This window comes from Amycolatopsis sp. NPDC049159 (genome assembly GCF_040648295.1).
Classification (GTDB): Bacteria; Actinomycetota; Actinomycetes; order Mycobacteriales; family Pseudonocardiaceae; genus Amycolatopsis; species Amycolatopsis pretoriensis_A.
The window spans coordinates 1-56,389 of record NZ_JBEZDL010000039.1; the positions used below are offsets into that span (position 1 = coordinate 1).

At 72.2% G+C, this 56,389-nt stretch carries 55 protein-coding genes and 1 tRNA gene (1 of these 56 cut by a window edge); 34 read left to right on the plus strand and 22 right to left on the minus strand.

The window, feature by feature from the left end:
• Positions 1–2,866 (minus strand): pentapeptide repeat-containing protein (locus AB0B33_RS43995; protein ID WP_360783385.1); only part of this gene is annotated, 2,866 nt, incomplete at its 3' end.
• Positions 2,867–2,874: 8 nt separating this feature from the next.
• Positions 2,875–3,396, minus strand: coding sequence for a TIR domain-containing protein (locus AB0B33_RS44000; RefSeq protein ID WP_360783388.1), 522 nt, complete (start codon positions 3,394–3,396; stop codon positions 2,875–2,877).
• Positions 3,397–3,503: 107 nt separating this feature from the next.
• On the opposite strand from AB0B33_RS44000, the gene AB0B33_RS44005 reads away from it, so the two are divergent.
• Positions 3,504–3,576, plus strand: a tRNA-Thr gene (locus AB0B33_RS44005).
• Positions 3,577–3,620: 44 nt separating this feature from the next.
• On the opposite strand, the gene AB0B33_RS44010 is transcribed toward AB0B33_RS44005, so the two are convergent.
• Entirely contained in the window at positions 3,621–4,376 is a 756-nt protein-coding gene (locus AB0B33_RS44010) for an SHOCT domain-containing protein (protein ID WP_360783391.1), read from the minus strand.
• Between the two features lie 208 nt (positions 4,377–4,584).
• Here AB0B33_RS44010 and AB0B33_RS44015 point away from each other — a divergent pair, with 208 nt between their 5' ends.
• Positions 4,585–6,855 (plus strand): hypothetical protein, encoded by a 2,271-nt coding sequence (locus AB0B33_RS44015; protein WP_360783394.1) that lies wholly within the window; start codon positions 4,585–4,587, stop codon positions 6,853–6,855.
• Between the two features lie 4 nt (positions 6,856–6,859).
• Positions 6,860–7,711, plus strand: a complete 852-nt coding sequence (locus tag AB0B33_RS44020) for an alpha/beta hydrolase (protein WP_360783397.1) — start codon at positions 6,860–6,862, stop codon at positions 7,709–7,711.
• Here the strand turns inward: AB0B33_RS44020 and AB0B33_RS44025 are convergent.
• Positions 7,708–8,331 carry a TetR/AcrR family transcriptional regulator gene (locus tag AB0B33_RS44025; RefSeq protein ID WP_360783399.1) on the minus strand — a complete coding sequence of 208 codons (624 nt, stop codon included), beginning with the start codon at positions 8,329–8,331 and terminating at the stop codon, positions 7,708–7,710. The two genes, AB0B33_RS44020 and AB0B33_RS44025, sit on opposite strands and share 4 nt — an antisense overlap.
• Before the next feature lie 8 nt (positions 8,332–8,339).
• Complete coding sequence (locus tag AB0B33_RS44030) at positions 8,340–9,716, minus strand: MFS transporter (protein ID WP_360783402.1); 1,377 nt, start codon at positions 9,714–9,716, stop codon at positions 8,340–8,342.
• Between the two features lie 125 nt (positions 9,717–9,841).
• On the opposite strand from AB0B33_RS44030, the gene AB0B33_RS44035 reads away from it, so the two are divergent.
• Positions 9,842–10,696 carry an ion transporter gene (locus AB0B33_RS44035; RefSeq protein WP_360783405.1) on the plus strand — a complete coding sequence of 285 codons (855 nt, stop codon included), beginning with the start codon at positions 9,842–9,844 and terminating at the stop codon, positions 10,694–10,696.
• Here AB0B33_RS44035 and AB0B33_RS44040 read toward each other — a convergent pair.
• Complete coding sequence (locus AB0B33_RS44040) at positions 10,685–11,392, minus strand: TioE family transcriptional regulator (RefSeq protein ID WP_360783407.1); 708 nt, start codon at positions 11,390–11,392, stop codon at positions 10,685–10,687. The genes AB0B33_RS44035 and AB0B33_RS44040 overlap by 12 nt on opposite strands.
• A 17-nt stretch (positions 11,393–11,409) precedes the next feature.
• Here AB0B33_RS44040 and AB0B33_RS44045 point away from each other — a divergent pair, with 17 nt between their 5' ends.
• The gene (locus AB0B33_RS44045; RefSeq protein ID WP_360783409.1) at positions 11,410–12,375 is read left to right on the plus strand and encodes an erythromycin esterase family protein; all 966 of its coding nucleotides are present in this window, start codon (positions 11,410–11,412) and stop codon (positions 12,373–12,375) included.
• Positions 12,376–12,429: 54 nt separating this feature from the next.
• On the opposite strand, the gene AB0B33_RS44050 is transcribed toward AB0B33_RS44045, so the two are convergent.
• Positions 12,430–14,754 carry a chitobiase/beta-hexosaminidase C-terminal domain-containing protein gene (locus tag AB0B33_RS44050; RefSeq protein WP_360783412.1) on the minus strand — a complete coding sequence of 775 codons (2,325 nt, stop codon included), beginning with the start codon at positions 14,752–14,754 and terminating at the stop codon, positions 12,430–12,432.
• 268 nt (positions 14,755–15,022) lie between these two features.
• Here AB0B33_RS44050 and AB0B33_RS44055 point away from each other — a divergent pair, with 268 nt between their 5' ends.
• Complete coding sequence (locus tag AB0B33_RS44055) at positions 15,023–16,252, plus strand: S53 family peptidase (RefSeq protein WP_360783415.1); 1,230 nt, start codon at positions 15,023–15,025, stop codon at positions 16,250–16,252.
• Here the strand turns inward: AB0B33_RS44055 and AB0B33_RS44060 are convergent.
• Positions 16,241–17,413 (minus strand): DUF2716 domain-containing protein, encoded by a 1,173-nt coding sequence (locus AB0B33_RS44060; protein WP_360783417.1) that lies wholly within the window; start codon positions 17,411–17,413, stop codon positions 16,241–16,243. The two genes, AB0B33_RS44055 and AB0B33_RS44060, sit on opposite strands and share 12 nt — an antisense overlap.
• A gap of 67 nt (positions 17,414–17,480) precedes the next feature.
• Between AB0B33_RS44060 and AB0B33_RS44065 the strand changes: the two genes are divergently transcribed.
• Positions 17,481–18,104, plus strand: coding sequence for a hypothetical protein (locus tag AB0B33_RS44065; RefSeq protein ID WP_360783420.1), 624 nt, complete (start codon positions 17,481–17,483; stop codon positions 18,102–18,104).
• A gap of 270 nt (positions 18,105–18,374) precedes the next feature.
• The gene (locus AB0B33_RS44070) at positions 18,375–19,241 is read left to right on the plus strand and encodes a sigma-70 family RNA polymerase sigma factor (RefSeq protein WP_360783544.1); all 867 of its coding nucleotides are present in this window, start codon (positions 18,375–18,377) and stop codon (positions 19,239–19,241) included.
• Positions 19,242–19,913: 672 nt separating this feature from the next.
• On the opposite strand, the gene AB0B33_RS44075 is transcribed toward AB0B33_RS44070, so the two are convergent.
• Positions 19,914–23,045, minus strand: coding sequence for a SpvB/TcaC N-terminal domain-containing protein (locus tag AB0B33_RS44075; protein WP_360783422.1), 3,132 nt, complete (start codon positions 23,043–23,045; stop codon positions 19,914–19,916).
• Positions 23,046–23,228: 183 nt separating this feature from the next.
• On the opposite strand from AB0B33_RS44075, the gene AB0B33_RS44080 reads away from it, so the two are divergent.
• The 7 genes from AB0B33_RS44080 (at position 23,229) to AB0B33_RS44110 (ending at position 31,116) form a co-directional block, all read left to right on the plus strand.
• Positions 23,229–24,863, plus strand: a complete 1,635-nt coding sequence (locus AB0B33_RS44080) for a S8/S53 family peptidase (RefSeq protein WP_360783425.1) — start codon at positions 23,229–23,231, stop codon at positions 24,861–24,863.
• Positions 24,860–25,435, plus strand: a complete 576-nt coding sequence (locus tag AB0B33_RS44085) for a sigma-70 family RNA polymerase sigma factor (RefSeq protein ID WP_315863241.1) — start codon at positions 24,860–24,862, stop codon at positions 25,433–25,435. The genes AB0B33_RS44080 and AB0B33_RS44085 overlap by 4 nt, the downstream gene beginning before the upstream one ends.
• Positions 25,432–25,917 carry a hypothetical protein gene (locus tag AB0B33_RS44090; RefSeq protein WP_247017621.1) on the plus strand — a complete coding sequence of 162 codons (486 nt, stop codon included), beginning with the start codon at positions 25,432–25,434 and terminating at the stop codon, positions 25,915–25,917. Before AB0B33_RS44085 ends, AB0B33_RS44090 begins: the two co-directional genes overlap by 4 nt.
• Before the next feature lie 365 nt (positions 25,918–26,282).
• Positions 26,283–28,829: a CHAT domain-containing tetratricopeptide repeat protein gene (locus tag AB0B33_RS44095; RefSeq protein ID WP_360783427.1), complete on the plus strand. Its 2,547-nt coding sequence runs from the start codon at positions 26,283–26,285 to the stop codon at positions 28,827–28,829.
• 131 nt (positions 28,830–28,960) lie between these two features.
• Entirely contained in the window at positions 28,961–29,449 is a 489-nt protein-coding gene (locus AB0B33_RS44100) for a DUF4232 domain-containing protein (protein ID WP_360783430.1), read from the plus strand.
• Positions 29,450–29,469: 20 nt separating this feature from the next.
• Positions 29,470–30,081: a DUF4232 domain-containing protein gene (locus AB0B33_RS44105; RefSeq protein ID WP_360783432.1), complete on the plus strand. Its 612-nt coding sequence runs from the start codon at positions 29,470–29,472 to the stop codon at positions 30,079–30,081.
• Between the two features lie 198 nt (positions 30,082–30,279).
• A complete protein-coding gene (locus AB0B33_RS44110; protein ID WP_360783434.1) occupies positions 30,280–31,116 on the plus strand; it encodes a maleylpyruvate isomerase N-terminal domain-containing protein in 837 nt (278 codons plus the stop codon).
• A 270-nt stretch (positions 31,117–31,386) separates the two neighbouring features.
• Here AB0B33_RS44110 and AB0B33_RS44115 read toward each other — a convergent pair whose 3' ends face one another.
• Complete coding sequence (locus AB0B33_RS44115) at positions 31,387–32,367, minus strand: small ribosomal subunit Rsm22 family protein (protein ID WP_360783436.1); 981 nt, start codon at positions 32,365–32,367, stop codon at positions 31,387–31,389.
• 21 nt (positions 32,368–32,388) lie between these two features.
• Positions 32,389–32,646, minus strand: a complete 258-nt coding sequence (locus AB0B33_RS44120; protein ID WP_360783439.1) for a hypothetical protein — start codon at positions 32,644–32,646, stop codon at positions 32,389–32,391.
• A 158-nt stretch (positions 32,647–32,804) separates the two neighbouring features.
• Between AB0B33_RS44120 and AB0B33_RS44125 the strand changes: the two genes are divergently transcribed.
• Genes AB0B33_RS44125 through AB0B33_RS44135 form a run of 3 tightly spaced genes read left to right on the plus strand, consistent with a single transcriptional unit; the run spans position 32,805 to position 34,891 of the window.
• Positions 32,805–33,230: a YciI family protein gene (locus AB0B33_RS44125; protein ID WP_360783441.1), complete on the plus strand. Its 426-nt coding sequence runs from the start codon at positions 32,805–32,807 to the stop codon at positions 33,228–33,230.
• Positions 33,230–33,586, plus strand: coding sequence for a YciI family protein (locus AB0B33_RS44130; protein WP_360783444.1), 357 nt, complete (start codon positions 33,230–33,232; stop codon positions 33,584–33,586). The genes AB0B33_RS44125 and AB0B33_RS44130 overlap by 1 nt, the downstream gene beginning before the upstream one ends.
• Before the next feature lie 39 nt (positions 33,587–33,625).
• Positions 33,626–34,891 carry an RNA polymerase sigma factor gene (locus tag AB0B33_RS44135; protein ID WP_360783447.1) on the plus strand — a complete coding sequence of 422 codons (1,266 nt, stop codon included), beginning with the start codon at positions 33,626–33,628 and terminating at the stop codon, positions 34,889–34,891.
• A 474-nt stretch (positions 34,892–35,365) separates the two neighbouring features.
• On the opposite strand, the gene AB0B33_RS44140 is transcribed toward AB0B33_RS44135, so the two are convergent.
• From AB0B33_RS44140 to AB0B33_RS44155, 4 genes are all read right to left on the minus strand, one after another.
• Positions 35,366–35,920, minus strand: coding sequence for an HD domain-containing protein (locus tag AB0B33_RS44140; RefSeq protein WP_247017644.1), 555 nt, complete (start codon positions 35,918–35,920; stop codon positions 35,366–35,368).
• A 10-nt stretch (positions 35,921–35,930) separates the two neighbouring features.
• Entirely contained in the window at positions 35,931–37,610 is a 1,680-nt protein-coding gene (locus AB0B33_RS44145) for a lactate permease LctP family transporter (RefSeq protein WP_360783451.1), read from the minus strand.
• 531 nt (positions 37,611–38,141) lie between these two features.
• Positions 38,142–38,924, minus strand: coding sequence for an IclR family transcriptional regulator (locus AB0B33_RS44150; protein ID WP_086860412.1), 783 nt, complete (start codon positions 38,922–38,924; stop codon positions 38,142–38,144).
• Positions 38,925–39,212: 288 nt separating this feature from the next.
• The gene (locus AB0B33_RS44155; RefSeq protein ID WP_360783455.1) at positions 39,213–39,782 is read right to left on the minus strand and encodes a helix-turn-helix domain-containing protein; all 570 of its coding nucleotides are present in this window, start codon (positions 39,780–39,782) and stop codon (positions 39,213–39,215) included.
• A gap of 80 nt (positions 39,783–39,862) precedes the next feature.
• Here AB0B33_RS44155 and AB0B33_RS44160 point away from each other — a divergent pair, with 80 nt between their 5' ends.
• The 13 genes from AB0B33_RS44160 (at position 39,863) to AB0B33_RS44220 (ending at position 48,204) form a co-directional block, all read left to right on the plus strand.
• Positions 39,863–40,771, plus strand: coding sequence for an NADP-dependent oxidoreductase (locus AB0B33_RS44160; RefSeq protein ID WP_360783457.1), 909 nt, complete (start codon positions 39,863–39,865; stop codon positions 40,769–40,771).
• A gap of 61 nt (positions 40,772–40,832) precedes the next feature.
• Complete coding sequence (locus AB0B33_RS44165) at positions 40,833–42,062, plus strand: MurT ligase domain-containing protein (protein ID WP_247017652.1); 1,230 nt, start codon at positions 40,833–40,835, stop codon at positions 42,060–42,062.
• Positions 42,055–42,759, plus strand: coding sequence for a glutamine amidotransferase (locus AB0B33_RS44170; protein ID WP_247017654.1), 705 nt, complete (start codon positions 42,055–42,057; stop codon positions 42,757–42,759). The genes AB0B33_RS44165 and AB0B33_RS44170 overlap by 8 nt, the downstream gene beginning before the upstream one ends.
• Positions 42,760–42,845: 86 nt before the next feature.
• Entirely contained in the window at positions 42,846–44,234 is a 1,389-nt protein-coding gene (locus tag AB0B33_RS44175; protein ID WP_360783462.1) for an ATP-binding protein, read from the plus strand.
• On the plus strand, positions 44,234–44,914 hold the full coding sequence (locus AB0B33_RS44180) for a response regulator transcription factor (protein ID WP_247017658.1): 681 nt from the start codon (positions 44,234–44,236) through the stop codon (positions 44,912–44,914). The genes AB0B33_RS44175 and AB0B33_RS44180 overlap by 1 nt, the downstream gene beginning before the upstream one ends.
• 301 nt (positions 44,915–45,215) lie before the next feature.
• A complete protein-coding gene (gene gvpO, locus AB0B33_RS44185; RefSeq protein ID WP_360783466.1) occupies positions 45,216–45,353 on the plus strand; it encodes a gas vesicle protein GvpO in 138 nt (45 codons plus the stop codon).
• An 8-nt stretch (positions 45,354–45,361) separates the two neighbouring features.
• The gene (locus AB0B33_RS44190) at positions 45,362–45,640 is read left to right on the plus strand and encodes a gas vesicle protein (RefSeq protein ID WP_360783469.1); all 279 of its coding nucleotides are present in this window, start codon (positions 45,362–45,364) and stop codon (positions 45,638–45,640) included.
• Positions 45,637–46,365, plus strand: a complete 729-nt coding sequence (locus tag AB0B33_RS44195) for a GvpL/GvpF family gas vesicle protein (protein ID WP_360783471.1) — start codon at positions 45,637–45,639, stop codon at positions 46,363–46,365. The genes AB0B33_RS44190 and AB0B33_RS44195 overlap by 4 nt, the downstream gene beginning before the upstream one ends.
• Positions 46,358–46,540: a gas vesicle protein GvpJ gene (gene gvpJ / locus AB0B33_RS44200; RefSeq protein WP_360783474.1), complete on the plus strand. Its 183-nt coding sequence runs from the start codon at positions 46,358–46,360 to the stop codon at positions 46,538–46,540. The genes AB0B33_RS44195 and gvpJ (AB0B33_RS44200) overlap by 8 nt, the downstream gene beginning before the upstream one ends.
• Positions 46,541–46,598: 58 nt before the next feature.
• A complete protein-coding gene (gene gvpK / locus AB0B33_RS44205) occupies positions 46,599–46,751 on the plus strand; it encodes a gas vesicle protein GvpK (RefSeq protein WP_360783477.1) in 153 nt (50 codons plus the stop codon).
• Positions 46,752–47,057: a gas vesicle protein GvpJ gene (gene gvpJ / locus AB0B33_RS44210; protein WP_360783480.1), complete on the plus strand. Its 306-nt coding sequence runs from the start codon at positions 46,752–46,754 to the stop codon at positions 47,055–47,057.
• Positions 47,054–47,614, plus strand: coding sequence for a GvpL/GvpF family gas vesicle protein (locus AB0B33_RS44215; protein WP_360783483.1), 561 nt, complete (start codon positions 47,054–47,056; stop codon positions 47,612–47,614). Before gvpJ (AB0B33_RS44210) ends, AB0B33_RS44215 begins: the two co-directional genes overlap by 4 nt.
• A 74-nt stretch (positions 47,615–47,688) precedes the next feature.
• A complete protein-coding gene (locus AB0B33_RS44220; protein ID WP_360783486.1) occupies positions 47,689–48,204 on the plus strand; it encodes an NHL repeat-containing protein in 516 nt (171 codons plus the stop codon).
• Here AB0B33_RS44220 and AB0B33_RS44225 read toward each other — a convergent pair.
• The 3 genes from AB0B33_RS44225 to AB0B33_RS44235 are packed head-to-tail and all read right to left on the minus strand — an operon-like array spanning position 48,201 to position 49,758.
• The gene (locus tag AB0B33_RS44225) at positions 48,201–48,602 is read right to left on the minus strand and encodes a CoA-binding protein (protein WP_360783489.1); all 402 of its coding nucleotides are present in this window, start codon (positions 48,600–48,602) and stop codon (positions 48,201–48,203) included. The genes AB0B33_RS44220 and AB0B33_RS44225 overlap by 4 nt on opposite strands.
• Positions 48,603–48,625: 23 nt before the next feature.
• On the minus strand, positions 48,626–49,198 hold the full coding sequence (locus AB0B33_RS44230; protein WP_247017678.1) for a hypothetical protein: 573 nt from the start codon (positions 49,196–49,198) through the stop codon (positions 48,626–48,628).
• A gap of 56 nt (positions 49,199–49,254) precedes the next feature.
• Positions 49,255–49,758 carry a VOC family protein gene (locus AB0B33_RS44235; protein ID WP_247017680.1) on the minus strand — a complete coding sequence of 168 codons (504 nt, stop codon included), beginning with the start codon at positions 49,756–49,758 and terminating at the stop codon, positions 49,255–49,257.
• Positions 49,759–49,897: 139 nt separating this feature from the next.
• Here AB0B33_RS44235 and AB0B33_RS44240 point away from each other — a divergent pair, with 139 nt between their 5' ends.
• Together AB0B33_RS44240 and AB0B33_RS44245 are read left to right on the plus strand one after the other, a co-directional pair.
• Entirely contained in the window at positions 49,898–50,689 is a 792-nt protein-coding gene (locus AB0B33_RS44240) for a 2-keto-4-pentenoate hydratase (protein WP_360783493.1), read from the plus strand.
• Positions 50,686–51,441: a fumarylacetoacetate hydrolase family protein gene (locus AB0B33_RS44245; protein ID WP_247017684.1), complete on the plus strand. Its 756-nt coding sequence runs from the start codon at positions 50,686–50,688 to the stop codon at positions 51,439–51,441. Before AB0B33_RS44240 ends, AB0B33_RS44245 begins: the two co-directional genes overlap by 4 nt.
• A 2-nt stretch (positions 51,442–51,443) precedes the next feature.
• Here the strand turns inward: AB0B33_RS44245 and AB0B33_RS44250 are convergent, their stop codons facing one another.
• The 4 genes from AB0B33_RS44250 to AB0B33_RS44265 all read right to left on the minus strand — a co-directional run bounded on the left by AB0B33_RS44250 (position 51,444) and on the right by AB0B33_RS44265 (position 55,920).
• Positions 51,444–52,229 carry a hypothetical protein gene (locus AB0B33_RS44250; protein WP_360783495.1) on the minus strand — a complete coding sequence of 262 codons (786 nt, stop codon included), beginning with the start codon at positions 52,227–52,229 and terminating at the stop codon, positions 51,444–51,446.
• A 110-nt stretch (positions 52,230–52,339) separates the two neighbouring features.
• A complete protein-coding gene (locus tag AB0B33_RS44255; RefSeq protein ID WP_360783498.1) occupies positions 52,340–53,209 on the minus strand; it encodes an alpha/beta hydrolase in 870 nt (289 codons plus the stop codon).
• A complete protein-coding gene (locus AB0B33_RS44260; protein WP_360783547.1) occupies positions 53,206–55,083 on the minus strand; it encodes an ABC transporter ATP-binding protein in 1,878 nt (625 codons plus the stop codon). The genes AB0B33_RS44255 and AB0B33_RS44260 overlap by 4 nt, the downstream gene beginning before the upstream one ends.
• 369 nt (positions 55,084–55,452) lie before the next feature.
• The gene (locus AB0B33_RS44265; protein ID WP_360783501.1) at positions 55,453–55,920 is read right to left on the minus strand and encodes a DUF1579 family protein; all 468 of its coding nucleotides are present in this window, start codon (positions 55,918–55,920) and stop codon (positions 55,453–55,455) included.
• A 49-nt stretch (positions 55,921–55,969) separates the two neighbouring features.
• Between AB0B33_RS44265 and AB0B33_RS44270 the strand changes: the two genes are divergently transcribed.
• A protein-coding gene (locus tag AB0B33_RS44270; RefSeq protein WP_360783504.1) for a helix-turn-helix domain-containing protein crosses the window boundary here: on the plus strand, positions 55,970–56,389 show its 5' portion. 27 nt of this gene lie beyond the right edge of the window; only the first 420 of its 447 coding nucleotides appear in the window; the start codon lies at positions 55,970–55,972; its stop codon lies off the right edge, out of view.

Here is a 56,389-nt window from a genome sequence, read left to right on the forward strand (position 1 = left end):
GGGTGCCGTCGGGGCTGTAGGCCACGGCGTTCACTTCGCGGGTGTGTCCGGTGAGGGTGTGTTGGTGTTCGCCGGTGGTGGTGTTCCAGATGCGTGCGCTGCCGTCGCTGCTGGCGGTGGCGATGTGGGTGCCGTCGAGGCTGAAGGCTACGGCTCGTACGGCGCCGGTCTGCCCACTCAGGAAGTGGATCCGGGTTTGGACTGGATCCGGCGGGATCGGCAGTTTGGTGCCGGAGCCGACGTGGCGGAGCTCGTTGGTGGTGGCGCCGGTGAGATCGGTGCCGTCCAGGCCGCAGTAGTGGAGGAATACTCCGCTCAGGTCGGTGTCGCGAAGGGTGCTGCCGGTGAGACTCGTGCGGTGCAGCATCGCGCGGTCCAGCCGGGCGCCGTCGAACGTTGATCGGCTCAGGTTGACGTGGTCCCAGCGGGTCTCGCGCAGGTCCGCGCCGGTCAGATCGGCAGCCGTGAAGCCGAGCGGCTCGGCGTCGGTGCCGCTGAACTGCCAGCCCCGCAGCTTCGCGCCGCGGAGGTCGGTGCCCGCCAGCGTGGGATGCGGCAGGTCGTGCTCGCGGGCGTGCAGGACGTACCGCAGCCACAACTCGCTGGCCCCGGGCAGGTACGGCTTGCGCCAGCGGCTGAGCTGGGCCATGAGGGCCTCAGGGTGCTCGTCGTCGGTGATCAGCTGGCCGAGGAAGTCCAAGGTTTCCCGCGAAGGGTCGGGCAGGCACCAGTCCTCACGGCGGTCTTCGCGCAGCGCGTCGCACAGGTACTGGGCCAGGAAGTACTCGTGGATGGAGCTGTGCGCGAACTGGAAGTCGGGCCGGTCGGGGCCGTTGCTGTCGTTGCGGATCACGAACGTGGCGGTGCGCAGGTCTTCTTCGAGCTGGTCGCGGGACGTCAGCTGGTACCGCCTGCTGAGCACCGCGTCGGTGGCGAGCTGCTCGTCGAGCCAGTCGTCCAGGGCGGCGCTGTCCAGCCGGCGGTCGCCGCGTGCCCAGGACCAGGCGGCGAGCCGGGCCATCAGGACGAGCTTGTGGTCGGGCCGGATCCGGTGCTTGCCCTGGTCCCGGGCCAGCCAGTCGTGCAGGACCTGCTGGTAGATCGTCGCCGCGTGGACCGGGCGTTGGTCGGCGAACCGCTTCTCGATGAACGGGATCTGGGCGACGACCTTGGACAGCGTGTACGGGCGGGTCGCCAGATCGGACAGGTCGTGGACCGCGCGCAGCATGTCCATCAGCTGGGTGGCGTCCCGCTCGGGCAGTGCCTTCTTCAGGTAGCTGCGGATCTGCTCGTCCGTCAGCGGGAGCAGCAGCAGCGTGATGTAGTCCCCGACCCCGGCCAGGTCACGGTCGTTCTCCAGGAAGTGCCTGGACTGCTCACGCAACGAGCGGAAGTAGTGGGTCCGGCAGGACAGCAGGACTTTCGTGTGCTCGCCGGCGAACGAGGCCTGGATCCCGTTGGCGGTCCGGATCGGCCGCAGCTTCAGGAGCTCGTGGGTGAAGGCGGTACCTTGGGCGGCGTCCAGCCGGACCAGGACTTCGTCGAGGCCGTCGATGATGAACAGCGTCGGCGTTTTCCTGGCCCACGCGAGCACTTCCTCCCCCGACGGCGGCGGCGAATCACCGGACGACCAGCCGTGCTTGATGCACTCGGTGAGGATCTCCGGCAACGTCGGCACGCGCTGATCCAGGTTGCCGAGCCGGCGAAGGTCGAAGTACAGCGGCTCCGGCTGCCCCACGGCGCGCTCGGTCCGCAGCACCTCGGTCAGCCCCTGGCAGGTGATCGTCTTCCCGGTTCCGTATTCACCCAGCAACGCCGCCAGCGGGGCGTCGTCCGGATCGCGGGCCCACTTCGTCAGGAACGCGATGACGTCGACCCGCCGGTCGCCGTCCGCCGTGTCGAGCGCCAGATCCGGATCCATGGTGCTCGGGCGAACGTGCAGCTCGATGACACCGTCGCTGCCGCCGGCCTTGAGCGCCCGCAGATCGTGGGCACCCATGTCCCGCACTTTCGAGGTCACGGCCGAGGGAAGCCGGCTGCTGGACGCGGCGAGCTTCCGGTGGATCTGCTCCGCCAAGCCGTTCACCCACTTGTCGCGCGCCGAGTCGCCGCGCTGAGCAACGAAGGGCGTGGCGGAATCCGGGTAGACGGACAGACCTTGCAGCCAGGACGCCTGCGTGCTCGTCGCCCGCAACATCACCGGCATGACCGCTGACTCTTCGAGCCGCGCGCGGACGACGGAGCTCCTCTCGGCCTGGGCCCCCCAGGCGTTGCTCAAGGCCACGATCACCAGTTCGCTGGCGGCCACCTCCCGGCGGAATCGCTGGTCGGCGTTCTCACCGACCACTACGCCCCGATCGGTCCGCCACACCTCGATCCGGGACTGCTCGATGTTCAGCGCGTCGGTCAGCAGGTCCCACAGTTTCCCCGCCTTTTCGTTGTCGCTCGGCGCGTTGCACAGCACGATGCGCCGGGGCCCGAGCTTCGCGGCCTGCCGGTTCTCGATGAGCACTTCGCGGACCGCCTCGTGCTCACGCAGAGGATCGCCGGCCGGCTCGACGCGTTCGGCCGAGAAGCCCAGCATGCGCCCCGCCGCCCCCAGCCTCTTCGCGCCGCGGACCTCCAGGCGTAGATCCACCTCCTCGATCTCGGCGGTGGCGTTCACCAGCTTGACCAGGCGCTCCAGCGCCTTCGTCGCCGCGGCCGGAGACCGGCCGGCGAACAACAGGTCCTGTGTTTCCTTGACGGACAACTCGTGGTTCTGGCCCAGCGCGTCGAGCAGAACGCCCAGGGTGTCGCGGTCCGCTTCGCTGAGCGGCACCCCGATCAGCCGGTTCCGCGCTGTGGTCGGCGGGATCCTTCGCATGCTGGAATTCACTCCCCGTCAGCCGGCGTGCCGTACTGGCCGAGCACCCGGTGCAACTCGGTGACCAGGCCGTTCACCCACGCGTCCTGGGCGGCGCCCCCGCGCACGCGGTCGAACGGGAGCTGGTGGCTGTAAACCTGCTTGCTGTCCAGCGAACGCCACTCCGCGTGTTCGCCGACCGCACGCAGCGACAGCGGGAACGCGCGCTTCCCGGGAACATCGACCAGGGCCGGCAGCTCGATGTCGGCGATGTACTCGCTGCCCAGGAAGGCGTTGCTCAGCGCGAGGATCCCCAGTTCGCTCTCGGCCAGCGCGTCTTTGATGCGGACGTCCCACGCTTCGCCGATCAGGATCGCCTCCTCGGCCTGCCACAGCCGGAACTCGTAGACGCGGTCGATCGCGGTCGCTTCTTCCAGCAGGGCCCACAGCCGCCGCGCGACGACCTCGTCCCGCTTCGCGCAGCTGAGGAAGATCCGCACCAGCGGCTTGCCGGACTCCCCGGTCGTCAGCCGTACCCGCGGCTCCGCCATGGTGTCTCCTGTCGTTTTGCGTCGCTATAACGTCCGATTGACTCGGAGAGTACAGCACGTCGCTCGGCGGAGCTCCGATACACTTCGTGTCGATGCCTCGGCGTCAGGCCGCTATAGCTCAGCTGGTAGAGCATCTGTCTTGTAAACAGAAGGTCAGGGGTTCGAGCCCCCTTGGCGGCTCCGATGTAGTGCCTTCGCCTGCCCGGGTCGGGCGAACTCCGTGACTAACCCCCGGAGAGCAACCGGGACTTCAGCTGCTCGAACTCGGCGGGGGTGAGCAACCCGCGCTCGAGCAAGCCGGAAGCGTTCTTGAGCTGGTCGATGACGGAAGCTGCGCTCGGGCCCGGCTCCGCTTGCTCGGCGGGTGCGGCCGAGTTGAGAACTTCGCTGATCCTGCGGAGTACCGGCGACAGGTCGATGCGGAGCTGGCCGGATTCGGTCTGGGTGTTGAGGAAGAAGAGTTCCGAGTCGGTGGTGCGGACGGAGATCTCTCCCGCGCCGGTGATTTGGAAGTTCGCGAACGTGCGGTAGGGGAAACTGCTCAATGTCTTGAGGCTGCCGACGTTGAGGATCGTCAGGCTGTCATCCGTGAAACGCAGGTCGTAAGCCGAGTTTTTGTTCAGCTTCGCGTGTGGTGAGTGGCCGCCCAGGTAGATCGAGGCGCTCAGTAGCTTTCGTGTCCTCTGGTCGATCTCCAGACGGCGTTGAAGGTCGTCTGACTCGAGCTTGAACCTGGTCGAGTTCCGCATGACGTTGCTTCGGCATCTCTCGAACTCTTGCTGATCGATGCCCGCGAGGGTTTCCCACGCCTTGACCCACCCCTGCTCGCTGACCGGGAAGTAGTCCGAAACGATCGTCTCGAAACCGAGCTTCGATCGCCGGGCCACCACCAGTCCGGGGCCGCCCTTTTTCGGTGGTCGATCCCTGAAGAAGACGAAGTACTTGCCCTCCGTGGTGCTGTAGTTCAGGAATTGAATCAATTCCGCGACGTCTACGGCCGGGTAAGGGGGAATGGGACTCGTCGTAACTCTGATCGCCTCCTTCGTCCGAAGCTAGGTCGCCGACGGAGGTGGTCGGTGTTACGAGGTGGGCGGGGGTGCTCCGCCGAACGGGTGCTACCCCTCCGCCGAAAACCGGCATAGAGTCCGGCCAAGCCCGATCCGGGTGTCCTTGGGGGGAACCATGGCTGTGTCACGTCCACTTGCGCTCGTCGCGGCCCTGGTGGCCGCACTCCTCCCGGGAGTGGCCGCACCAGCCGCTCAAGCGGCGGTCACCTCGCCCGCCTCCTCCTTCACCGCCGTGCAGCCGACTCGGTTCCTCGACACCGTTCGCGGGGTCGGGATCCCCGTCGGGCCCGTCGGCGCGAAGACCACCGTGACCGGCAGTGCCGCCTCGCTCGCGCCCGTCAACACCACCGCCGTCGTCGTCAACCTCTGGGTCGAGGGCCCGACCGCCGACACCGCCGTCACCGCCTTCACGCACGGGCAGGCACGGCCGGTGCTGCCGAGCCTGCAGGTGCAGGCCGGCAAGCGGCGGTCCAACCAGGTCACCGTGCAGGTCGGGGCCGATCGGACCGTCGACTTCTACAACGAGGCCGGTTCCGCCCACCTCATCGCCAGCATCGTCGGCTACTACACGACCGACGCCGGGTCGCGGTACACGCCGGTCAGTCCCTCGCGGCTGCTGATCGACTGGCTCGGCAACGGCACCACGACCAAGCTGAGCCTGGCCGACGAGGTGCCCGCGACCGCCACCGCCGTGACGTTCGCCTTGACGCTGACCAACCCGTCCGCCGCCACCTACGCCACGGTCTTCCCGCACAGCACGCCGCGGCCGACCATGGCCAACGTCGCCGCCTACCCCGGTGGGCAGGGCACGAACCTGGTCACCGTCAAGATCGGCGCGGACCGGTCGATCGACTTCTACAACCTGGCCGGCCAGGTGGAGTCCTACGCCGACCTCGTCGGCTTCTACGCCACCGACTACGGCGCCTACTTCACCCCGGTCGCCCCGGAGCGGGTGCTGGACACCCGCAGCGGGCTCGGGACGGGGGACGGCAAGCCCAGGAAGATCGGTGCGAACAGCGACATCGCGTACCGGCTGCAGCCGTCGATCCCCTCGAACGCGCTCGCCGTCGCCCTGAACGTGACCGGCTACTCGGCCACCGCGACCACCGCCATCACGGCGTGGGACAGCGGGAAGAGCAGCCAGCCCGACCCGGGCCTGTCCCTCGCGCCCGGGCAGACCGTCTCGGTGGCGGCGGCGCCCGTCGTGTCCGGAGTCGGCCCGGCGGTCAACGCCTCCTACGACGTCGACCGCTCGGTCTACGTGCACAACCGCGCCGGCACGGTCGACGTCACGGCCGACCTGTCCGGCTACTTCACCCTGCCGCTCGCCGACTGCTTCAACCAGTGCGTCTCGACGTGGGGCAGCTACTCGTGGCACCAGGGCACCGGGTACATCGGCACGCCGAAGACGATGGCCGGGCTGAGCGACGTCGTCGCCGTCGCCGGCTCGATCTCCCACGGGTACGCGCTGCGCATCGACGGGACCGTCCGGAGCTGGGGCCACAACTGGACCGGTGAACTGGGCAACGGCTGGTTCGGCGGGGCCTCCCGCGCGCCGGTCCCGGTCGTCGGGCTCACCTCGGTCACGGCCATCGCCGCCGGCGACGCCGAAGGGTTCGCCCGGCGCTCCGACGGCACCGTCTGGCAGTGGGGGCAGACCGTCGACGCGCCCGTGCAGGTCGCCGGCCTCACCGGAGTCACGGCCATCGCCGCCGCCCGTGACACCGCGTACGCGCTGAAGTCCGACGGCACGGTCTGGGCCTGGGGCAGCAACACCCGCGGCGAGCTGGGCAACGGCTCCACCGCGGCGAGTTCCGCCACGCCGGTGCGCGTTTCCGGCCTGAGCGGCGTCCGGACCATCAGCAGCGGCGACGGCTACAGCGCCTACGCCGTCAAGACCGACGGCACCGTCTGGGCCTGGGGCGACAACACCCACAACGAGCTCGGCAACGGCGTCGCGTGCACGACGTCGAGCTGCCTGTCCCGCACGCCGGTGCCGGTGTCCGGCCTGACCGGGGTCACCGACGTGACCGGCAACTGGTCGGGTGCGTACGCGCTGCGCACCGACGGCACCGTCGTCGCCTGGGGCGCCAACGACCGCGGCCGGCTCGGCAACGGCGTCAGCTGCGAATTCACCGACACCAGCCCGAACTGCACGTCGGCGGTGCCGGTCCCGGTGCGCGACCTCAGCGGCGTCGGGGCGATCGGGATCTTCGGCGGCGGCGGGTACGCCGTCAAGACCGACGGGACCGTCTGGGGCTGGGGCGACAACCACGATCTCGAACTGGGGCAGGGCGTCACCGCGTACCCGTGGTGGGCCACGGTCCCGGTGCAGGTGCCCGGGCTCAGCCACGTCAAGGCCGTCGCCGGCGGCCTGGCTCTGGGAGCGTGACCCCATGACGTCGACGCACACGCTGGAAACGCCCGGGGCCGACATCGTCTACGACGTCCACGGCTCGGGCGGACGGCCGCTGCTCATGGTCGGGCAGCCGATGGCCGCCGACGGCTTCGGCTCGCTGGCCTCGCACTTCCCCGACCGCACGGTGGTCACCTACGACCCGCGCGGGATCGGCCGCAGCGTCCGCAAGGACGGCCGCGTCGACCACGTGCCCGACGTCCAGGCCGGTGACCTCCACGCCGTGATCCAGGCGCTCGCCGCCGGGCCGGTCGACGTGTTCGGCAGCAGCGGAGGTGCGGTCGCCGCGCTCGCGCTGGTGACGGCGCACCCGGACGACGTCGGCACGCTCGTCGCCCACGAGCCGCCGCTGACCGGGGTGCTGCCCGACGCGGCCGCGGCCGAGCGGGCCGGGCAGCTGATGCGGGACGCGTACCGGGACGGCGGTTTCGGCGCGGGGATGGCGGCGTTCATGGTGCTGGCGTCGTGGAAGGGCGAGTTCACCGACGACTACTTCGCGCTCCCGCCGGCGGACCCCGCCCAGTTCGGCATGCCCGCCGAGGACGACGGCCGCCGCGACGACCCGCTGCTGTCCGACCGTTCCCTGGCGGTCACGGCTTACCGGCCGGACGTCGACGCGCTGACGGCGGCGCCGACCCGGATCGTCATCGGCGTCGGGGAAGAGTCCATCGAGGAGATGACCGGGCGCGCCGCGCTCGCGACGGCCGCGGCGCTGGGCCGGGAAGCGATCGTCTTTCCCAGTCACCACGGCGGTTTCCTGGGCGGGGAACACGGTTACGCGGGGAAGCCCGAGGCGTTCGCGGCGAAGCTGCGCGAGGTGCTGGCGGGCTAGGCCCCGAGGTGCTCGACCAGCTTCGCGAGCTGGTCGGCGTACCGCCGCACGAATTCGGGGGACGCCGGGTCCGTCCCGGTCAGCCCCTCGGCCACGTGCGGCAGGGTCACCGGGGCCATCGCGGCCGACATCAGCAGGATGGTGAGGCACTCGGGGTCGATCCACTCCGGCAGGCTGCCCGCCTCCTTCAGCGCGGAGATCCGTTCGACCGTCCCGAGCAGGCGCCGGGTGCGGGGTTCGTGGTCGGGATCCGACTCGGCGCCTTCGTACTCCAGCCCGGACCACGCCACCAGCCGCATGCCGTCGCGGCCCGTCGTGCCCTCGAGCGCGTGGCGCCGGACCTGCTCCGCCAAGGGCATGTCCGGCGAGACCAGCTCGCCCTGCCGCTCGGTCCACTGCTCGGACAGCGCGCGGTACAGGCCTTCCTTACCGTCGAAGTAGTACGAGATCAGCTGCTGGTTCACCCCGGCGCGCGTCGCGATCGCCGCGATCCGCGCGCCCGCGTAGCCCTTCGCCGCGAACTCCGCGCCCGCCGCCTCGAGGATCAGGCGGCGGGTGCGTTCCGGATCCCGTTGCCGCTCCTGGGGCTTCGGCGAACGGCGCGGCTTCGAGGCGGTCACGCCCGCGACTATACGTCAACCGGCTGCTTGACTCTGTTCGCCGAAAGGATGAGGGCGAGGACCAGCACGCCGGCGCTGACCGCGAGCGCGCCCGCCGTCGCCGACGCCGATCCGCCGTCGAGCCGGGCGAAGAACACGGTGCCGGACAACGCGATCCCGGTCGCCGTGCCGAGCTGGACGGTGGTGTTGACGACGCCGGACGCCGCGCCCGCTCGTCCGGGCGGGATTTCCGCCATCGACGCGGCGAACAGCGCGTTGAGCACCGCGCCCATCCCGAGCCCGACGGCGATCACCGGCAGCAGCAGGGCCCAGCCGGGCAACGCGGGATCCGTTACCAGGAAGGCGATCGCGACGAGTCCGGCCAGCAGTACGCCCACGGCACCCGCGGTGAAGGCCCGGCCGAGGCGGGGCGCCAGGCGCATCGCGAGGACGTTGCCCGCGACGATGCCGAGCGTCGACGGCGCGAACGTCAACGCCGCTTCCCACGGCGAAAACCCGAGTCCCAGCTGCAGGTGCAGGGTCAGGACGAAGAACACGCCGGTCGCCGTGGTGACGCAGAACAGCACCGCTTGGCCGCCGGCGAGGTGCCGCAGCAGGTCGGGCGGGACCAGCGGTTCGCCGCCGCGGTGGAACTGGAACCGCTGGTGCAGCGCGAAAACCCCGAACAGCGGGACGGCCGCCACGAGCAGCGCGACCGTCCACATCGGCCAGCCCAGCTCGCGGCCCTGCACCAGCGGGTAGAACAGGGCGCACAAGGCCGCGGTCAGCAGCGCGAGGCCCACCGGGTCCATGCGGTGCCGCCGGAAGCCCGGCCGGTCCGCCATCGTGCCCAGCGCGCCGAGCAGCGCGAGGGCGCCGATGGGCACGTTGACCAGGAAGATCGCCCGCCAGCCGGTGCCGAACAGGTCCGCTTCGGTCAGCGCGCCGCCCAGCAGCGGCCCGGCGAGCCCGCCGAGCGGGAACGCCGCCGCGTACCAGGTCATCGCCTTCGGCTGCTCCCGCTCGTCGAATTCCGCGTGGACGAACGACAGGACCTGCGGCACCATCAGCCCGGAGCCGACGCCCTGCACCACCCGCGCGGCGATCAGCACACCGGCGTGCCCGGCGAGGCCCGCGACCAGCGAGGCGGCGGTGAACACGAGCATGCCGCCCACGAACACCTTCTTCGTCCCGTGCCGGTCGCCGAGCCGCCCGCCGGTGATCAGCGTGAGCGCGAACCCGAGCGCGTAACCGGCCGAAATCCACTGCAGCGCGGCCTCGCCGGTGCCGAGCTCGCGCCGGATCGTCGGCAGGGCGACCGCCACAATCTGGTTGTCGATCATGTCCACCAGGACGGCGAGCACGGCGACCGCCAGTGCCCACCACCTGAGTGCGTGCTTGTCCACGTCGTCCCCCGTCCGTCTCGGTGGTACCGATAATCAGGTAGACGGACTACTGTGTCAACCGTCTGTTTGATTAGCGACGCGAGTGGTGAAGCGGCTGATCGGGCGGGTGCGTGCCATGATCGGGCATGGCCACCCTTCGCGACGCCCGCGAGCCGGAGCTCAACAGCGGGATCCTGCCCGGGAACGTGCGCGCCGACGACTGGATCATGCTCATCCTCGCCGCCGGGTCGGTCGGGTTGCTGGGGTTCATGGTGCTGAGCCCGCCGGCGCGGGACGCCGGGCTGGTGATCTTCTACGTCGACTGCGGGATCTGCGGGGTGTTCCTCCTCGAATTCCTGTGGCGGTGGCGGAAACGCCGGTGGGCCAAGAAGTTCCTGGTGCGCAACTGGTACGAGCTGTTCGCCATGATCCCGGTCGCGCACCCCGCGATGGTCGCGCACAAGTTCGTCACCGTCGTACTGCTGCTGGTCCGGATCGGGCGGGCCGCGGACCGGGCCGTCGGGGAGCAGTTCACCTACCGGCTCGTCGACAAGCTGTCCGAGCCGATCGTGAAGGCCATCAAGAAACCCGTGACCATCGCGGTGCTCGACGAGGTCGTCAAGGTGCTGGAAACCGGGAACTACCCGGAAAACCTCGCCAAGTCGCTCGGCGCCAACAAGGAAGAGCTGCGCGCGATCATCACCGAGAAGATCGCCGCCGACCCGCAGCTCGGGAAGCTCAAGCGGCTGCCGTTCCACGACGAGATCGTGCGCGCGTGCGTCGACACCTCGTTCCGCGTGCTGCTCGAAGTCCTGCTCGACCCGCGGATCGACGACTTCTTCTCCGCCGTCGTGCGCGACAACCGCGAGCAGATCCGCCAAGCCGTGCAGCTCGGGCTCAACGACCTGGACGACGCCGAGAAGGAGCAGTCCCTGCCCGTGCGCACCCAGCACACGGCCGCGCTCGAATACGACCGCCTGCACCCGAAGTCACGGCCGTAGCCGCACGTACTCCCCGAGCCGGGCGGCCGCGTCGAGCATGGCCAGGCCCCGCTGCGTGAGCTTTTCCCGCCAGCCGGCCAAAGCGCGGGCCAGCGAGTCGGTGCCGCCGGCCGTGCGGACCTGCTCGACCACCGTCGCGATGTGCGCCAGCGGGTAGCCGCCGCGGCGCAGGAGGTGGGCCAGTTCGGCGTCGCGGACGTCGGCCGCCCCGAAAACGCGGTAGCCGGTGGCGCGGTTCCGGACCGGGACGAGGATGCCCGCGCGCTCCCACGCCCGCACGGTCGCCGCGGTCACGCCGAGCCGGTGGGCCAGCTCACCGATGGACCACCCGGTTCCGGCCGGCGGGTCATGGGGGTGCCCCTCCGGCACCAGGTGGCCGACCGCCTGCCGGACCGCGGCGAGGGTTTCGCGGTCGCGCGACAGCAGCGCGTGGCCGCGATCGACGAGCGTCAGGGCCCGGTCGAGGTCGTCGTCGTGGACGGCGTGCATGATCCCGCCCGCCGTCGCGTGCCCGTAGGCCCGGACCAGCGCCAGGAACGCCCGCAGCGCGGCCGCGTGCACCTCCGTGTAAACCCGGTAGCCGCTCTCGGTGCGCGACGCGGGCGGGAGGAAACCGTCCCGCTCGTAGTTGCGGACCGCCTGCGTGGAGAGGCCGTGCTCGCGGGCCAGGTCAGCAGGTCTCAACCGGGTGTTCAAGGATACGATTCAACCACATGGACATCACCGACTGCACGGCCGGCTTGCTCGCGATCGGCGAGCCGACCCACTTCGAACCGGCCTTCGCGCGGATCCGCAACGAGCTCTTCGCGCGGCTCGCCGAGCACGGGTTCCGGTCCATCGCGCTGGAGACCGACCGCGTGGCCGCACTCGACGGCGGGTTCTCCCACGGCTTCGGTGAGCTGGACGCCAACCAGCAGCTGCTCGCCTGGCTGCGCGAGTACAACGAGACCGCCGACGAGCCGCTGACCTGCCACGGTTTCGACGCCCCGACGGAGATGTTCAGCGCGCCCAGCCCGCGCACCTACCTGGAACACGCCCGCGACTACCTCGGCCTGGAAGTCGACATCGCGACGCTGACCGGCGACGACGAACGGTGGAGCCGCGCCGAAGCGATCCTCGACCCGGCCGCGTCACCGGGCGCGTCGCCCGAGGCCCGCGAGCTGCGCGTCATCGCGGACGACCTCCTGACGGCCCTCGACGCCCGCGTCGAAACGGCTTCGCGCCGCGCGAGGATCCACGCCGCCGCCGGGCTCGACCTGCTGCGCTACCACGCGGCGTCGGCTCGACCGGGCGACCAGGAGACGAGGATCGCGCGGCTCGCGGGCGCCCGCGCGGTGATCATGGCCCGGAACCTCCTGGACATCCACGCTTCGGAGCCCGGCCGGACCCTGGTGTTCGCGCACAACAGCCACCTGGGGTCCGGGGCGGGCGAGATCGTCGCGTCGCGGCTCGGCGGCCGGTACGCCTTCGTCGTCGGCAGCCTCGGCCACAGCGAAGCCCTCGGCCTCGGCGAGCCGGCCGCGGACACCTACGAAGGCGTGCTGCAACGCGGCACCGACACCTGGCGGCTGACCGCCGAGATCCCGGCCGGGCGCACCCGCGACGACGCCGACCGGCGCTACGCACCGCTCACCCGCGAACTGCTCGAGCGGGCCGACGCCGTGCTGCACGTCGCCTGAACGCACGGCGGCCCCGCACCCGGGCCGGGGTGCGGGGCCGCCGATCACCCGTGCCTACGGGTAGTTCACCACGTTGACCGGCACCGTGCCCGAAGGCGTGACGCCGCCCGCGTCGTTGATCACGTGCGTGATCGTGCCGCGGTAGTTGAGCGAAACCGTCAGCAGGTCGTGGAACCGCACGCCGCTGGTGTTCGGCACCTCGAACGCGTGGTAGCTGGACACCGCCGGGTTCGTGTCGAAGAAGCAGTAACTCCCGAGACCCCAGGCCTCGTGGGAAGTCACGTTCGCCCCGACCTTGTACGCGGCGTACCCGGCGCCCCCCGAAGGCGCGTTCCACGACGCCTGGTTCGGGACGTCGTAGGGCATCTCGTTCTGGAAGAAGATCGTCTTCCCGCCCTGGCCGTTCCAGATCACCTGGTACTTCTGGTAGTGCTCGACGAACAGGCCGGTGGCCAGCACGTTGGCGCCGTTCACCACGAGCCCTGTGTCGGCCGTGTTCGTGTTCCAGCCGTACGTGCCCGCGTTGCCGTGGTCGGCGCGCCACGCCCAGATGTGGTCGATGATCGTGTTGGCGCTGTTGACGATCAGGCTGTTCGTCGCCTTGCCGGCGATCGCGCCGCCGATCCGGAAGAACACGTCCTGGACCGTCGTCGGGTTCGAAGCGTGCGACGCCGACGAGCCGGACTGCCCGACCGTGAGCAGCGCCTGCGAGTTCGTCGTGCCCGCGTCGAAGAGCAGGCCCTTGAGCCGCACGCCGTCCACATCGGACACCTGCATCGCGTTGACGCCGTTGTCGGGCACCAGCGTCGGGTAGCCGATGCCGAGGATGGTCGTGTTCGCCTTGGTCACGTTGAGCGTCTGGTTGAGGTGGTAGACGCCCGGCGTGAAGAACAGGTTGCAGCCCGCGGCGAGCGCGTTGTTGATCGACGAGGCCGTGTCACCGGACTTGACGACGTAGAACTGGCTCATCGGCGCCGAAGTGCCGGGCGTGCTGCCGTTCGCCCAGCTCGGGCCGGAAGCGTTGGTGCGCAGGGAAGGCAGGAACACGCGGTACTTGCCGCTGCCGTCGACGTAGAGGTAGGGCACGTCCCGCGAGACCGGGGTCGTGGCCAGCGTGGTCTCCGGCGGGTTCGGGAACGTGTTCGCCGGCGCGCCGCTGGTGCCGGAGAAGACCATGTTCCAGACACCGCCGGCCCAGCTGCCGAGCTGCGAGTCGCGGGTGTACCACTGCTGCTGCGAAACCGACGCGGCCTGGCCGGCCACCTTGGTGTCGGCGATGTAGCCGCCGCTGGCGAAACCGTAGCTCGCCGGGTATAGCTGCAGCCCGCCGCGGACGTCCATCCGGCGGAACGGCGCGGCCTGCGCGACCGCCCAGCGCTCCTGGCCGCCGGACGGGTTGACCGCCATGTTCTCCGCCGAGCGCCAGAAGTTCTGCAGCGCGACGCCGTTGTCGGAGGCGTTGAAGGCGTCGACGGTGACGTCGCCGTTGATCAGGACGTCACCCGGGTTCTGGCCGAGGCCGGCCACCGAGGTGTAGAACCCGACGTTGTCGTGCACGCCCGAGTACGTGCCGGGCTTGAAGAGGTGGGCGACGCGCCGGTCCGCCATCTGCGCGGTCAGCGTGTCCTTCTGGTTGTTGAAGTCGGTGTCGAGCTGCGCCTGGATCGTCGCCGCGGACATGCCCGGGTCGAAGATCCGCACGTTCGGCCCGAAGTTCGGGGTGTCGGACTGCGTGGGGCAGCCGGCCTGGGTGCCGATCGTGTAGGTCGCGCTCGACACCGGGGACGTCGTCGAGCCGGACTTGAGCGCGATCGCGTTGACCGTGCGCGAGTTCGGGACGCTGATCGGTCCGCTGTAGAGCGTCGAGGACGCGGTCGGCGTCGAACCGTCCACCGTGTACCGGATGGTCGCGCCGGAGGTGGCGCTGCTGATCGTCACCGTCTGGGCGGCCGAGTACGTGCCGCCGGGCGGGCTGAACGTCGGCGCCGCGACCGTCGTCGAGCTGCCGCCGACGGTGTAGGAGAAGTGCGGGGTGTCGTACTGCGGCCCGCTCTTCTCGTAGGTGAACCAGTAGTCGAGCGTGTTCCCGGTGCTCAGGCCGCTGACGGTGGTCCGCCAGGTGCCGGAGCCGTTGACCATCCGCACGTTCTGCTGGCCGACGCCCGGGACGCCGGTGTAGTGGACGTCCACGTACACCGCGGGGGTCGTCGGGGTGAAGTTGAGCTGCAGCTGCGTCGAACTCAGCTGGGTGACGCTCTGGGTGTAGTCGTCGGCCGCGAAGGCGGCGGGGGCGCTGAGCCCGGCCGCTACCAGCAGTGCCGAGGCGACGAGCGCGAGCCTCGGGCCGCGTCGTCGAAGCTTGTCCAAGGTCCGGTTCACGCCGTGACACCTCCGCCGTTGGGGATCCACGAGGCATTTGTTGCGAGTCACAACAAAGTAGCTCCCGGTTACCGGTACTTCGATCACTTTTTGGTAACACTTGTCTGGACCAATACGCGAACGGGTGAAGCGGTTCGCAACCCTTTGTCCGATTGACCGCACGGTGGGCGAATGACTGAACCGAGAAACATCCTTCTGCCGGGTGACCGCGTTCGAGTGACATGCGACGATCCCGTGCCACACCTCGTCCCCTACCGAGGAGTAGGCAATGGCGCCTCCACGGTTGCTCCGGTCCCTCGTCGTCCTCTCCCTCGTCGCGGCTCCACTGGTGGTGGCCACCTCGACCGCCGAAGCCGTCCCGCTGCAAAGCGGTGGGGTCGTCGACTTCGGCTGTGCCACCTCGGGCAAGTTCCACTGCCTCGGCAAGTCGATCCGGTCACCGAAGGGCTCCGGCCCGCTGCTGAATTCGACCCCGGTCGGCTACGGGCCGGCCGAAATCCAGGCCGCGTACAACCTCGGCGGGCTGCACGCGAACGGCAGGACAGTGGCCATTGTGGACGCTCAGGACGCGCCGACGGCCGAAGCCGACTTGGCCAAGTTCCGGTCCGCGCGCGGGCTTTCGCCGTGCACGACGGCCAACGGCTGCTTCAAGAAGGTCAACCAGAACGGCGCGGCGAGTCCGCTGCCCGCGCCCGACTACGGCTGGGCGATGGAGATCAGCCTCGACCTCGACGCGGTGTCGGCGACCTGCCCGGACTGCGACATCCTTCTGGTGGAAGCGAATTCCCCGGACACCGACCCACTGATGACGGCGGTCGACACCGCGGCGGCGACGCCGGGCGTGGTGGCGATCTCCAACAGCTACGGCGGCACCGAGGACTCGACGATCCTCGCCGCGGACGCCCACCTGAACCACCCGGGCATCGCGGTCACGGCGTCCTCGGGCGACTCCGGCTACGGCGTCAGCTGGCCGGCTTCGTCCCCGTACGTCACGGCGGTGGGCGGCACGACCCTGAAAAAGTCCATGACGACCGCCCGCGGCTGGACCGAGACGACGTGGAAGGGCAGCGGCTCGGGGTGTTCCGCGCTGGAGGCGAAACCGGCGTGGCAGCACGACACCGGGTGTGCGAAGAGGACGGTCGCGGACGTCTCGGCGGTGGCGGACCCGGCCACCGGGCTCGGCGTCTACGACACGTACAACAGCTGCGGCAGCTCGTCGTTCTGCGACCTGCTGCTGTCACTGGGCCTCGCCCAGGGCGCCGACGGCTGGATCCAGGTCGGCGGCACGAGCTTGTCGTCCCCGGTGATCGCGAGCGTGTACGCGCTGGCTGGGAACTCCGTGACGTCGGGGTCGTACCCGTACGCGCACACCGACGGGCTGTACGACGTGACGTCGGGCTCCAACGGCAGTTGCGGCGGGACGTACCTGTGCACGGCGGGTACCGGCTACGACGGGCCGACGGGGTTGGGCACGCCGCACGGGACGTCAGGGTTCTGAGCGCCGGAGCGGCTTTCCGAGCGCCGCGGTCAGTTCGGCGTCGATCCGCGTGCGGAGGTCGCCGAACACGCAGATCGTCTCCTCCCACGGGTGCCCGAAGGTGCCCAGGCGGAGATCGCGGGTGAGGTAGCTGTGGTAGTCGCCACCTGGGAAGGCGGAGCCGGGCCGGCGTGGTCCGGCTCCGCCGACCCGGGCGGGGTCGAAGCGGTAACCGGCGTGGTGCCAGTCGAGCCAGTACAGCTCTTCGCCGTCCACAACGGACTCGCGGAGTCCCTTGTAGATGGTGTCGAGGAAGCGGTCGACGGCGGTGTCCCCGGCGTCGCCGACGTACCAGGTCGCCGAGTTCGCCGGTTCGGTGATCCCGGGGAACTCCCTGGTGTCGGGCCGGAACGCGAACCGCTCCCGGAAGCGGGCCCAGATGTCGTCGTGCTCGGGTTCGGAAAACAGGCGACGGACCGGCCGGGTCCGCGCCGGCTCGCCGGGCGAGGGCCGGTGGTAGCGGGTGACGGTGGTGATCTCGCGCAACCCGGCCGCCTCGAAGGCTTCGCGCAGCGCACCCGTGGCTTCGGCGAGCAGGAACCGCGCGTCCGGGCGGTTCCAGGCGTGCCCGGCGAGCGTGCCGGCGAACCCGGGGTCGGTCACGCCGCCCACGACCACGAACTCGCCGGCCGCTTCGAGCCAGGCGGCCCGGTCGCCGTCGAGCAGGACTTCGGCCGCCCGGTCCAGGTGGGCCGAGTCGGCGAGGAACTCCGCGAACGGACGGCGGTGCGGGCCGGTGCCACCGGCCAGCTCGGCGACGCGCTGAAGTGAGAGCCAGTCGGCCTTGACACCGGGGATCGGGGCGGTGTCCGTCCCGATCGGACGGACGAGGACCGCGCGTTCCGGCTCCGCGGTGAACCCCGCCGCGCGCAGCAACTCGGGCAGCGCGTCGCCGTCGTGGCGGTACACCGGCCACACCACCGGCTCGTTCCGGCGGGCGAAGGCCTCGACCTGGCGGGCGACCAGCGCGCCGAGGCCGTCGTCCGGGAGCGGGCCGTGGTCCACCTCGCCGTGGGTGCCGTAGTGGGTGCGCACGACCGCGCCGTCGCGCTCGATCACCGCACCGACCGGTGGGAGCGTGGGCACGCGGCCGCGCAGCTGGGCGTCGAACGAGGTCAGCACACTGTCCATTGTCCACGGACGGGTGACCTTTGCGTGCGGGGTCCCGGTGCGGGGTAAGGATGACTGCATGCTGGACACCGAGCTGCTGTCGCGAGCGCCGTCGAGGGCGCTCGACGTTCTCACCCCGCTCGGGGACGTGCGGTTCGCCGTCCGCGTGGGTGGCTGGGACGTGCCGGCCAGACCGGAGCTGACCTGGGGCCTCGGGTCCGGTGCGCGGCTGTGCCGGTGGCGGCACCGGTCCGTGCGGCTCGACGTGCTTTCCGGGACCACCCGGCCCGAGCAGCCCGGCGTCACCCGCGAAACCGTCATCTTCCGCGTGCTGGCCCGGGAAGCGCTCAGCGAGTTCGTCGTCCAGGCCGGGCTCGCCGATCCGCCACCGGACGCTGCCGGTGCTGAAGGCGCTTTCACCGTCGGGACCGCCGACGCCGTGGTGAGCGTCGGCGGCCCCGACGTCGAGGCGCTGCGCCGTTGTTCCCTCGAGGGGCGGCACGTGCCGCCGTACTGGTCGGGGCGGCTGGCCGCCGACGCCGTCGAGCTCGACGGGGCGCGGCTCACCTGGCAGCTGCCCGGTGTCGAGCGCGGGGACTACGCCGAGCTGTGGGCGTCCGTCGCCTGGAGCGATGCGGACGGGGACCCGGGCCGCGCCGTCGAGATCGATCCGGCCCGGGTGCTGCGCGAGCTGACCCGGTGACACCCGGTCCGGATCCGGTGCCCCGGCCCGGTCGTTGCCGATCCGGATCGCGGTGGCGTCCGCGGTCGGCGTCACCGGGGCCGAAGTGGTGTACGGGGTGCTGTTCCCCGCGTCGCTGAGCGGATCACCGGACGTGTCACATCTTCGGGGCGCGGTACGTCAAGGTGGTGACGCACGCGAAAGGACCGCCCCGTGAACGACGATGCAGTGCCATCCGGGGCTTCGCCCCGAGCCGGGGGCTTCGCCACCCGGACCCCCGCGAAGACGGATTTGGCTCGGAGCTTCGAGACCCACCGCGACCACCTGCGGGCCGTCGCCTACCGGATGCTGGGCTCGCTGAGCGAAGCCGAAGACGCCGTCCAGGAGTCGTGGCTGCGGTTGAGCCGGAGCGACAGCGCCGCCGTCGAGAACCTGGGCGGCTGGCTGACCACGGTCGTCGGCCGCGTCTGCCTCGACATGCTGCGGTCGCGCAAGGCGCGGCGCGAGGAGCCGTGGGACGCGCTGGTGCCGGACCCGATCGTCAGCCGCGACGACGCCGGCCCCGAGCACGAGGTGCTGATGGCGGACTCGGTCGGGCTGGCGCTGCTGGTCGTGCTGGACACGCTCACCCCGGGCGAGCGGCTGGCGTTCGTGCTGCGGGACATGTTCGCGATGCCGTTCGAGGAGATCGCCCCGATCGTCGGCCGGTCCGAAGCGGCAACCCGGCAGCTCGCCAGCCGCGCCCGCCGCCGGGTGCAGGGCGCGCCGGTGGCGCCGGACCCGGACCTGGCCCGCCAGCGCGAAGTGGTCGACGCCTTCCTGACCGCGGCCCGCGGCGGCGACTTCGACGCGCTGGTCTCGGTCCTGGACCCGGAGGTCGTCCTGCGCGCCGACCGCGGCGCGGCCCACGGCGGTTCGGACGAGGTCCGCGGCGCAGCGGCGGTGGCCAACCAGGCCCTGACGTTCTCCCGCCTCGGCACAGGCGGCGGCGTGGTCCGCCGGGCTTTGGTCAACGGCGCGGCCGGCGTGGTGGCGACCCGCGACGGACGGCCGTTCTCGGTGCTCGGCTTCACGGTGGCCGGCGGGCGGATCGTGGAGATCGACATCCTGGCGGACCCCGAGCGGCTGGAGCGCTTGGATCTGGCGGTGCTGGACTGACGGTGGTGTGTTGAATGAGTCGTTCAGGTCTTCGGAGGTCCTGAACGACTCATTCGAGACCCTTGGGCGAGCGGGTGCGGTCGGGTGCCGGTGGGGGCCGCCTCTTGCTGAGATGCCGCTGGCCGCCGGGGCACAGGGCCGCTGGGGCACCGCCGCCGCCCGCGCTGCCGCTGCGCCGCCCGCGCTGCCGCTGCGCCGCCCGCACTGCTGCTGTCTGTCGCGCAGCCGCTGCACCACTGCCGCCGCCCGCGCTGCTGCGGCGCCGCGCGGCGCCGCCACCGCTGCCCGCGCGCAGCCGCCGCCGCTGCCGCGCCGCCGCTGCCGCGCAGCTGCGCCGCCGCTGCCGCCCGCGCAGCTGCTGCTGCCGCCACCGCTGCCCGCACCGCTGCCGCGCAGCCGCACCGCTGCCGCGCAGCCGCACCGCTGCCGCGCAGCCGCTGCCGCGCAGCCGCTGCCGCGCCACCGCTGCGGCGCTGACCGCGCTGCTGCGCCGCTGCCGCACCGCCGCTGCGCAGCTGCCGCGCCGCCGCTGCCGCACCGCCGCTGCGCAGCTGCCGCGCCGCCGCTGCTGCGCCACCGCTGCGCCGCTGCGCTGCCGCGCCGCCGCTGCTGCGCCACCGCTGCGCCGCTGCGCTGCCGCGCCACCGCCGCCGCGCTTTGCCCACGCCCCGGTCACAGGTCCGTGACCACCGCGCCGTTCTCGTCGGTCACCAGCGCCACCCCGGCTGCGCCGTCGAAGTGGAGGTAGCGGTGCCTGCCGTTCGCGTGGCGGCGGACCGCGCCCGCCACCACCGCCACCAGCTCGCCGTCCTCGATGGCGTACAGCTCGTCCGGGGTCAGGACTTCGTGGATGCGTGTGCCGTCCGTGACCAGGGTTCGGACGCGGCGGCCCGTGTGGTCGTAGCCGTACAGGGCGTTGACGCCGTCGTCGCCGTGGACGCCTCGGAGGTGGTCGAACGCGTCGCGGATTTCCGTGCCGCACAACGGTTGCGGGTCCGGGGCTGGGCCGAGTTCGCGGGTCCAGGTGCCGCCCGGGCCGCTCACCACGTGGCTGGTGCCGGTCCACGCCTCGCTCACGCCGTTCGCGTAGTGGACCGCCGTGCGGTGGCCGCGCAGGTCGTAGTGCACCGCGTCGACGAAGCCGGGCACGCTCACCAGCCTGCCGACCTCGTCGTACTGGTGGTGGACCGTCAGCCTGCCGTCGCCGGCGTCCGGGTAGACCACCTTCGCCGGGCGGCCGTCGGCGCGGCGCGTCACGTCGAGGCGGTACTCGACGGCGACGTGCGCGGGCCGCCAGCGCTTCTCGGCCGGGTTGCCGAGTGCGTCGTAGCCGAACAGCGTCACGCCCGACTCGTCGGCCACGCGCACCAGCCGCCCGCAGCTGTGCGGGCCGGCGCCGAGCGGGACCGGGAGCCCGCCGTCGTGGTGGGTGAACGTGATGAGCGGGGTGCCGTGCGGGTCGTCGACCAGCACCGCCGCCGGCCGGCCGGCGGCGTCGTGGACGCGGAACACCGTGTGCCCGTCCGGTGTCCGCGTCTCCACCGGGTTGCCCGCCGCGTCCCGCACCAGCACGACGCCGTCGTCGCTCCGCAGTTCCCGCCCGAGCAGGTCGCGAAGGCCACCTTCGAGTTCCTCGCGGGGGCCTTCACGGCCGGCGAGCGGGCGGCCGAGCGCGTCGTAGCGGAACTGCTCCGGCGGGGGCGGGCGGTCGCCGTCGCGGAACGACCGGCTCGTCCGGCGCAGGAACCCGCGCGCGCAGTACTCGTGGCGCTCGTCGACGACGTCGCCGAGCAGTTCGGCGTGCCGCCGCTCCAGCAGCCGGCCGGCGCCGTCGCGCACCTCGGTCGTCAGCAGCACTTCCGCCTCGCCGGACACCGCGCGCTGCTCGGTCGTGACCCGCGCCGGGCCGCGGAGGTCGTAGCGGTACCGGATGGTCGGCAGCTCCGCCGAATCACCCGGCCGGACGACGGTTTCGGGGCGCCCCAACGGGTCGTGGGTCACCGTGGTCACCGCGCCCGCCGGGTCGACGAGCTCGCGCACCCGCGCGGTCCGGACGTCGTGGCGCGTGATCGTCACGTTCCCGAGCGGATCCGTGGCCACCTCGGGGAAGCAGCGGTCAGCCGAATACCGCACTTCGCCGGTGTGCCCGAGCGGGTCGGTCGTGGCGGTGCGCAGCCCGGTGACGGTGTCGAGCCGCCCGTGGAACGTCGTGATCCACCAGCCGTCCTCGCCCGGACGGCGGTGGTAGCCGTGGTGGCGCAGGTCCGGCGGCACCGGGCCGTAGACGTCGGCGACGAGCGCGTCGGTGAGCACCAGCTCCTCCCGCGCGGTGCACAGCCCGTGCGCGCCGGCCCGGCCGTCGGGGTTCTCGTCGTAGCGGAACAGCCGGTCGGACAGCACCTTCCCGCTGCCGTCCACGGTGCGGACCCGAGCGGGCAGCGCCGCGAACCGGCCGTCGGGGTCGGTCGCGTACGTCGTGCGGGTGTCGCGCACGACGGGCCTGCGGCCGGCCCGTTCGACCGTTTCGACCACCCGGGCCGGGTTCCCGGCGGTGTCGAGGTCGGTCTCGGTCGTGGTGACCGAGACGGGGTCCGGGCGCCGCTCGAACTCGCTCACGACCGAACGCGTCCACTGTGGACGGTGCAGGTACACCACCCGGCGGTACGGCCGGTCCTGCTCGGGGGAGCCGTCGAGGCCGTAGGTCTCTTCCTTGGCCAGCCGGCCGTCGTCGCCGAACCAGCGCACGGTCCGCAGCGTGGGCGCGTGCTCGTCGCCGAGCTCGTCCTGGACGACCCGGCCGAACACCGGCAGCCGGCTGTCGTGGTAGTCGAACTCGGTCACGCCCACGTGACCGGTGGCCGTTTCGCGGCGGGAAACGCGCCGGACCACCGGGATCGTTTCCACCGTCGTGTACTCGATTTCGGTGCGCAGCCCGATGCCGTTGTCGATCTCGCTGAGCCGGCCGGTGCGGGGAAGGTCCTCGAACGAGAAGTACGGCACGGTGTCGTCGGCGTCGAGCAGCGAGACGCCGCCGCCGGAGCGGGCCTTCGCGGCGAGCTGGACCCGTTGCGGCACCGGGGTTTCCACCTGGGCGTAGGCCAGCCGCAGCACCGGGGCGGCGGCTTCGGCGCCCCGCGCGTCGAACCCGGTCAGCGCCACCGACGTCAGCAGCGAAGCGCCGGTGACGTCGTCGGGGTCGTAGCCGAGGGTCCACCGCCGGACGAGCGGCCGCGGGTCGGTGGGCACCCGCAGGTCGATCCGCGCGCAGCGCAGCGCCGTCGTGACGAGGGTGCCGCCGCGGCCCCAGCGCAGCACGTCCGGCCGCGGCTCGTACGCGAAGTCCACTTCGTACGGTCCGTAGCCGACGCGGGCGAGGTAGGCCTGGCCGCTGTGGTGGGCCCAGCCGAACGTCGCCGTCGTGCCCAGCGCGTCCTCGGTCCGGTCGAGGTACCAGCCGTCGCCGCCGGCCGGGCCGAGGAAGTGCCGGGTGCCCGACCGGGTGGTCAGCACGAAGCCGTCGCCCTGGCGGGTGAGCCGGCCCGCCGTCCCGGACCGCGCGTGGCCGTCGGTCTTGCGCACGTGCGGCAGCGGCAGCGCGAACCCGCCGCCGAACGGGCCGTTGGGCGCGCCGGTCGTGTAGCGCAGCGCCAGCGCCGGGGCGCTCCCGCCGGGACCGGGCGGCAGGTCGAGCGGCACCGCGAACCGCCCGCCGCCGGTGGCCGGGTCCGGGGTGAACGTCCCGCCCCCACCCCGGACCGGTGCCGGCGCGGTCGCCTCCCGCGTGCTCGACCGGAGCACAACCATGGTGATCTCCCCGCATGGATCCGTGACTTCCGGAGGGCCAAGTGGGTGAGCCGGGCGCGCCAGATACGTCGTCACCCGTTTGCCGTCGTCGTTACCCATTCGAGATCTCCGTGTCGTATCCCAGTGGCGGCCCGCGGGTCTTTCCCGGGTGCCATCAGTGATCAATGGCGGAGGGTGGACCCGATGGTCGTCAAGTTCGTCCGGGACGAGGGCGCGGAAGTTGCGGCGGAGGACGCGAGCACGCTGAACGAGCTCCCGACCCCGCCGAGGCAGTTGCTCGACCGGCACGGCGCACGCGTGCTGGACCCGGCGACCGCGGTCGTCGCCGCCGGGCAGCCGGTGCCGCGCACGACGGTGTACCGGCCCGGCACGTTCCTCCTGCCCAACCGGTACCTGCGCGACCCGGAGGCGCTGGCCGCGATCAACCGCGTGCTCGCGCGCATCGGCATCTACGCCACCCCGGCCGACGGCGGCGGTGACGACCAGGGGTACGGCCGGGTCCGGGAGCTCGCCGACGTGCCCGTCCGCGCGCTGCTGCGGGTCCGCGAGGACTCCGACCCGGTCGTCGTCGACTGCTGGAAGGCGCTGCAGCTGCTGCGGGCCGCGGCTTCGGGCGAGAAGCCCGAAATCGACCCGGAGATCGTCAAGGAGATGTCCGTCGAGCACCTGCTCTTCACGTCGCCGGTGTTCGGCGGGGTGCCGTGGGAGACCAGCGGCCTCGGGGGCACGCCCTGGGAGACCAGCGGGTTCGGCGCGGGCAGCTCGTACGGGCGCACCCACGGCGCGAACCGGATCCCGGTGACGCTGGCCGCCGAACCGCCGTACCGCAGCCGCAAGCCCGCGCACCGGCGGCCGGTGATCGCCGTGCTCGACACCGGCATCGGCCCGCACCCGTGGTTCGGGCTGGCCGACCGCTCCGGCCCGCCGTCCCCCGGCTCCGGGCTCGCCGTCGCACCCGACATCCAGGCCGCGATCCTGCAGGCCGAGGTCGACTCCGGGAGCACCCTGCCGACCCAGCTGCTCGCCGACCACTGGGACGCGCCGACGACCGGCCAGCCGCTGATCGGCGACATCGACACCGACACCGGGCACGGCCTGTTCATCGCCGGTATCATCCGGCAGGCGTGCCCCGAAGCCGACACGCTCGCGATCCGCGTCGTGCACAGCGACGGCGTCGCGTACGAGGGCGACGTGCTGCTCGCGCTGCACCTGCTCGCTGACCGCGTCCGGAACGCGCAGGCGGACAACCGGCCCGAGGACCTGGTCGACATCGTCTCGATCTCGATGGGCTACTACGTCGAGGACCCGGCGGACGTCGCGTTCACCGGCCAGTTCGGCTCGGTCATCGCCGAGCTGCTCGGGCTCGGCGTGCTGGTCGTCGCGGCCGCGGGCAACGACGCCACGACCCGCCGCTTCTACCCGGCCGCCTTCGCCGACCAGCCGCTCGGGCCCGGCTGCGGCCCGCAGGTGATCAGCGTCGGCGCGCTCAACCCCGACGTCACCACGAGCAAGGCGCTGTTCTCGAACGAAGGCCCGTGGGTGCGCTGCTGGGCGACCGGCGCCGGCGTGGTCAGCACCTACCCGACCGACGTCCGCGGCACCGCGGCCGCCGACCACCAGGTGCCCGAGCTCGGCCGCAACTCCTTCGACCCCGACGACTACAGCGCCGGCTTCGCGGTCTGGGACGGCACGTCGTTCGCCGCGCCGCTCGCCGCCGCCGAGATCGGCAAGGCCCTGCTGCACCACGCCGGGGACCTGGCCACGGTCGACCGCGAAACGGTCGTCAAGCGGGCCTGGTCCGCGCTGGGTTCGCTGTGAACGTGGCCAAAACGGACCACAGCCGGGTGGCGGCACTGTTCGACGCCGCGCGGGAGGGCGACCGCGCGGCGCTGGACGAACTGGTTTCCCTGCTCACGCCCCTGCTCTGGCAGGTGGCGCGCGATCAGGGGTTGGACGCCGACCAGGCGGGCGACGTCGTGCAGACGACGTGGCTGCGCCTGCTCGGCTCGTTCACGGAGATCCGCTCGCCGGTCGCGCTGACCGGCTGGCTGATCACCGTGACCAAGCGGGAGGCCTGGCGGACTGGGGAAAAGCGCCAGGTCGAACGGCCGCTTCCGGAGCTGCCGGAGCGGCTGACCGGAGCGGCACCGGCACCCGAGGAGGGGGTGCTGCGTGAAGACCAGCGCGTGCGGCTTTGGCGCGCGGTCGACAACCTGCCCGAACGCTGCCGCAGCCTGCTGCGGATCGTGGCGTTCGTGCACCGGCCGGACTACGCCGAAGTCGGCGCCCGGCTGGGAATGCCGAGGGGGAGTATCGGCCCGACCAGGGGACGTTGCCTCGCGCGCCTGCGCGAGCAGCTACTCGCCAACGGCGAAGGAGATTGGCTGTGACCACCGTCGAACCACCAGGCGCGAACGAGCCGTTGGACGAGCTCGACTTCCGGCTCCTCGCCGGCGTGCGCGAGCTGTGGGAAGACGCCGACCCGATGCCCGCCACGCTGGTGGAGCAGATCCGCTTCGCCATCGCGCTGGAGGACGTCGACCTGGAAGTGATGCGCATCCGCGAGCAGGAGGGCTTCGCCGTCACGCGAAGCGCCGCCGAGCAGGGGCGGCTCATCACTTTCGACAGCGAGAGCCTGACGATCATGGTGAACGTGAGTCCCGAAGCGGCGGGCACGATCCGCTTGGACGGATGGCTGACCCCGCCCGCCGAGCACCCGATCGAGGTCCGCACGGCGAACGGCCCCTTGACGACCACGTCGGACGCCGAGGGGCGCTTCGCGGTCAACGGGGTGCCGCACGGGATGGTGCAGGTGCTGGTGCGCACGCTCGGCAGGTCGAGGACGGTGAGCACGCCGGCCATCGAACTCTGAGCCCCGTCCGCCCGCCCGTCCGTCCGCTCGCCGGACGTCATGAACGGGTCGTTCACCGCGTCTGGCGTCATGAACGACTCGTTCATGACGTCAGGGGCGGGGGTCGGCCGGTGTCGGCGAGGAGCCTGGCGTCGCTCGGCCCGGCATTCCCGGTCCCGCGCCCCGCCCGCCGGAGGTCATGAAAGGACCATTCACCGCGCCGGACGTCATGAACGACTCGTTCATGTCATCCGCGGCCCGGATACCGCGCTGTGACGTGAAAATCTGCCCTCCCGGCGAGAACTCCCGGATCGCCCGGGGTCGGAGGTACGATCCGGGGCGTCCTTCTCGGCCGAGGGGGACCGCCCCGGCCGGAAGGGCAGCCCGTGGTCGCGTCGCCGAAGGCGGAAGACCGGGTGCGCGACCTGCATCGGCGTGCGGTCGCGGCGACCAACAACGGCCAGCCCGTGGTCGGTGGGCGCCTGATCCGTTCCGCCGCACGGCTTCTGGGGCTGCCCGCGACCGCGCCGCCGCCCGGGTGGCCGGCCTGGCCCGACCTCGCCACGCGCGTGCTCGGCACGTACGCGGCCGTCGAAACCGCGCTGGGCAACAGCGCGCGCGGCCTCGCCCTGCTCGACGAGGCCGACGTCCTCGTCTCCGACGCCGGGCGCGGGATCCTGCGCCAGCAACGCGGTCTGGTGTTCATCCTCATCGGACGGATGGACGAGGCGCTCACCTGCTTCGACGAGGCGATCCCGCTGCTGAGGCAGGCCGGCGAGTTCGTCGTGCTCGCCCGGACGCTGCTCAACCGCGCGATGCTGCACCAGTACGCCGGTCGCGTGCGGCTCGCGCTCGCCGACCTCGACCAGTGCGAGCAGATCGGCGCCGGCCAGCCCGAAGAAGAAGGCCTGGCCAGGATCTTCGCGAAGGCCGCGCACGGGCGCGGACAGGCGCGGGTGCTGACCGGCGACATCCCGGGCGCGCTGCGCGACTTCGACGCGGCGAGCGGGTTCTACGCCGAGCAGAGCGTCGGGATGCTGCCCGTGCTGGCCGTCGACAAGGCGCGGGCGCTGCTCGCCGCCGGGGTGCCGCAGGAAGCCGCCGCCGAACTGGACGCCGCGCTCGAACAGTTCCCGCGGCTGCGGATGAACCAGGAGCACGCCGAAGCCGAACTCACGCGCGCACTCGCCGCGCTCGCGAGCGGTGACCCGGCGGCCGCGCGCAGCTGGGCCGGGCGCGCGGAACGGCGGTTTCGCCGCCGTGGCAACGAAACCTGGGCAGCGGTCGCGCAGCTGACCGCGCTGCGCGCGGACTTCGCGGCCGGACGGCGGATCGCCCGGGTCGCCTCGGAAGCGACCGCGCTGGCCGGCCGGCTCACCGGGCTGGGCCTGCGCAACGACGCCGAAATCGCGGCGCTGCTGGCCGCCCGGGCCCGGATCGCGCTCGGCGACCTCGACGGCGCCCGGGCCGGCATCGCCCCGCGCGACCGCCGGACCGCGCCGCTGGAAAACCGCCTGGTGCGGCGGCTCGCGCTGGCCGAACTCGGCGCCGCGACCGGCCACCGGCGCATGACGTTCGCGAACGCGCGAGCCGGGCTCGCCCAGCTGCAGCGCCACCGCAGCCGGTTCGGCAGCGTCGACCTGCAGACCGCGATGACGTCGCTGGGCAAGGAACTCGCCGACGCCGGTCTAGCCGCCGCGCTCGCCCAGCGTTCGCCGGGGGTGGTGTTCCGCTGGCTCGACCGGTCGCGCGCGCAGGCGTTCCGGTTCCGGCCGGTGCGCCCGCCCGCGCACCCCGAGACCGTCGACGCCGTCGCCGAGCTGCGGTACCTCTCGATGCAGATCCGCGCCGGCGAGCTGTCCGGGAAGCCGGACGCCCAGGCCGTGAAGCGCTGTGCCGCGCTGGAACGGGAAATCCGCGCCAAGGGCTGGCAGGCGGAGGGCACCGACGAGGACCACCCCGAAGCGAAGCTGCGCGAGATCGGCGACGAGCTCGCCGCCACCGGCAGCGCGATGGTCTGCTTCCTCGCCGACCACGGCGCGTTGTGCGCGCAGGTGATCGCGAACCACCGGGTGGCGCTGATCGAGCTCGGGCCGGCGTCGGCCGTCGCCGAGCCGGTCGCGCGGCTGCACAGCGACCTCGACGCGTTGTGCGGGCGCCAGCTCCCGCCGCAGCTGGACCAGGTCATCCGCCGCTCGGTGCGGACGCAGGTCACCGCGCTGGACGCGATCCTGCTGGCGCCGCTGGCGACCCGGCTGGGCGATCTCGACGTCGTCGTCGTGCCGACCGGCGCGCTGTCGGCGATCCCGTGGGGGCTGCTGCCGACGGTGCGCGGCCGGCCGGTGACGGTCACGCCGTCGTCGTCGGCCTGGCTCGACGCGGGCCGCCGTCCGCGCCGCGCGGGCGGGGCGCCGCTGCTGGTCGCGGGCTCGGACCTGACCCACGCGGACACCGAGATCTCGTCGCTGGCGCCGCTGTACCCGGAGGCGGAGGTGCTGACCGGCCCGGACGCTACGGTCGCGGCGACGCTCAAGGCGTTCGACGGCTGCCGGCTCGCCCACTTCGCCGCGCACGGCCACCACGAGCAGGAGAACGTGCTGTTCTCCCGGCTCAACCTCGCCGACGGGCCGCTGATGGCCTACGACGTCCAGCAGCTCGCGACGGCGCCGGAGCAGGTGGTGCTCTCGTCGTGCGACGTGGGCCAGACCGTGGTCCGCGCGGGTGACGAGGTCCTCGGCTTCACGGCGGCGCTGCTCTACGGCGGCAGCCGCACGGTGGTCTCGAGCGTGGCGCGGGTCGACGACCGGACCGCGGGCGGGGTGATGCTGGCGTTCCACCGCGCACTGGCGGCCGGGACACCGCCGGCGCGGGCGCTGGCGGACGCGGCCACGGCCGAACCGCTGATGCCGTTCGTCTGTTTCGGTCGCAGCTGACTCCCTTTCCGACGTCCGGTGATCTTGAAGGTTGCTTTCGGGTGATCGATCGCATCGCGGCGCATCCCCGAGGGGGCGGTGGGCATCTTTCCCAGTGAGTCCAGTCGATCACGGAACAAGGGAGGATGACCATGAAGCGAGCTGGTACCGCGCTGATCGTCGGGGGTCTGGCGGCCGGTGGGCTGCTCTTGGCAGGCGGGGCGGCGAACGCCATGCCGAGCGACCACCCGTGCGGCGCGTCGGACGTCGACGTGACCGTGGCCGCGGACCCGTCGAACGCGGCCGGGCACGAGGCTTACGTGCTCACCTACACGGCGGCGTCGCCGACCACGAACTGCAAGCTCGAGGGCGCGCCGACCGCGGTGGGCTTCCTCGCCGGCGGGCAGCGGCTGCCGATCGCGGTGACGACGGACGCCTCCGAGGCGGTCCCGGTGAACCTGCGCGACGGGCACCCGGCGGTGTCCCGGATCGTCCAGCGCTCGGCCGCGGCGCCTGCGGCCGCCGAGTTCGTCACGTTCGACCTGCCGACCGGGCCGTACGGCCAGCCGGTGAGCGTCGCGTGGCCGGCGGGGGCGCCGGTGAAGGGCGAGACCGTCCAGGTCACGCCGGTCGGCAACTGACGTCCGGGAGGGGATTTCCGATGAAGCGCATCCTGCTGGGGATCGGCTCGGCGGCGGGGGCCTTCGTGCTGGCGGCGTGCGGGACGTCCACGGCGGCCCCGGCGCCCGCGGCAGGCTCCGGTTCCGGGTCCGGCTCCGCGAACGGCGCGGCGGCGGCTCCGGCGGGCGGCGGGGTGGCCGCGGCGTCGACCGCGACGCCCCGGTGCACCACGGCCGACCTGGAGGTCCTGCTGGGCAAGCCGGCCGAGAAGAACGACGCGCCGGGCCAGTACGACCTCCCGCTGACCTACCGGAACACGACGAACCACACGTGCGGCCTGTACGGCGTCCCGGGCGTCGACCTGGCCGGCCCGGACGACCCGGCGTTCGGCCCGGTGTACCACCTGACGCGCGTCGACAACGGCGTGAAGTACAACGAGGTCACCCCGGGGACGACGGCGTCGGCGACGATCACGGTGGTGAAGCCGGCGGACGGCGAGCCGACGTGGACGCCGTCGAGGCTGAACACGATCCCGCCCGGGTCGACGAAGGCGCTGACCGCGGACTGGCCGGCCGACCTTCCGGTCCTCCGCCAGGACGCGGCGACCCACCCGGGTTCGTACGTGAACGGCATCCTGGCCGACCCGGCCTGACGGCCATCTCGTCACTCGATCGGGTGATGCCTGGAGCCGCGCGTCATTCCTGGCGTGCGGCTCCCTCTTCCTCACTGCGGCGGTAACCGGCCGGCACGCCCCCCGACTGGCCGGTTACCGCTGCGAGTTCCCTACTCACAGTGGAACCGCACCCTCGGAGACCCGGGACGACCGCGCGGCGGCTTACCTTCGGAAGCTGTGACGGTCGAACAGTGGGAGTCGGTGCGCGCAGCCCTGCCGGACGTCGGCGGCCGGTTCGCGGATCTGGTGGCGAGCGTGCCGGACGCGCACGCGAACTCGCTCGGCGAGTGGTCGATCGCCGAAACGGCGTCGCACGTCGGCATGATCGCCCTGATGTACACGGCGATGATCCGCGGCGACGGCGGCCCGCTCCCGTTGCCGGGCCTCGAAGACCCGATCGATTCGGCGAGCATCGACACGATCGGCCGGATGAACGAGCTCGCCCTGGAGCTCTACCCGGAACGCGACCCGGCCCGCCTGGCCGAGCGGCTGCGCGCGGACATCGCCGAGGTCCTGCTGGTCAGCGCGGACCTCGACCCGGAGAAGCCGGTCTGGTGGCTGGGCGGCTCGCGCGTCCCGGTGGCGGGCGTCCTCGCGCACCTGGTCAACGAGATGCTCCTGCACGGCCTCGACATCGCCCGCGCCCTCCGGCGGCCGTGGCCGATCCCGGCGCGGTACGAGGCGATGTTCCTGGAGCTGTTCCTGTTCGGCATGGTCCGCAACGACATGGGCAGCCTGCTCGACGACGCGACGCCGTCCGCGCGCCGCATCGCGGTCGAATTCCGGTCGGCGTACACGGAGCCGGGCGTACTGGCGCTGCAGCACGGGAAGCTGCGCTTCGAGGAACCGGACGGCACGGCGGACGTCCGCCTGCGCTTCGACCCGGCGGTGCTGGTCCCGATGATGTTCGGCCGGATCTCCCGGCCCAGAGCGGTCTTGACGGGCGGCGTCCGGATCGGCGGGCGGCGGCCGTGGCTGCTCCCGGCGTTCCTGCGGACGGTGCGGATGCCTTAGCGGAGCACGTCGAAGGTCAGGTGGGTGGCGTTCGGCGTCTCGGCCACCGCGGTGCGCTTCAGCCGGACGTGCTCGCCGGGTGGGCCCATGCGTCGTGCCGATTCGCACGTCTTCCGGCCGAGCACGAACCCACCGATGCCCTCGGACGGTCTCCCCGCGACTCGCCACCGGCGGCCGGCGTTCCTGCCGGCCGCGCGGCGACACCAGCGCCGGGCAGCGGGTGTTCCGAGGAGTGCGGGCCGGGCAGGCGCGGGCCACCCTGCCAGCGGATCAGGCGGAAGACCAGCCGTCGCCCCACTCGGCGTCGCGGGCCGCGCGGTACCTCGGGCCCTGCTTCTTCGAGACCGCGACACCCGGCTTCAAGCCGTCGCCGGTGCACAGGTCGAGGGCGACCCAGCCCTTGTGCTTCTTCGGGTGCCGGATGATCCGCGCGTCCGGGCGCTCCGGCGTGAACCGCGCCGCGACGACGTACGCGAACTTCTCGTCCTCGAAGCCGAGCGTCGCCGCCTTCAACCGCCGGTGCAGGCCCGACCGCGGGAGGCGCGCGGCGAAGTGGCACCAGTCCTTGCCGGGCTCGATCGGGCAGGCGGCGTCGTGCGGGCAGGGCGCGACGACGTGCAGCCCGAGGTCGATCAGCTCGGCGCGGGCGGCGCGGATCCGCTCGTAGCCCGCCGGGGTGCCCGGCTCGATCAGTGCGACCGCTTCCGCCTTCGCCGCCAGCCAGCGCACGACGTCCGGGCGGGTGGCTTCCGGGAGTTCGCCCAGCACGTAGGAGAGCGTGACGAGGTCCGCTTCCGGCGCCGAGGCGGCCGGGTCCACGAAGCCGCGTCGCCACTCCGCGTTCCGGACCGGCGCCTGGAGCGCGTTCGCGGCCAGCCGCTTCCCGAGCCCGATCGCGCCGGCGACCTGCTCCACGACGGCGCACTTCGCCAGCGACGGCCAAACGGCCGCGGCCGCCCACACCGCCGCCCCGGTGCCCCCGCCGACGTCGACCTGCGTACGCGGCTCGAAGCCCGGAGCGCGCGAAGCGGCTTCGGCGAGCACAGCGTGTACGGCGGCGTAGGTGGCCGGCATCCGGTAGCCGGCGTACGCGGCGACGTCGACTTCGGAGGCCAGGATCGGCGAGGTCGCCGCGTCACCTTGGCGGTAGCGCGCGCTGAGCCGGTCGACGGACTGGCTCAGCCGGCCCACGGGGTGCCTGGCCAGCTCTTCGTCGAGCGCGGAGGAGAGGTCGTCGGGGAGTACCGCCACGACGGCAGGTTAGCCGGGCTCTCACCAGGGTTTGGCGTCGCGGTCGCGCGCCCAGCGCCAGGCGAGCGCCGGGCCCCGCCGGAGCAGCTGCCCGGCTCGCCGCAGCGGGCGCGGGCGCCGCGGCTCGTCTTCGGTGGCCCGCCAGATCTTCGCCGCGCGCGGGTACCGCCGCCGGACGTTGCCCAGGGACGTGTCCCACACCGGGAAGCCGGGCTTGGGCCGCCGGTCGCCCCCGGCCGGGAGCCGGACGATGTAGCGCCGCGGTTCTTTCCGATCCATGTCCCCACCCCTCGGCGGGAACCGTCCCCGCGTCCGAATCATCCCCCGAGGCGACCCTGAGCTGCTAGTTTTCCGGCGCCAAAACTTTTTTGCCGGAGCTGTCGATCCGGGGCTGCGCCGTTCGACGCGTGGGCAAGACCGACCGAGAGGAGACCGCGATGCGGTTCATGGTGATCGTCAAGCAGAACGAAGAGTCCGAGGCGGGCAAGGGCCCGAGTGCGGAACTGCTCGCCGAAATGGGCAAGTTCAACGAGGAGATGGTCAAGGCCGGCATCCTGCTCGCCGGTGAGGGGCTCACGCCGAGCTCGCAGGGGGCGCGCGTGGTGTTCTCCGGCAGCGAGGACCCCAAGGTCGTCGACGGCCCGTTCGCCGAGACCAAGGAGCTCGTCGGCGGTTTCTGGATCCTGCAGTGCCGCGACCGCGAAGAGTGCATCGAGTGGATCAAGCGGATGCCGAACCCCGACGGCCAGGCCGGCGAGGTCGAGATCCGGCGCGTCGCCGAGGCGTCCGACTTCGAGAACATGACGCCCGAGGTCGAGGAGCTGGAAGGGCGGCTGCGCGCGCAGAGCGCCCAGGAGGCGTGATGCGGTTCCTCGTGATGGTCAAGGCCACCGCCGAGTCCGAGGCGGCCGGGTACCAGCCCACGGCCGAGGAACTGACCGAAATGACGAAGTTCAACGCCCGGCTGCTGGACGAAGGCCGGATCGAGCTGGCCGAGGGACTCACCTCCAGCGCCGAGGGCGTCCGCGTCCTCTTCGCGGGGGACGCCGAGCCGAAGGTCATCGACGGGCCGTTCGCGGAGACGAAGGAGCTGATCGCCGGGTTCTGGGTGCTGAACGGCGAGTCGCTCGAGGACGTCGTCGCGCTGATGAAGCAGGCGCCGAACCCGAACCCCGAGGTGAAGAGCGGCGTGATGGAGATCCGCCCGATCGCCGAGTAGTGGGTTGCACCGCGGCCGATCACCCTGTCTGATGGCCGGGTGACGGTTGCGGACACCCGGAGCACGGTCGAAGCGGTCTGGCGCATCGAGTCGCCGCGGCTCATCGCGGGGCTGGCCCGGATGGCCCGTGGCGACGTCGGTCTCGCCGAAGAGCTGGCGCAGGACGCGCTGGTCGCGGCGCTGGAGCAGTGGCCGGAGTCCGGCGTGCCGCGCAACCCCGGCGCGTGGCTGATGACCATCGCCAAGCGCCGCGCGGTCGACCAGTTCCGCCGCAACGAGCGGTACGCGGAGAAGCTCGAGGAGGTCGGCCGCGGCCAGCAGCTCGGCGAGGGCGTGCTGCCGGACTTCGACGCGGCCCTCGACGACCACATCGAGGACGACGTCCTCCGGCTGCTGTTCGTCGCCTGCCACCCGGTGCTGAACACGCAGGCCAGGGTCGCGCTGACGTTGCGCATGCTCGGCGGCCTGACGACCGACGAGATCGCGCGCGCGTTCCTGGTCCGCGAATCGACGATCGCCCAGCGGATCGTCCGCGCGAAGAAGGCGCTGGCGGCGGCGAAGGTCCCGTTCGAGGTCCCGGAGGGCGACGAGCGCGTCGCCCGCCTGTCATCCGTGCTCGAGGTCCTCTACCTGGTGTTCAACGAGGGCTATTCGGCCACCCGCGGCGACGACTGGATGCGCCCGGCGCTGTGCGAGGAGGCGATGCGCCTCGGCCGCGTGCTCGCCGCGCTCATGCCGGGCGAGTCCGAGGTCCACGGCCTGGTCGCGCTGATGGAGCTGCAGGCGTCCCGCGCGAAGGCCCGCACCAAGCCCGACGGCGAGCCGGTGCTGCTGCTCGACCAGGACCGCTCCCGCTGGGACCGGTTCCTGATCCAGCACGGCCTGGCGGCGCTGGCCCTGTCGGAGCAGATCGCCGAAGGGGCGTACGGGCCGTACTCCGCGCAGGCGGCGATCGCGGCCTGCCACGCCCGCGCCCGGACCCCGGAGGCGACGGACTGGGCGCGGATCGCGGCGTTGTACGAAGGCCTCGGCAAGCTCCAGCCGTCGCCGGTGATCGAGCTGAACCGCGGGGTCGCGGTGGCGATGGCGCACGGGCCGGAAGCGGGACTGGCGGTGGTGGACGCGGTCGCGGCGGACGAGGCGCTGAAGGACTACCACCTGCTGCCGAGCGTCCGCGGCGACCTGCTGGAGAAGCTCGGCCGGCTGGAAGAGGCGGAGGGCGAGTTCCGCCGGGCGGCGGAGATGACCGAGAACGCCCGCGAGCGCGAGCTGCTCCTCAACCGCGCGAAGGCCGTCGGCGCTTAGCGGCGTGCTCGCCTCGCTGCTGCCGGGCCAAGCCTGCGCTGGACCTGCTGGAACTGTTCGGTACCGGCGGCAGGCTCGCCGCGATCAGCGTGCTGTGCCTGCTGATCGGGGAGATCTCCGGCACGCTCGTTCAATCGGGATTCTTCAGGCTGAGCCTCACCTACCTCCGGCGGCTGACCGTGGACGACCTCGACGAGCGGCCGCGTGGTCCGCTATCGGTCTTCCGGCCGGTGACCAGTCGCGTGGTAGCGAAGTCGATCGTCTCACCATCGATGCGCTGCGCGAAGTGCTGCATATGTCGCCAAGGTTGATCACGGCGAAACCCCGGTGCTCGCTGTGGCGGTGTGTGTCAACCTGGCGACGCCGACCTGGCTCGAAGCAGTCGTATCGGGAGTGGTCGGCGTCGCTGACATCTATGATCGGGCACAGCGTCGCGGACGGCACGATCAGCTCCGCGGCGATGGGTGACCGGACCTAGCGGCCCCGCCACGACAGCGGCGACAACGTCAACGCCGCTTCCGCGATCTTCTTCGCCGTTGCCGTCTTCAGCCCCTTCGTCGCCGACGCGATCCACTCGTCCACCGGGCGTACGCCGATGTCGCGGTACTCCAGGGCCTGCAGCAGCATCTCCAGCTTGTCCGCGTCCTTCGCGCACAACGCTTCCGCCGTCGCACGGCTCTCGTACTCGTCCACCGCCTCGCGCACCAGCTCGCGTGACTTCTTCGGCAGCGCGGCCGTCTGGTCGGCGGTGATCTCGCGCGGTTCCGGCTTGCGCAGGTACTCCACCGCCGTCAGCGGGAGGTCGCCCGTGCGCGTTTCCTGCGTGTCGTGCCACAGCGCGAGGAACGCCGCCCGCTCCGGGGACGCGCCTTCTTCCGCCGCGAGCAGCGCCGCCAGCTGGGCCGCGCGGAGGCTGTGCTCGCCGACCGACTCGGGGTCGCGCACACCCGCGTGCCACCAGCCCGACCGCCGGATCCGCTTCAGGAGGCCGAGCTCGTACCCGAACGAGGCCAGCGCTTCAGAGGTCATGCCGCCCAGCCTAGGGCGACGGGATCATCGCCGTCAGGATCGTCGCCTGCAGGAGGGAGATCACGCCGACCACGGCCGTCAGCAGCAGGGACCAGAGGAACGTCTGCCGCAGCAGCGAGCCCTCCTTGCCGCTCTGGCCGATCGCCGTCGCGCCGATCGACAGGTTCTGCGGGGAGATCATCTTGCCCATCACGCCGCCGGAGGTGTTGGTCGCGCCGGCCAGGATCGGGTTCAGGTTCAGCTGCTGCGCCGAGATCACCTGCATCGGGCCGAACAGGCTGTTCGTCGACGCGTCCGAGCCGGTCAGGAACACGCCCAGCCAGCCGATGTAGGCGGAGAACAGCGGGAAGACCGCGCCGGTCGTCGCCAGGGCCAGGCCCAGCGTCTGCGTCGCGCCCGAGTAGTTCATCACGAACGCGATGGCCAGGATCATGAAGATCGTCGCGAGCGCCCAGCGCATCTGGACCAGCGTCCGCCGGTACGTCTCGAGCAGCAGCTTCGGCCGCGCGCCCATCGCGAAGCCGGCGATGACCGCCGCGATCAGCGCCACCGTGCCGGGTGAGAACAGGAAGTCCACCGTGAACGTCGCCGCGTAGGGCGCGTTCTTCGCCGTGATCGGCGGGTGCTGGATGACGTGGTTGTGCAGGCCCGGCCAGGCGAAGATCCAGTCCGCCTTGTGCAGCAGCTTCGTCAGGTCCAGCCAGGTGGGCAGGTTCTTGAAGATCGTGCCGATCCGCGAGAGGAAGATCGCGAGGATCAGGATGATGTAGGGCATCCACGCGTGGAGCGCGCGCCGGTCGGCTTTCGCGGTGGCCGGGACAGCGCTTTCTTCACCCTCGAACCGCCACACCGCCGCGGGCTGCCAGAACCGCGTCAGCACCCAGAGCGCGGCCATCGCGGTGAGCGCGGCGAGGACGTCGACGAGGCTGGCGCTGATGTAGTTGGAAGCGACGAACTGCATGGCGGCGAACGCGAACCCGGCGGTCAGCACGGCCGGCCACACCTCGAGCATGCGCTTCCAGCCGGCCAGGACGACGACGAGGAACGCCGGGATGATCAGCGCCAGCACCGGAACCTGCCGCCCGACCATGGCCGAGAACAGCTCGGTGGCCTGGTCCTGCTTGAGGTGCATGATCGGCGCGGTCAGCCTGCCGAGCACGATCAGCGGGTTGCCGAGCCCGCCGAACGCGACCGGCGCGGTGTTCGCGAGCAACGCCAGCACAACGGCCTTCACCGGCGGAAACCCGAGCGCGGCCATCATCGCCGCGGTGATCGCGATCGGCGACCCACCGCCCGCGACGCCTTCGAGGAGCGCGCCGAAGGCGAACGCGATCAGAAGGGCCTGGAGCCGCCGGTCTTCGCTGAACCCGGCGAGCACGCGCTTGATCGAGTCGAACCGGCCGGTCGCCACCGTGACGTTGTGGAAGTACACGGCGTGGAACGCGATCCAGGCCACCGACCAGACCCCGAACAGCACACCCATCGCGGCGGAGTCGAACGCCAGCGCGGCCGGCATCCGGTACAGCAGAAGCGCGACGCCGAGCGCGGTGACCAGCGCGAGCGCGGCCGAGAGGTGCGCGGAGAAGCGGACGACGCCGAGCGCGACGAGCAGCACGACGATCGGCAGCGCGGCGAGCAGCGCGGACACCCACAACCCACCCGCCGGCTGGTAGTCCTGGATCCAGGTCACGGTCGGCTCCTTCGCCGGGTGCGGGGACAGCGGGGTGGGGATCGGTGGCCGAGCGCCGGGGGTTGGGTCGGGCGGCTGCGGTGTGGCCGAGCCGGGGTGACGTTCGGGCGGACTGCCGCGGGCGGGATCGGATGTGGGCTGGTGGGGTTGGGCCGCGGCCGTGGTGGTGCGGGCCGGGTGGCTGTGGGTTGGCCGAGCCGAGGAGTCGGGGTCGGGTGGCTGCGGCCGTGGAGGTGCGGGCAATGCGGCTGCGGGTTGGCCGAGGAGTCGGGGTCAGGTGGCTGCGGCCGTGGAGGTGCGGGCCGGGCGGCTGTGGGTTGGCCGAGTCGCGGGATTGGGGTCGGGAGGCTGCGGCCGTGGAGTTGCGGACCGTGGAGTTGCGGGTTGGCCGAGTCGCGGGATTGGGGGCGGGTGGCTGCGGGTGAGGCGGTGTCGTGGGCCGTGCGGTTGCGGGTTGGCCGAGCCGTGGCTGGCCGCGCGGGTCGGGGGTGGGCCGCGAGACGTCGCCCACGCGCCGCGACCGCGAGTGGGTCAGGCGGGGCGGCTCCGGACGAAACCCAACCTCAGCGACAGTGCCGCAGCCGTGCCGGCCACCGAAGCGCCCAGCTCGTCCAAGCGCCGCAGCACCCGCGGTGCCGGTCCCGCGATGCTGATCGCCGCGATCGGCCTGCCGGAGTGGTCGCGGACCGCCGCCGCCACGCACCCGACGTCCGGCTCGTTCTCCACCTCGTCGATCGCCCAGCCGCGCCGGCTCGTGCGGGCGAGCTCGTCCAGGAGCCGGTGGGGGTCGATGATCGTCTTCAGCGTCAGCGAATCCAGCTTCATCCGGCGGACGCGCTCGGCGCGGTCGACCTCCGGCAGCGCGGCGAGCCACGCCTTCCCGAGCGACGTCGCGTGCTGCGGGCGGCGCGTGCCGAGGCGGCAGGCGAGCGTCACCGCGCTGGCGCTGCGTTCGGTGGCGACGTAGACCATCGTGTCGTTGTCCGGCACGGCGAGGTACGTCGTTTCACCCGAGCGTTCCGCGAGCGACGCGAGGTACCGCGGCGCGCACCGGTGCAGGTCGGTCGCCGCCATCGCGCGGGCGCCGAGCTCGACCAGCCGCGTGCCCAGCCGCACGCGGCCGGTGATCTGGTCGGCTTCGAGGTATTCGAGGTTCTTCAAGGTGCCGACGATCCGGTACGCGGCACTGCGGGAAAGCCCCAGTTGCCGCGCGATCGCATTGGTGGAAATCTCCTGGTGCCGGCCCACGTGCTCCAGCACCGCGAGTCCGCGTTCGAGAGTTCCGCTGTTCTCCAGCCCGCGCTCCGGTCCCACGTTGCCCTCCGTTGGACGTTCCCGGTTTCCGCTCAGCGGCAAGGCTTTCCGCTGGGTGGGTTTGGACCGTAACACCTCCGATGTATGTACGGAAGATCTTGAAACGCTTCAGGATAAACGCGGTTACTTGTGCACGCTAATTGGTACAACCTCCGATGGTTAAGTTTCCTACCTATGGCGGTTGCGGGCGTCTGAACAGGCCGGATCGACAACTTCGACAACGTTGTCGTTCAGGTCCGTGAATGCGCATTCACGAACCTGAACCGCGCGCCGGTCAGCGGGGAAAAGTCACGAACGCCCGGAAAGGTCGACGGCCGCCCGGACGTCGGCCATGGCCTGCCGCGCGGATTCGCCGAAGTCGCCGCCGGCGCTCCAGCGTTCGTGGGCGAGCTTCATCGCGAGCGCGCCCAGTTCCGCGGCGACGCACGCTGTCAGCTCCGGGACGCCACGCCGTTTCAGCGCGTCGGCCAGCGTCGCCGTGAGGGTCAGGCCCTTCAGGGCTTCGCGCTCCCGCAGTTCCGGGTTGGCGTCGATCACCGCCCGCCGGAGCGCGCCGAACTCGCGGCGCTCCGGCGTGAAGACCTCGCGGCCGACCGCGGCCACGGCGTCCGTCACCACGTCGAGCGGGCTGGCGGTTTCCGGCGCCGCGGCGACCGCCCCGGCCAGCAGGCCGGCCAGCGTGCCGCCGCCGAAGAGCACTTCGCGCTTGTCCTGGAAGTGCCGGAAGAAGGTGCTCTTCGTCAATCCGGCGCGCTCGGCGATGTCGATCACCGTCGTGTCCTCGTAGCCGCGCTCGGCGAACAGTTCCAGCGCGGCTTTGCTCAGCCGCTCCGGGGCGTTCGGTTGCCAGCGGGCCATGGGACCACTTTACGGCACTTGGTCCCGTCATCGGTGTACGGTGATGGGACCAAGTCTCATCACTACCGCTGGAGGTCCCCGTGAGCCGAGCCGTCGTCTACGAAGAGTTCGGTGGTCCCGAAGTCCTGGAGCTGCGCGAGGTGCCGGAACCGCACGCCGGCCCGGACGAAGTGCGCGTCCGCGTCACCGCGGCCGGGCTGAACCCGATGGACTGGGGCCTCGCCGCCCGGCCCGAAGCCGCGGCGCAGTTCGGCATCACGCTGCCGGCGGGCTTCGGGTACGACTTCGCCGGCGTGGTCGACGAGGTCGGGCCCGGCGCCACCGGGTTCGCCCTCGGCGACCGCGTCCACGGCGGCGCGCTCGGGCGGGCCGTCGCCGACTTCGTCGTCATCGAGGTGCCCGGTTCGCTCTTCCCGACGCCGGACGGGATCGGCGACGAAGTGGCGAGCACGCTCCCGGTGGCCGGCTCCTCGGCGGCCGCGGCGCTGGCGGCGATCGGGCTGCGGTCCGGCGACACCGTCCTGATCGGCGGGGCCGCCGGCGGCGTCGGCATCTTCGCCGTCCAGCTCGCGAAGCTCGCCGGTGCCCGGGTGATCGGGACGGCGTCGGAGAGCACGTTCGGCTTCCTGCGCGAACTCGGCGCCGAGCCGGTCACCTACGGCCCCGGGCTGGCGGACCGCGTCCGGGCGCTCGGCGTGACGGCGGCGACGGACCTGTTCGGCACCGAGACGGCCGAGGCCGCGCTGGCCATCGGCGTGCCGCCCGGGCGGATCTCCACGATCGCCGCCGGCCCCACCCCGCCCGGCGGCGTGCGGGCGACCGGAGGCGCCGACGCGGAACCGGGCGAGCTCGCGCGGATCACCACGGCGATCGTCGAGGGGCAGCTCACCGTGCCGATCGCCGCGGTCTTCCCGGTCGAGAAGATCCGCGACGCCGTCGCCCTGCAGGCCGGCCGGCACGTGCACGGCAAGGTCGTCGTCACGCTCTGACGCGAGACGCGGGCCACGGACTCAGGAAACTCACAGCGCCCGCGGGGCACCATCCGCACCGATGACCGTCCGAAACCCCTTCCGCACCCGTGCGTCCGTGGCCGCCGGCCGGCTGACCGCCTGGCTGTCCCGCAGTTCGGGGCTCGGCCGCGGCGGCATGATCGGCGGCCGCGTCACGCTCGCCCTCGACCCGCGGGCACTGGGCCGGCTCGGCCGGGAGCGGACCGTCGTGGTGGTCACCGGCACGAACGGCAAGACGACGACGTCGCTCATGCTCACCCGCGCGCTCGAAGCGCTGGCCGAGGTCGCCGCCAACACGGACGGCTCGAACATGCCCGACGGCGTCCTCGCCGCGCTGGCCGCCCGCCCGGACGCGCCGTACGCGGTCCTCGAAGTCGACGAGGCCCACGTGCCGTGGGTGGCGGAGCAGCTCCAGCCCGCCGTGCTCGTGCTGCTGAACCTCAGCCGAGACCAGCTCGACCGCGTCGGCGAGGTCCGCGCCACCGAACGCGACCTGCGGGCGGCGCTGGCGGAGTTGCCGGGCACGGTGGTCGTCGCGAACTGCGACGACGTCCTCGTGACGTCCGCCGCGACGGCGGCCGCGCGGCCGGTGTGGGTGAGCACCGGGCGGCGCTGGACCGGCGACTCGACGGCGTGCCCGCGCTGCGACGGCCTGGTCGGGTTCCGCGGTAAGGACTGGAGCTGCGGCTGCGGGCTCGCTCGTCCGGAACCCGGCTGGACCCTCGACGGCGACCTCGTCCGCACGCCCGGCGGCCGTGAGGTCGACCTCGACCTGCGGCTGCCGGGGGACGCGAACCGGGCGAACGCGGCGCTCGCGCTGGCCGCGGCGCACCGGCTCGGCGTGCCGCCGCACACCGCGGCCGCCCGGCTGCGGACGATCACCGACATCGGCGGCCGCTACCGCACGATCCGCCGTTCGCGGCACTCCGTGCGGCTGATGCTGGCGAAGAACCCGGCCGGCTGGGTCGAAACGCTGCGCGTGCTGGACGAGGACACGCCGGTGATCGTCGCGGTGAACGCGCAGGAAGCGGACGGGCGCGACCTGTCCTGGCTGTGGGACGTGCACTTCGAGCGGCTGCGCGGGCGCCAGGTGGTGGTCACCGGCGAGCGCGGCGCCGACCTCGCCGTCCGGCTCTGCTACGCCGAAGTCGCGCACTGGATCGAGCCGGACCCGGTGGCCGCGATCGACGGCCTCCCGCCCGGCGCCGTCGAGCTGGTCGCCAACTACACGGCGTTCCGCGACCTGGTCGGGCGGTTGCCCGGTGGCTGAGTCGGTCGTCCACATCGGACTGTTGCTGCCGGAGGTGCTCGGCACCTACGGCGACACCGGCAACGCGCAGGTGCTCTGCCGCCGGTTGCGGTGGCGCGGGTTCGACGCCGAGGTCGTCCCGGTCGGGCTGGGCGAGCCGGTACCGTCCACTTTGGACCTGTACCTGCTCGGCGGCGGCGAGGACGGCGCCCAGGCGCTGGCCGCCGCGCACCTGCGCAGGCACTGGCGGACGCGCTCGAGCGGCGCGGTGGTCTTCGGCGTCTGCGCGGGCCTGCAGGTGCTCGGCACCCGCTTCCGCGGCCTCGACGGCGTCGAGCACGACGGCCTCGGCCTCCTCGACGTCACCACGGAACCGGGAGAGCGGCGCGCGGTGGCGGAGCTGGTGGCGTCGTCGTCGGGACTGCTGCCCGAGCCGCTCACGGGCTTCGAGAACCACCTGGGCGTGAGCAAGCTCGGCGCGGACAGCGAGCCGCTCGGCACGGTGCTGCGCGGCACGGGCAACGGCGACGGGACCGAGGGCGCGGTGACGGACCGGGTGGTGGGGACGTACCTGCACGGCCCGGCCCTGGCCCGCAACCCGGCGCTGGCGGACCTGCTGCTGAGCTGGGTGGCGGGGCACCCGATGCCCCCGCTGGAGCTCCCGGAGGTCGACCGCCTGCGCACGGAACGCCTGACAGCCACCCGCCGACGCCGATGACCGCGGTGCCCCCAGTCCCGCCCGCCGCGGTGGACGTGACCGCGGGGGAACCGCGGGTCGCCGCTCTTCGCGGTTACGCTGCGTTGGTGAAGCTGGGCAGGGTGATCGCCGCGACCGGGGTTCGGATGCGGACCACCGCGGTGGCGGTGCTCGCGCTCGCGCTGGCCATCGCGGCCGCCGGGGTGGTCGTCGTGCTGCTGCTGGAGGAGTCGCTCGACCGCAGCGTCACCGAGAGTGCGCGCAGCACCGGCCGCCAGGTCGCCATCCAGCTCGTCCGCGAAGGCGCGCGCGACCTCAGCGCGAGCGACGTCGCCAGCACCGGGGACACCGAAGCCGTCACCCAGGTCCTCGACGCGCGGGGCGTGCCGATCGCGAGCGACCCCGCCATCGTCGGGCACCCGCCGCTGACCGCGGCCCGGCCGGTCGTCGGGCGCGAGACCATCGAGACGCTGCCGCTCGGGCTCAACGGCGACAGCGACGCCTACCGCGTCGTCTCGCAGGAGGTGAACGGGCCGGGCGGGCCGTTCACCGTCATCTCCGCGCGGTCGCTGGAGCCGGTGACCGAAGCGTCCACGCGCCTCACGCTGCTGCTCGGCCTGATCGCCGTGCCGCTGCTCGCGATCTCCGGCCTCGCCGTCTACCGCGCGGTCGGCTCGGCGCTGCGGCCGGTCGAGCGGATGCGCCGGACCGTCGCGGAGATCTCGACGCGCGACCTCGCCGCGCGCGTGCCGCTGCCGCCCGGCGGGGACGAGGTGCACCGGCTGGCCGTCACGCTCAACGAAATGCTCGGGCGGCTGGCGTCCGCGCAGGCCGCGCAACGCCGGTTCGTCGCCGACGCCAGTCACGAGCTGCGGTCGCCGCTGTCGACGATCAGCACCGCGCTCGACGTCTCCGGGCGGCACCCGGAGAGCACCGGCGACCTGGTGCCGGTGATCGCCCGCGAAACCGCGCGGCTGCGCGAGCTCGTCGACGACCTGCTCATGCTCGCCCGCACCGACGACGCCACCGACCGGCCGCAGCGCACCGAGGTCGACCTCGACGACATCGTCCGCGCCGAAGCCGAGCGGGTCCGCGGCGAAGGCGCGCTCGACGTCGAGGTCCGCGCCGGGCCGGCGAAGGTGCACGGCAGCGAGGCCCAGCTGCGCCGCGCGGTGCGGAACCTGGTCGACAACGCCCGGGGGCACGCGCGGTCGCGCATCCGCGTCAGCAGCGCGGTGCGCGGTGACCTCGCCGTCGTCGAGGTGAGCGACGACGGGCCCGGCGTCGGGGAAGCCGACCGGGAACGGATCTTCGAGCGGTTCGTCCGCCTCGACGCGTCGCGGCAGCGCGGGCACGGCGGCACCGGGCTGGGCCTGCCGATCGTGGCCGGCATCGCGGCCCGCCACGGCGGCCGGGCGCGCTACGCCGACCCCGGCGAACCGGGTGCGCGGTTCGTCATCGAGCTGCCGGTGATCGCCGTGCCGAAGGAGGAGTAGTGCGCCTGCTGATCGTGGAGGACGAGCGCGAGTTCGCGGAGACGCTGCGGCGCGGGCTGGTCGCCGAAGGCTTCACCACCGACGTCGCCCACACCGGCCGGGAAGGGCTCTGGCGGGCGACCGAGCACGTGTACGACGTCGTCGTGCTGGACATCATGCTGCCCGAGCTGTCCGGCTACGAGGTGCTCAAACGCTTGCGGGCGGCGGAAAACTGGACGCCGGTGCTGATGCTCACGGCCAAGGACGGCGAGTACGACGAAGCCGACGCGTTCGACCTCGGCGCCGACGACTACCTGTCGAAGCCGTTTTCCTTCGTCGTGCTCATCGCGCGGCTGCGGGCGTTGCTGCGCCGCGGCGCGCCGGCCCGCCCGGCCGTGCTGGAGGCGGGCGACCTGCGGCTCGACCCGTCCGCGCGCACCGTCCACAGGGGACAGCAGCGGATCGAGCTGACCGCGCGGGAGTTCGGGCTGCTGGAGTTCCTGTTGCGGCGACCGGGAACCGCGCTGACGAAGAACGAGATCCTCAACCACGTCTGGGACGCCCACTACGACGGCGACGAGAACGTCGTCGAGGTCTACATCGGCTACCTGCGGCGCAAGATCGACACGCCGTTCGGCACCCGCACCATCGAGACGGTCCGGGGCGTCGGGTACCGGCTCGTGGACGTTACTCGATCGTAACCTCGCGGGCCGATTCCGCGCATTGGTTCCGCTGGGCGTCCCGGCGCTGCGCCATTTGTCCTTGCGAGTTGCCGCATCCCGCCCATTCGTTCGCGCGAACCGGTGAAAAATACCGTCCCGCAACGCTTCTCGGGGGAGTTGTGCCCGTTGCTACGGTGGGCACCCGACCGCGACCCAGGAAAGCGATGAGTGAATCGCCATAGCCGTTCCTTGCGTCAAACAACAATATTTCGGAGTGTGCCGGGAAATCCGTTTCCCGGTTGCGCGCCGCTGATGCGCCGACGGCGGCTGGTCCGTGCTCGTGGACGTCGTCGAACTGGCCCGGATCCCGGATTCCACCAGCGTGATGGCCACCTGCCGGGTGGACGTCGACGGGACGGGTGAGCTCGGCGCGTGCGAGCGGCTGCGGCGCTTCACCCGCGGCGCCACCGATTTGTGAAAGGAGAGGTGACACGATTGGCCGCTTCGTCCGATTCGCTGGCGGACGTTCTGGAACGCGTACCCGACAAGGGGGTGGTGATAGCCGGCGACATCGGGGTCAGCGTCTTCCACGTCGAATTGCCGACCCTGCGGATCCGGCTCTTCATCGCGTCCGCGCAGACCGCGAAGGAAATGGGCATGGACTGGTGGACCGGTGACCCGTTCTTCGCGCCCAACGCCGCCCGCGCCGAACTCGGGAAAACCGGCACCGAGCCGTTGCTGCCCGAAAGGGAAGAACCGCGGTGAGCACCTCGAACTGGCTGTGCGCGTACGCGATCACGCGCAACCGCCCCGCGCTGGACATCGGGGAATCGCCGCGGTTGATCGGCTACCGCGACCTCGGGGTCGTCGTCGCCGAGGCGGCCCCGGCGCGCTTCGACCGCATCGACACGCTCGACCCGGTCGACGGCGCGCTCGCCGAACTGGCCCGCGAGCACGACGCCGTGGTGCGCGCGGTGTTCCGCCACGAACCCGTGCTGCCGCTGCGGTTCGGCACCGTCCTGGACGGCGAGGCGGCCGCGGTCCGGCTCCTCGAAGCCGGCTACGAGCAGGCACGCACCTGCCTCGACGAGGTCGACGGGCACCGCGAGTGGGGCGTCCGCGTCCGGCACGCCGAGCCCGCCGCGTCCAGCCGCCCGGACGCCACGGGCCTGACCGGGACGCAGTACCTGGTCCGGCGCCGCGAACGGCTCAAGGCGATCCAGCGGGGCCGCGAGGAGGTGCTGGCGGCCACCGGCCGGCTCGGGGAGGCGCTGCGCCGCCACGCCTCCGACAGCATCGGGCGCGCGCGGCCGCACGGGGTGCTGGCCAACACGGCCTACCTCGTGGAAACCGGCCGGGAAGCGGCGTTCCACGCGGAGTTCGAGTGGTTCGCCCGCGAGCTGCGCGCGGTGGGCGCGACGGTCGAGACGTCCGGGCCGTGGCCGCCGTACTCGTTCACCGACGTCGAGCTGGGGGCCGCGGGTGGCTGACGCGGAAGTCGTGCGCCTGAGCGCGGAATCGCCCGCCGAAGCCGTCGCCGACCTGCTCGACCGGGTCGTCCACCGCGGCGCGGTCGTCACCGGGGACGTGATCATCTCGCTCGCCGGTATCGACCTGATCCGCCTCGACCTGCTGCTGCTCGGGCTCGAGGAGGCGCCGGGATGAGCGAACCCGCCCGGCTGCCCGCCGACGCCGGGCGCGGCTGGGGCACCTCGTCGTCACCGTGCTCGACATCCTCCGCGAAGTGCTCGAACGCCAAGCGCTCCGGCGCCTCGACAGCCTCACCCCCGCCCAGGCCGAAGACCTCGGGCAGGCCCTGATCGACCTGGAGCTCCGGTTCGCGGAGATCCGGGCCCTCTTCGACGAAAGGACCTAAGTGACCAGACCGGGGCAGACCGGCGGCGGCCTCGCCGACACGCTGGACATCCTGCTGGACAAGGGACTCGTGATCGACGCGTCGGTGATCGGGATCGAGCTGCCGGCCATCGAGGCCCGGATCGTGATCGCCGGCGTCGACACCTGCATCCGCTACCTCGAAGCGATGCAGCGCCTGCAGGGCACACCCGTGCCCGGGCAGGTCTCGCGAGGACTCGGCCAGACGACCGGGCTGATCCCGCCCCCGCCGCCGACGCCGGCCGTCGCGGTGCCCGTCGACCCGGCCGTCCCCGTCGACCAGCCGTGACGCTGCAGCTCTACGGCGTCGTGCGCGCCGGGCACCCGCGGGCGCCGCGCACGGTGCGCTGGGACGACCTCGCCATGGTCGTCGGCGAACCCGAACCCGACCCGGCGGCGCACCTCGCGGTGGTGTCCGCGCTCGTCGAGGGCGGCCCGGTGCTGCCGGTCCGGTTCGGCACCGTGGCCGAGGACGAAGAGGCCGTCCGCGCCGAGGTGCTCGCCCCGGCCGCCGACGAACACCGCGCCGACCTCGACCGGCTCGACGGCCTGGCCGAGGTGCACGTCTGCCTGCGGTTCACCGAACCCGGGTCGCCGTGGCGTTCGGCGCGTTCGGACGTGCTGCTTTCGGAGGTCGCCGAGCGGGCGCGCGACTCGGTGGCGCTGCCGGCGGGGGAGTCCGCCGACGAGCGGTGGGCGTTCCTCGTCGGGCTGGGCGACCTGCTCGTCGTGCGGGACACCGTCGCCGGGCTCGGGCCGGGCGGCGGTGTCCAGGCCGACTGGCTCGGGCCGCTGCCCGCGTACAGCTTCCTCGATCGGCGGACGTGCTCCCGCTGGAGCTGGTGATCGAGGGCGGAACAGCTGTTGAACACTCTTTTCGGTACTGGTCGTGACCGCCCGCCATCGGCGATCCTGACGCCGTGACCACCAGTGAGCTCGCCGCCATCGGCGGGCCCGGCTCCGGGCCGGGCCGGTTCAGCGCGCCGTCGGGCATCGCGGTCGACGTGCGCGGCCGGCTGTGGGTGGCCGACACCGGCAACGACCGCGTGCAGGCCTTCACCCGCACCGGTGCTCTCGTGCGCGTCATCGCCGGGCGGCTCAAGGCGCCGGAGGGGATCGCGGTCGACGCCGCGGGCAACGTCTACGTCGCCGACACCGGCAACCGCCGGGTCGTGCAGTACACGTGGTGGGGCGGGTTCGTGCGCGGGTTCGGCGACTTCGCCCGGCCCCGCGCGGTCGCGGTGGACCCGGCCGGGCGGCTGCTGGTCGACGACGGCGGGCGCGTCGCGCGGTTCGACACCCGGACCGGCGCGGCGCTGCCCGACGCCGCGGACTGGGTCAGCTCACCGCGCGACAGCGCCGGCGACGGCGCGGGCGGCGTCTGGGTCGTCGACACCGGCAACCACCGGATCGTCCACTTCGGAGCGCCGGCCTAGCTCTTCGAGATCGCGGCCGTCGCGCGGACCACGGCGGTGCAGCGGTTCTCGACGTAGGCGAGCCCGCCTTCCTCGGCGACGCGGCGCGCTTCGGCCGAGACGATGCCCTGCTGCAGCCACAGCGCCTTCGCGCCGATCTCGACGGCCTCCCGCGCGATGCCCGGTGCTTCGGGTGACGGGCGGAAGACGTCGACCAGGTCGACCGGCTCCGGGATGTCCTTCAGCGACCGGTAGACTTTTTCCCCGAGCAGTTCGGTCGCGCTCGGGTGCACCGGGATGATCCGGAAGCCGTGGGCCTGCAGGACCGCCGGGACGCCGTGGGCGGCCTTGGCCGGGTCGCGGCTCAGGCCGACGACGGCGATGGTCTTCGCGCCGGCGAGGATTTCCTCTGCTTTCATACCGGGAGAACGCGCGACGGGCGTCAAAGCTTCCAGAGCCGCAGGCCGCGCACGCGGTAGACCGGCCAGAGCACGTGCCACGGCTTCCGGTGGGCGAAGGTCGCGGCGCACGTCAGGATGTTGCGGGCGGACGTCGTGGCCACCTCGTGGCGGTCCGGCCAGGACTCGCCCTTGGCGCCGACGGCGATCCGGAACACCGTCAGCAGGCCGCGGCCCTGCAGGTCGTACTTCGCGCCGGTGTCCCCGGAGTCCGGCGCGAGTTCGGCGATCTCGGCCCCGAAGGCGCGGGCCGCCTGCGGCGCCACCTCCGCGGGCACCGCGCCGACGCTGCGCGTGATCGCCTTGCCGTGCAGCCGCCGCGCGTACCGGTACACCAGCGAGCGCTCCCACCACGGCAGCAGGCGGTGGTGCGCCAGCAGCGCGGCGCACTCGCCGTGCCCGATGGCGAAGATGCTGGTCAGCTCGTCGTAGCTGCCGTTCGTGGCCGGCTCGTTCAGGTGCAGCCGCACCTCGAACCGGGTGCGCGCGGTGAGCTCGTCGAGCTGCTCACGACGATCGAGCCGCGCCTTCGCGCGGGACAGGGACCAGTCGGACATCGGACCTCCAGCCGTCGCGCACAGGGTATGCGGCGCGCGACGGCGGGAACACGCTTTCAGCCGATCTTCTCGCCGTACATCTCGCCGAGCGGGTCGGAGATCAGCTCGACGCGCGCACCGTCCGGATCGGACAGGTAGATGGAGGTTTCGCTCTCCAGCAGGTACTGCACGCCGGCCTCGTCGAGCTTGTCCTTGATCGCGCTCCACCGATCGGGCGTGACGGACAGGGCCAGGTGGTGCAGTCCACCGAGGACTTCCGCGTACGGGCCGAGGTCCAGGCCGGGCAGGTCGAAGAAGGCGACCGCGTTGCCGTTGCCGACGTCGAAGAAGAAGTGGCTCGAGCCGGGGTAGTCGCGGTTCTCGATCAGCTCGGTGAGCGGGAAGCCGAGGACGTCCTGGTAGAACTCGATGGTCCGCTCGACGTCGCTGGAGATCAGCGCGGTGTGGTGGATGCCGCGCCCGTTCGTCGCCGGGCGGTCGGCGGCCGGGCGCAGGTGGCGCTCGCGCAGCTCGTCGCGGACCTCGGCGAGCTTGGTGACCTCGGCCTGGGTCGGTGCCATGTCCCTCACGTCCCTTCCTGGTGGTGTCCCCGAAGCTACGCCTGATTTATCTCGCGCGCAAGAGGTTGTCTGGCGAGAGTTCCGCTGGGTGGAACACCGCGGCTTGTGCCGGGGGTGCGCGACGGGCAGAGTCCGGGGCGTGGACGTCAGCAAGGTGCAGGAGGCCGCCGCCGTACTGGCGCGGGCCTACGCGACGCGCGAACCGGTCGAGCCGCTGATCAAGCTGTTCCCGGAGGCGACCGTCGAGGACGCGTACCGGATCCAGCAGGAGCAGGTGCGGCACTGGACGTCGGGCGGCGACGCGGTCCGCGGGCACAAGGTCGGCCTCGCCTCGGCGGCGATGCAGCGGCAGATGGGCGTCGACCAGCCCGACTACGGGCACCTCACCGGGAGCATGTTCCACCTGGAGCACCAGCCGATCCCGACGTCGGCGTTCCTGCAGCCGCGCATCGAGCCGGAGATCGCGTTCGTGCTCGGCTCCGCGCTGCGCGGCCCCGGCGTGACGGTGGCGGACGCGGTGCGCGCGGTGGACTTCGTGCTGCCGTCGCTGGAGATCGTCGACTCCCGCATCCGCGACTGGAAGATCTCGCTCTTCGACACGATCGCCGACAACGCCTCCTCCGGCGGCGTGGTGCTGGGCAGCAGCCCGACGGCGCTGGGTGCCGCGGACCTGCGGCTGGCCGGCTGCGTCCTGTACCAGAACGGTTCGGTGGCGGCGACGGGCGCGGGCGGCGCGGTGCTCGGGTCGCCGTTGAACTCGCTGGTGTGGCTGGCGAACACGGTCGGCCCGCTCGGCGTCACGCTGGAGCCGGGGCACGTCGTGCTGCCGGGCTCGATGACCCGGGCCATCCCGGTGTCCCCGGGCGACACGATCGTCGCGACCATCGCCGGCCTCGGCAGTGTCACCGCGGTCTTCTCGGAGGAATCATGAACGTGCGCGAAGCGGCCGCGGCGCTGCTGGGGACGGTCGCGGAGCGCTCGCCGCTCTCGGAGGAGTGGCCGGGCCTCGACGTCGACACGGCGTACGCGATCCAGGACGAGGCCCTGCGCCAGCGCCGCGCCCGCGGCGAAACGCTGATCGGCGTGAAGCTGGGCCTGACTTCGCGGGCGAAGCAGGAGCGGATGGGCATCGATTCGCCGCTGCTGGCTTGGCTCACCGATGCGATGGTGTTGCCCGCGGGGGTGCCGGTGCCTTCGCTGATCCACCCGCGTGCCGAGCCGGAGCTGGTCTTCGTGCTGGGTCGCCGGCTGGCCGGTCCCGGCGTGACGGCGGCGACGGCGTTGGCCGCGGTCGACCGCGTGTACGGCGGTGTCGAGGTGATCGACAGCCGGTATGCGGACTACCGCTTCACGCTCCCGGACGCGGTGGCGGACAACGGTTCTTCGGCGTACTTCAGCGTGGGCCCGGTGGGGGTTCCGCCTGCTTCGCTGGATCTGTCGTTGGAGGCGACGCTGCTGGAGGTCGACGGCCAGATCGTCGACACGGCGACGGGCGCGGCGGTCCAGGGCCACCCGGCGGAGGCCCTCGCGCTGGCCGCGAACTCGTTGGCGGCCCGTGGATTGGCGTTGGAGCCGGGGTGGCTGGTGCTGACCGGCGGGATGACGGACGCGGTCCCGCTTCGGCGGGGGTCTCGCGTGGCGGCGCACTTCTCGCACCTGGGTTCGGTCACGCTGTCGGCTTGAGGTCACGGGCAGTGGGCTTCGCGTTTGAAGAGACCCTTGGTGCACGGTGAGGTGATGCCGTCCGCCGGGATGACGTAGTGATCCGACACGCCGAGCCCGTCGAGGCCGGTGTACCCGATCAGCCCGGGAGCGGCCTCCGGGTCGACGATGACTCCGTGCCGTCCGTCGTAGCGGATTCCCAGGTCCAGGAAGACGTTGGCCAGCTTGGCCGCTTGGGTGCCGGTGGGGCCGAAGAAGTCGCGGTAGGCGAGGAAGCCGGAGGTCGACACCTGCTGGCCGGTCCGCAGTTCCGCCTTCGAGCTGACGCCCAAGGTGGGACCTTCGTAGGTCACGAGCCCGAAGTTTTCGACACACTTCCCGTCGCCGGCGTCGAGGTAGCCGGCGACCCGATCGTCGTCGAGCTGAACCGGCTGGAAGCGGTAGCTGACCTTGTAGGCGAAGTTCGGCGTGGAGTTGGCGACCTTGATCGTCAACGGGATGTAGAGGTCCCGCTGGGGGTCGACCTCGCAGCCGGTCGGGAGCGGCCCGGGTGCCTGACCGGCCGGGATCGGCGCGCCCAAGGTGAGTTCGACGTCCTCGGTGAAGCCGTCTCCTTTGCCGTCGCGCGCCTTGAACTTGTACGTCGCCGCGGCGCCGTACTCGGTCTTGGCCGGCGGTGCGGCGGGCGGTGCGGCGACGACGCTGCTGGTGGTGGGCGGGTTCTCGGGGGAATTCCGCGGCGCCTCCCCACATGCCGGCAAGCTCAGCACGGCCGAAAGCGCGGCGACCACCGCCAGGCGAGCACGCATGATGTTCCCTTCGACGAGGACCGTGTTCCGAGCGCCAGAGTCGGGACCTCACGCGTGGTGGTTACGGCGGGCACCGGGCCGGAACGAAACCGTGACTGACCTGGGCTCGGTCACGCCGGCCGGTCGAGCGCGATTCGCTCGATGCCGCGGATGACGCGGGGCCAGACGGCTCGCGGGAGGTCGTGGCCCATGCCCGGGACGATGTCGAGGGCGGCGCCGGGGATGGCGCGGGCCGTGGCTCGGCCGCCCGAGACGTGGACCAACGGGTCGCGGGCGCCGTGCACCACCAGGGCCGGGAGCTTCGTTCGGCGCAGCCCGGGGGCGCGGTCGCGGTCGGCCATGATCGCCGCCAGCTGGCGGAGGGCGCCGCCTGGGGGGAGACCGCGGTCGTACGTGCGCTCGGCTCGGTTGCGCATTCGGGCTTCGTCGAACGGGTAGGCCGGTGAGCCGATCAGGCGGAACGTGCGCATCAGCGTCTCGACGTAGCTTTCACGGTCCTTCGGGGGTGCGGTGAGCAGCACCGGCAGGGCGCGGGCGCTCGGCCGGCCGACGAACCGGCCGCCGGTGCTGGACATGATCGACGTCAGCGACAGCACTCGCGAAGGGTGGCGGATGGCCAGGGTCTGGGCGATCATCCCGCCCATCGAGGCGCCGACGACGTGGGCGGCCGGGATGCCCAGCTCCGTGAGCAGGCCCGCGGCGTCGTCGGCCATGTCGGCCAGCGTGTACGGGGACCGGCGGAGCAGGTACGCCTGCGCGAGGTCGGCCCGGCCGTGGAGGCGGGTCGAGCGTCCGGCGTCGCGGTTGTCGAAGCGGATCACGTGGAAGCCCCGGGCGGCCAGGGTTTCGCAGAACTCCTCGTCCCACCAGATCATCGGGGCGGCCAAGCCCATGATGAGCAGGAGGGGCCGGCCTGCCCGGTCGCCGAAGGATTCGTGGCAGAGCTCGATGCCGTTGACGCGGGCCAGCTGCTCGGTCATCGGGCCTCCGCCGTTTCGGTGCCGTTGCGGTACGCGCGGGCCTGGATCTCGTACAGCTCGTGGTAGACGCCGCCCGCGCGGATCAGGTCGGCGTGCGTGCCCTCCTCGATCAGTCTGCCCTTCTCCAGGACCAGGATGCGGTCCGCCGAGCGGATGTTGGCCAGGCGGTGGGTGACCAGGACCGTGGTGCGGCGGCCCCGGTGCGACGTGCTCGCGTGCTGGAGCCCGGCGAACACCCGGGCTTCGGCGCGGGCGTCGAGCGCCGCCGTCGGTTCGTCGGCGACCAGGACCGAGGCGTCGCGGTAGATGCCGCGGGCGATGCCCATGCGCTGCCACTGGCCGCCGGACAGGTCGTGGCCTTCGTCGAACTTCTTGGACAGCATCGTGTTCTCGCCCGCGGGCAGGGAGGCGATCACCTCGTCCGCGCCCGAGTAGTCCACTGCTTCGCGCCACGCGCGGCGATCGGGGTCCGCGCGGCCGAGGCGGCCGACCGTGATGTTGTTCGCCGCCGTCATCGGCCACTCCGCCGGTTCCTGGGCGATCACCGCGATGTTCGCGTGCACCGACGCCGGGTCGGCCCCGGCCAGGTCGACGTCGTCCCAGTGGACGGTGCCCTCGTCCGGCGGGTACAGCCCGGTGAGGAGCTTGCCCAGCGTGGTCTTGCCCGAGCCGTTCTCGCCGACCAGCGCGACCACCTCGCCGCGCCGGATGGTCAGCGAGATGTCCCGCAGGGCCGGGGTTTCGCGGCCCGGGTAGGTGAACGTGATGCCCGCCAGCCGGATCTCGCCCGGGTCGGCCGGCGCGGTCAGCGACGTCTCCGGTGGCCGCCGTTTCACCGATTCGACGAGCAGCTGGTTGTAGAACCCGATGTAGAACGAGTCCTCGTACAGCGAATTGACCGCGCGCATGGTGTTGGACAGCGCCGTCGACGCCGTGCGCATCGCCAGCACCGCCGTGCCGGCCAGCGCCAGCTCCATTCCGCCGGTGTAGAGCAGCCAGCCGAGGACCAGGTACGCCGCCGCCGTGCCCAGCCCGGCCGCCGCCCGGCCGGTGGTGCGCACCAGGTTGCTGCGGTGCGCCAGCCGGATCTCTTCGCGCGCGAGGCTGCGCGAGATGCGCCGGTACTCGCCGAGCAGCGGCTCCTGCAGCGTCAGCGCGTGCCGTTCGAGGGCCATCGTCCGCCAGGTGGCGACCTCCTCGACGACCGACTTGCGGATGTTGCGCCCGACCGTGTCGAGGAAGTGCCGGTAGTTCAGCTTCGCCACGCGCGCGGCGGCCCAGCCGTCGGCCGCCGCGGCGAGCAGCAGCACCGGCGCGAGCCACGGGTTCAGCAGCCCGGCCGTGAGCATCGCCGCCGCGAGCGAGATCACCGACGACGTCAGGTCGGCCAGCCGGCGCAGGCTCGTCTCGATGGCCCGGACGCCGAACCGCGCGCCTTGGCGCGCCAGCTCGCGGAAGTCCGCGTCCTCGAACGCGATCAGCCCGACGCGCACCACCGACGCCGTCACCGCGTCGTCCGCCGCCGCGGTGACGCGCGGCCGCAGCGCACCCTCGACGGCGGCGACCGCCGCGTCCAGCGCCGCGCGCGCCGCGTACGACCCCGTGACGACCGCGAGCGCGGGCAGCGACTGCAGCACCCGGTCCGGTGTCGGGCCCTGTTCGAGCAGCGCGGTGAAGACGTTCGCGGTGGCGAGCAGCCCGAACGCCGTGACGCAGCCCGAAACGACGTGCACGAACGCGGCCAGCAGCGTCAGCCTCGGCGAAGTCCGCCACGCCAGCCGCAGCACGACGGAGATCGCGGCCGGCAGCGCGCGCACGGCTTGGCCGAAACCCGCGTTGGCCACGCGCTCGTCGACGCGGGCCCACTCGGGCATCTTGACGTTCTCGACCCCGATCAGCGGGGGCGAGTCCGTCGGCTGCGGTTCGGTGTTTCCGGGCACGTGTTCATCTGTACTCCGGGGGTCCGACAATTCCGGGAGTCCGCTGCGTGCGAGCCCGGGTGCGGTCGGTGACCGGGGCTGGGCCGTTCGGGTGAAAGTAATCGTTTTCCCTGGGCCTTTGGCGCCATTGGGGGACACACTCGCTGCACAGCTCGAAAGTGCGCAACACCGAATAACTAATCGTTGTTGTGAAATAGCGCGCCGCGGGACCGTCCAGGGTCGACAGGTCCGCGGATGCGCTGGCACAGACCGGAAACGGGTGACGTCCTCGTGCCAGGGGGGAGGGGCGTCACCCGTTTCCGCCTACTCTTCGACGCGGCTGTAGTGCGCACGCAGGAATGGGCTGAAATCGCGGTCTTCGCCCATCTTGACGTCGATTTCGTGCGTCAAGGTGTCCCCGGCCGGGGTGAGCCGGTGGCGGGCCACCCCGCGGGTGGTCTTCTTCTCCAGGGTCAGCGTGGCGCCGGACCAGCTGCCGCGGGCGGGCGAGTCGGGTGGGAAGCCGTAGCTGTCGAAGCCGTACCAAAGCGTCTCACCGGTGCCCGGGTCGGCGGTGAAGACGTTGTGCCCGAGGAATTCGGATCCGTCGTCGCGGCGCTGGCGGTAGTGCTGGATCAGCGCGAACCCGTTGAGGGCCAAGCGGTATCCGCACTCGGCGTGCGCGGTCGAGGCGGGTGCCCACGGTGCCGCGGCGAGCTCTTCGGTGCCGGTCCAGTCGCCGACGAAGGCTTTCAGCGCGTCGTGGGCGGGGCCGAGGGTGGGCATGTCCATGGTCGTCTCCATTTCGACAGTTACCTGTCGTTGTGCGAGACTAGCACGCATGCGGTCTCCCAGAGCTGAGACGTTCACCCGCGTGATCGACGCGGTTTTCGCGTGCAACGGCGGCTTCCTCGCGGCGGGCGACGCGCTCACCGAGCCGGTCGGCCTGACGGCGGCGCAGTGGCAGGTGCTCGGCTTCCTGGAGGACGGCCCGGCGACGGCCGCGGACGTCGCCCGGCGGCGGGGGCTGCGCCGGCAGAGCGTGCAGGAGACGGTGAACCGCCTGCTGCGCAACGGAATGCTCGACCGGCTGCCGAACCCGGCGGACGCGCGGGCGCCGCTGTTGTCGTTGACGCGCCGGGCGAAGGACGCGATGTGGGAGCTGGGGCGCGCGCAGGTCGAGTGGGCGGAGGGCCTGGCGGCGGAGGTGTCGCAGGAGGACCTGGAGACGACGCTGCGCACGTTGCGGCGCCTGCGGGAG

Excerpts from the sequence above, each read along its gene's own strand:
- AB0B33_RS44000 (WP_360783388.1), bottom strand. The coding sequence starts at position 3,396 with ATGGCGGAGCCGCGGGTACGGCTGACGACCGGGGAGTCCGGCAAGCCG.
- AB0B33_RS44020 (WP_360783397.1), top strand. The coding sequence starts at position 6,860 with ATGACGTCGACGCACACGCTGGAAACGCCCGGGGCCGACATCGTCTAC.
- AB0B33_RS44035 (WP_360783405.1), top strand. The coding sequence starts at position 9,842 with ATGGCCACCCTTCGCGACGCCCGCGAGCCGGAGCTCAACAGCGGGATC.
- AB0B33_RS44045 (WP_360783409.1), top strand. The coding sequence starts at position 11,410 with ATGGACATCACCGACTGCACGGCCGGCTTGCTCGCGATCGGCGAGCCG.
- AB0B33_RS44055 (WP_360783415.1), top strand. The coding sequence starts at position 15,023 with ATGGCGCCTCCACGGTTGCTCCGGTCCCTCGTCGTCCTCTCCCTCGTC.
- AB0B33_RS44065 (WP_360783420.1), top strand. The coding sequence starts at position 17,481 with ATGCTGGACACCGAGCTGCTGTCGCGAGCGCCGTCGAGGGCGCTCGAC.
- AB0B33_RS44075 (WP_360783422.1), bottom strand. The coding sequence starts at position 23,045 with ATGGTTGTGCTCCGGTCGAGCACGCGGGAGGCGACCGCGCCGGCACCG.
- AB0B33_RS44080 (WP_360783425.1), top strand. The coding sequence starts at position 23,229 with ATGGTCGTCAAGTTCGTCCGGGACGAGGGCGCGGAAGTTGCGGCGGAG.
- AB0B33_RS44100 (WP_360783430.1), top strand. The coding sequence starts at position 28,961 with ATGAAGCGAGCTGGTACCGCGCTGATCGTCGGGGGTCTGGCGGCCGGT.
- AB0B33_RS44105 (WP_360783432.1), top strand. The coding sequence starts at position 29,470 with ATGAAGCGCATCCTGCTGGGGATCGGCTCGGCGGCGGGGGCCTTCGTG.
- AB0B33_RS44120 (WP_360783439.1), bottom strand. The coding sequence starts at position 32,646 with ATGGATCGGAAAGAACCGCGGCGCTACATCGTCCGGCTCCCGGCCGGG.
- AB0B33_RS44125 (WP_360783441.1), top strand. The coding sequence starts at position 32,805 with ATGCGGTTCATGGTGATCGTCAAGCAGAACGAAGAGTCCGAGGCGGGC.
- AB0B33_RS44130 (WP_360783444.1), top strand. The coding sequence starts at position 33,230 with ATGCGGTTCCTCGTGATGGTCAAGGCCACCGCCGAGTCCGAGGCGGCC.
- AB0B33_RS44140 (WP_247017644.1), bottom strand. The coding sequence starts at position 35,920 with ATGACCTCTGAAGCGCTGGCCTCGTTCGGGTACGAGCTCGGCCTCCTG.
- AB0B33_RS44155 (WP_360783455.1), bottom strand. The coding sequence starts at position 39,782 with ATGGCCCGCTGGCAACCGAACGCCCCGGAGCGGCTGAGCAAAGCCGCG.
- AB0B33_RS44165 (WP_247017652.1), top strand. The coding sequence starts at position 40,833 with ATGACCGTCCGAAACCCCTTCCGCACCCGTGCGTCCGTGGCCGCCGGC.
- AB0B33_RS44225 (WP_360783489.1), bottom strand. The coding sequence starts at position 48,602 with ATGAAAGCAGAGGAAATCCTCGCCGGCGCGAAGACCATCGCCGTCGTC.
- AB0B33_RS44230 (WP_247017678.1), bottom strand. The coding sequence starts at position 49,198 with ATGTCCGACTGGTCCCTGTCCCGCGCGAAGGCGCGGCTCGATCGTCGT.
- AB0B33_RS44235 (WP_247017680.1), bottom strand. The coding sequence starts at position 49,758 with ATGGCACCGACCCAGGCCGAGGTCACCAAGCTCGCCGAGGTCCGCGAC.
- AB0B33_RS44245 (WP_247017684.1), top strand. The coding sequence starts at position 50,686 with ATGAACGTGCGCGAAGCGGCCGCGGCGCTGCTGGGGACGGTCGCGGAG.
- AB0B33_RS44250 (WP_360783495.1), bottom strand. The coding sequence starts at position 52,229 with ATGCGTGCTCGCCTGGCGGTGGTCGCCGCGCTTTCGGCCGTGCTGAGC.
- AB0B33_RS44255 (WP_360783498.1), bottom strand. The coding sequence starts at position 53,209 with ATGACCGAGCAGCTGGCCCGCGTCAACGGCATCGAGCTCTGCCACGAA.
- AB0B33_RS44260 (WP_360783547.1), bottom strand. The coding sequence starts at position 55,083 with ATGCCCGAGTGGGCCCGCGTCGACGAGCGCGTGGCCAACGCGGGTTTC.
- AB0B33_RS44265 (WP_360783501.1), bottom strand. The coding sequence starts at position 55,920 with ATGGACATGCCCACCCTCGGCCCCGCCCACGACGCGCTGAAAGCCTTC.